Source organism: Croceifilum oryzae (assembly GCF_030814315.1).
GTDB classification, from domain to species: Bacteria; Bacillota; Bacilli; order Thermoactinomycetales; family Thermoactinomycetaceae; genus Baia; species Baia oryzae.
The window spans coordinates 169,731-219,576 of sequence record NZ_JAUSUV010000007.1; the positions used below are offsets into that span (position 1 = coordinate 169,731).

46 protein-coding genes, 1 other RNA gene and 1 other annotated feature (1 of these 48 running past the window's edge) are annotated in these 49,846 nt (G+C 42.5%); of the genes, 42 read left to right on the plus strand and 5 right to left on the minus strand.

The annotated features are described in order from the left end of the window. From J2Z48_RS09520 to J2Z48_RS09535, 4 genes are all read left to right on the plus strand, one after another. Positions 1 to 710 carry the 3' portion of a metallophosphoesterase gene (locus tag J2Z48_RS09520; protein WP_307252952.1) on the plus strand. Its footprint begins 436 nt before the window's first position, so 710 of the gene's 1,146 nt are visible here — the last part of the coding sequence; its start codon lies off the left edge, out of view; it ends in the stop codon at positions 708 to 710. Further along, positions 707 to 3,547, plus strand: coding sequence for an AAA family ATPase (locus J2Z48_RS09525; RefSeq protein WP_307252953.1), 2,841 nt, complete (start codon positions 707 to 709; stop codon positions 3,545 to 3,547). Before J2Z48_RS09520 ends, J2Z48_RS09525 begins: the two co-directional genes overlap by 4 nt. A gap of 151 nt (positions 3,548 to 3,698) precedes the next feature. Continuing rightward, positions 3,699 to 4,154 (plus strand): hypothetical protein, encoded by a 456-nt coding sequence (locus J2Z48_RS09530; RefSeq protein WP_307252954.1) that lies wholly within the window; start codon positions 3,699 to 3,701, stop codon positions 4,152 to 4,154. Between the two features lie 289 nt (positions 4,155 to 4,443). Further along, positions 4,444 to 4,611: a hypothetical protein gene (locus J2Z48_RS09535; RefSeq protein WP_307252956.1), complete on the plus strand. Its 168-nt coding sequence runs from the start codon at positions 4,444 to 4,446 to the stop codon at positions 4,609 to 4,611. 82 nt (positions 4,612 to 4,693) lie between these two features. Here the strand turns inward: J2Z48_RS09535 and J2Z48_RS09540 are convergent, their stop codons facing one another. Further along, positions 4,694 to 4,861, minus strand: a complete 168-nt coding sequence (locus J2Z48_RS09540) for a hypothetical protein (RefSeq protein ID WP_307252958.1) — start codon at positions 4,859 to 4,861, stop codon at positions 4,694 to 4,696. Between the two features lie 92 nt (positions 4,862 to 4,953). Between J2Z48_RS09540 and J2Z48_RS09545 the strand changes: the two genes are divergently transcribed. The 8 genes from J2Z48_RS09545 (at position 4,954) to J2Z48_RS09580 (ending at position 17,818) form a co-directional block, all read left to right on the plus strand. Then, positions 4,954 to 7,998, plus strand: coding sequence for a PD-(D/E)XK nuclease family protein (locus J2Z48_RS09545; protein WP_307252960.1), 3,045 nt, complete (start codon positions 4,954 to 4,956; stop codon positions 7,996 to 7,998). Between the two features lie 16 nt (positions 7,999 to 8,014). Then, positions 8,015 to 11,263 (plus strand): UvrD-helicase domain-containing protein, encoded by a 3,249-nt coding sequence (locus J2Z48_RS09550; RefSeq protein ID WP_307252962.1) that lies wholly within the window; start codon positions 8,015 to 8,017, stop codon positions 11,261 to 11,263. A gap of 80 nt (positions 11,264 to 11,343) precedes the next feature. Further along, on the plus strand, positions 11,344 to 11,685 hold the full coding sequence (locus tag J2Z48_RS09555) for a hypothetical protein (RefSeq protein WP_307252963.1): 342 nt from the start codon (positions 11,344 to 11,346) through the stop codon (positions 11,683 to 11,685). Positions 11,686 to 11,836: 151 nt separating this feature from the next. Beyond that, the gene (locus tag J2Z48_RS09560) at positions 11,837 to 14,017 is read left to right on the plus strand and encodes a RelA/SpoT family protein (RefSeq protein ID WP_307253062.1); all 2,181 of its coding nucleotides are present in this window, start codon (positions 11,837 to 11,839) and stop codon (positions 14,015 to 14,017) included. Positions 14,018 to 14,026: 9 nt separating this feature from the next. Next, positions 14,027 to 14,491: a D-aminoacyl-tRNA deacylase gene (gene dtd, locus J2Z48_RS09565; protein ID WP_307252965.1), complete on the plus strand. Its 465-nt coding sequence runs from the start codon at positions 14,027 to 14,029 to the stop codon at positions 14,489 to 14,491. A gap of 72 nt (positions 14,492 to 14,563) precedes the next feature. After that, positions 14,564 to 16,573 (plus strand): transketolase, encoded by a 2,010-nt coding sequence (gene tkt, locus J2Z48_RS09570; protein WP_307252968.1) that lies wholly within the window; start codon positions 14,564 to 14,566, stop codon positions 16,571 to 16,573. Positions 16,574 to 16,751: 178 nt separating this feature from the next. Beyond that, entirely contained in the window at positions 16,752 to 17,522 is a 771-nt protein-coding gene (locus J2Z48_RS09575) for a hypothetical protein (protein ID WP_307252971.1), read from the plus strand. Next, positions 17,504 to 17,818 (plus strand): hypothetical protein, encoded by a 315-nt coding sequence (locus tag J2Z48_RS09580; protein WP_307252975.1) that lies wholly within the window; start codon positions 17,504 to 17,506, stop codon positions 17,816 to 17,818. The genes J2Z48_RS09575 and J2Z48_RS09580 overlap by 19 nt, the downstream gene beginning before the upstream one ends. 215 nt (positions 17,819 to 18,033) lie before the next feature. Here the strand turns inward: J2Z48_RS09580 and J2Z48_RS09585 are convergent, their stop codons facing one another. Beyond that, the gene (locus J2Z48_RS09585) at positions 18,034 to 18,408 is read right to left on the minus strand and encodes a DUF423 domain-containing protein (RefSeq protein ID WP_307252977.1); all 375 of its coding nucleotides are present in this window, start codon (positions 18,406 to 18,408) and stop codon (positions 18,034 to 18,036) included. Positions 18,409 to 18,552: 144 nt separating this feature from the next. Next, positions 18,553 to 18,791, plus strand: a binding site (T-box leader). 113 nt (positions 18,792 to 18,904) lie between these two features. Here J2Z48_RS09585 and hisS point away from each other — a divergent pair. The 6 genes from hisS to J2Z48_RS09615 all read left to right on the plus strand — a co-directional run bounded on the left by hisS (position 18,905) and on the right by J2Z48_RS09615 (position 23,936). After that, positions 18,905 to 20,167, plus strand: a complete 1,263-nt coding sequence (gene hisS, locus J2Z48_RS09590; protein ID WP_307253064.1) for a histidine--tRNA ligase — start codon at positions 18,905 to 18,907, stop codon at positions 20,165 to 20,167. A gap of 3 nt (positions 20,168 to 20,170) precedes the next feature. After that, positions 20,171 to 21,958, plus strand: a complete 1,788-nt coding sequence (gene aspS, locus J2Z48_RS09595) for an aspartate--tRNA ligase (protein WP_307252979.1) — start codon at positions 20,171 to 20,173, stop codon at positions 21,956 to 21,958. A gap of 66 nt (positions 21,959 to 22,024) precedes the next feature. Then, positions 22,025 to 22,204: non-coding RNA, 6S RNA (ssrS, locus tag J2Z48_RS09600), on the plus strand. Positions 22,205 to 22,258: 54 nt separating this feature from the next. Then, complete coding sequence (locus tag J2Z48_RS09605) at positions 22,259 to 22,819, plus strand: 5' nucleotidase, NT5C type (protein ID WP_307252981.1); 561 nt, start codon at positions 22,259 to 22,261, stop codon at positions 22,817 to 22,819. Positions 22,820 to 23,059: 240 nt separating this feature from the next. Next, positions 23,060 to 23,695 carry a S1 RNA-binding domain-containing protein gene (locus J2Z48_RS09610; RefSeq protein ID WP_307252983.1) on the plus strand — a complete coding sequence of 212 codons (636 nt, stop codon included), beginning with the start codon at positions 23,060 to 23,062 and terminating at the stop codon, positions 23,693 to 23,695. Beyond that, complete coding sequence (locus J2Z48_RS09615; protein ID WP_307252985.1) at positions 23,685 to 23,936, plus strand: hypothetical protein; 252 nt, start codon at positions 23,685 to 23,687, stop codon at positions 23,934 to 23,936. Before J2Z48_RS09610 ends, J2Z48_RS09615 begins: the two co-directional genes overlap by 11 nt. Before the next feature lie 38 nt (positions 23,937 to 23,974). Here the strand turns inward: J2Z48_RS09615 and J2Z48_RS09620 are convergent, their stop codons facing one another. Next, positions 23,975 to 25,303 carry a replication-associated recombination protein A gene (locus tag J2Z48_RS09620; protein WP_307252987.1) on the minus strand — a complete coding sequence of 443 codons (1,329 nt, stop codon included), beginning with the start codon at positions 25,301 to 25,303 and terminating at the stop codon, positions 23,975 to 23,977. 215 nt (positions 25,304 to 25,518) lie between these two features. On the opposite strand from J2Z48_RS09620, the gene cymR reads away from it, so the two are divergent. From cymR to J2Z48_RS09660, 8 genes are all read left to right on the plus strand, one after another. After that, positions 25,519 to 25,938 (plus strand): cysteine metabolism transcriptional regulator CymR, encoded by a 420-nt coding sequence (gene cymR / locus J2Z48_RS09625; protein ID WP_307252990.1) that lies wholly within the window; start codon positions 25,519 to 25,521, stop codon positions 25,936 to 25,938. 15 nt (positions 25,939 to 25,953) lie between these two features. Next, complete coding sequence (locus J2Z48_RS09630; RefSeq protein ID WP_307252991.1) at positions 25,954 to 27,099, plus strand: cysteine desulfurase family protein; 1,146 nt, start codon at positions 25,954 to 25,956, stop codon at positions 27,097 to 27,099. Between the two features lie 32 nt (positions 27,100 to 27,131). Beyond that, positions 27,132 to 27,620 carry a hypothetical protein gene (locus tag J2Z48_RS09635; RefSeq protein ID WP_307252992.1) on the plus strand — a complete coding sequence of 163 codons (489 nt, stop codon included), beginning with the start codon at positions 27,132 to 27,134 and terminating at the stop codon, positions 27,618 to 27,620. Beyond that, positions 27,620 to 29,878 (plus strand): SF1B family DNA helicase RecD2, encoded by a 2,259-nt coding sequence (recD2, locus tag J2Z48_RS09640; protein WP_307252996.1) that lies wholly within the window; start codon positions 27,620 to 27,622, stop codon positions 29,876 to 29,878. The genes J2Z48_RS09635 and recD2 overlap by 1 nt, the downstream gene beginning before the upstream one ends. A gap of 89 nt (positions 29,879 to 29,967) precedes the next feature. Further along, complete coding sequence (locus J2Z48_RS09645) at positions 29,968 to 30,453, plus strand: PRC-barrel domain-containing protein (protein ID WP_307252999.1); 486 nt, start codon at positions 29,968 to 29,970, stop codon at positions 30,451 to 30,453. A 26-nt stretch (positions 30,454 to 30,479) separates the two neighbouring features. Further along, positions 30,480 to 30,689, plus strand: a complete 210-nt coding sequence (locus J2Z48_RS09650) for a YrzR-like zinc ribbon domain (RefSeq protein WP_307253002.1) — start codon at positions 30,480 to 30,482, stop codon at positions 30,687 to 30,689. 30 nt (positions 30,690 to 30,719) lie between these two features. Then, positions 30,720 to 30,950, plus strand: coding sequence for a hypothetical protein (locus J2Z48_RS09655; protein ID WP_307253004.1), 231 nt, complete (start codon positions 30,720 to 30,722; stop codon positions 30,948 to 30,950). Positions 30,951 to 31,063: 113 nt separating this feature from the next. Then, the gene (locus tag J2Z48_RS09660; RefSeq protein ID WP_307253007.1) at positions 31,064 to 32,140 is read left to right on the plus strand and encodes an AI-2E family transporter; all 1,077 of its coding nucleotides are present in this window, start codon (positions 31,064 to 31,066) and stop codon (positions 32,138 to 32,140) included. Positions 32,141 to 32,458: 318 nt separating this feature from the next. On the opposite strand, the gene J2Z48_RS09665 is transcribed toward J2Z48_RS09660, so the two are convergent. After that, positions 32,459 to 32,680, minus strand: a complete 222-nt coding sequence (locus tag J2Z48_RS09665; protein ID WP_307253010.1) for a hypothetical protein — start codon at positions 32,678 to 32,680, stop codon at positions 32,459 to 32,461. Between the two features lie 309 nt (positions 32,681 to 32,989). Here J2Z48_RS09665 and alaS point away from each other — a divergent pair, with 309 nt between their 5' ends. The 12 genes from alaS (at position 32,990) to J2Z48_RS09725 (ending at position 45,514) form a co-directional block, all read left to right on the plus strand. Further along, complete coding sequence (gene alaS / locus J2Z48_RS09670; RefSeq protein WP_307253013.1) at positions 32,990 to 35,614, plus strand: alanine--tRNA ligase; 2,625 nt, start codon at positions 32,990 to 32,992, stop codon at positions 35,612 to 35,614. Between the two features lie 71 nt (positions 35,615 to 35,685). Continuing rightward, positions 35,686 to 35,937, plus strand: a complete 252-nt coding sequence (locus J2Z48_RS09675; protein ID WP_207896839.1) for an IreB family regulatory phosphoprotein — start codon at positions 35,686 to 35,688, stop codon at positions 35,935 to 35,937. A gap of 13 nt (positions 35,938 to 35,950) precedes the next feature. Then, positions 35,951 to 36,391 (plus strand): Holliday junction resolvase RuvX, encoded by a 441-nt coding sequence (ruvX, locus tag J2Z48_RS09680; RefSeq protein ID WP_307253018.1) that lies wholly within the window; start codon positions 35,951 to 35,953, stop codon positions 36,389 to 36,391. A 5-nt stretch (positions 36,392 to 36,396) separates the two neighbouring features. After that, positions 36,397 to 36,708 carry a DUF1292 domain-containing protein gene (locus tag J2Z48_RS09685; protein ID WP_307253020.1) on the plus strand — a complete coding sequence of 104 codons (312 nt, stop codon included), beginning with the start codon at positions 36,397 to 36,399 and terminating at the stop codon, positions 36,706 to 36,708. A 6-nt stretch (positions 36,709 to 36,714) separates the two neighbouring features. After that, on the plus strand, positions 36,715 to 36,972 hold the full coding sequence (locus J2Z48_RS09690) for a DUF1292 domain-containing protein (protein WP_307253022.1): 258 nt from the start codon (positions 36,715 to 36,717) through the stop codon (positions 36,970 to 36,972). A gap of 129 nt (positions 36,973 to 37,101) precedes the next feature. Further along, positions 37,102 to 38,154 (plus strand): endolytic transglycosylase MltG, encoded by a 1,053-nt coding sequence (gene mltG, locus J2Z48_RS09695; protein WP_307253028.1) that lies wholly within the window; start codon positions 37,102 to 37,104, stop codon positions 38,152 to 38,154. A gap of 551 nt (positions 38,155 to 38,705) precedes the next feature. Continuing rightward, positions 38,706 to 39,752 carry an endolytic transglycosylase MltG gene (gene mltG, locus J2Z48_RS09700; RefSeq protein WP_307253029.1) on the plus strand — a complete coding sequence of 349 codons (1,047 nt, stop codon included), beginning with the start codon at positions 38,706 to 38,708 and terminating at the stop codon, positions 39,750 to 39,752. Between the two features lie 128 nt (positions 39,753 to 39,880). Further along, entirely contained in the window at positions 39,881 to 41,338 is a 1,458-nt protein-coding gene (locus J2Z48_RS09705) for a sensor histidine kinase (protein ID WP_307253032.1), read from the plus strand. Further along, entirely contained in the window at positions 41,316 to 42,002 is a 687-nt protein-coding gene (locus J2Z48_RS09710; RefSeq protein WP_307253034.1) for a response regulator transcription factor, read from the plus strand. The genes J2Z48_RS09705 and J2Z48_RS09710 overlap by 23 nt, the downstream gene beginning before the upstream one ends. A gap of 134 nt (positions 42,003 to 42,136) precedes the next feature. After that, a complete protein-coding gene (locus J2Z48_RS09715) occupies positions 42,137 to 43,084 on the plus strand; it encodes a DUF4822 domain-containing protein (protein ID WP_307253037.1) in 948 nt (315 codons plus the stop codon). A 136-nt stretch (positions 43,085 to 43,220) separates the two neighbouring features. Next, complete coding sequence (locus J2Z48_RS09720) at positions 43,221 to 45,104, plus strand: peptidoglycan D,D-transpeptidase FtsI family protein (protein WP_307253040.1); 1,884 nt, start codon at positions 43,221 to 43,223, stop codon at positions 45,102 to 45,104. Positions 45,105 to 45,262: 158 nt separating this feature from the next. Continuing rightward, positions 45,263 to 45,514: a hypothetical protein gene (locus J2Z48_RS09725; protein WP_307253042.1), complete on the plus strand. Its 252-nt coding sequence runs from the start codon at positions 45,263 to 45,265 to the stop codon at positions 45,512 to 45,514. A 52-nt stretch (positions 45,515 to 45,566) separates the two neighbouring features. On the opposite strand, the gene J2Z48_RS09730 is transcribed toward J2Z48_RS09725, so the two are convergent. Then, the gene (locus J2Z48_RS09730) at positions 45,567 to 46,304 is read right to left on the minus strand and encodes a sulfotransferase family 2 domain-containing protein (protein WP_307253044.1); all 738 of its coding nucleotides are present in this window, start codon (positions 46,302 to 46,304) and stop codon (positions 45,567 to 45,569) included. 109 nt (positions 46,305 to 46,413) lie between these two features. Here J2Z48_RS09730 and J2Z48_RS09735 point away from each other — a divergent pair, with 109 nt between their 5' ends. The 4 genes from J2Z48_RS09735 to J2Z48_RS09750 all read left to right on the plus strand — a co-directional run bounded on the left by J2Z48_RS09735 (position 46,414) and on the right by J2Z48_RS09750 (position 49,533). Beyond that, entirely contained in the window at positions 46,414 to 46,683 is a 270-nt protein-coding gene (locus J2Z48_RS09735; protein WP_307253046.1) for a hypothetical protein, read from the plus strand. Positions 46,684 to 46,786: 103 nt separating this feature from the next. Then, positions 46,787 to 47,071, plus strand: a complete 285-nt coding sequence (locus tag J2Z48_RS09740) for a hypothetical protein (protein ID WP_307253048.1) — start codon at positions 46,787 to 46,789, stop codon at positions 47,069 to 47,071. Between the two features lie 88 nt (positions 47,072 to 47,159). Then, positions 47,160 to 47,846, plus strand: a complete 687-nt coding sequence (locus tag J2Z48_RS09745; protein ID WP_307253050.1) for a DUF975 family protein — start codon at positions 47,160 to 47,162, stop codon at positions 47,844 to 47,846. A gap of 4 nt (positions 47,847 to 47,850) precedes the next feature. Next, entirely contained in the window at positions 47,851 to 49,533 is a 1,683-nt protein-coding gene (locus J2Z48_RS09750) for a phospho-sugar mutase (RefSeq protein WP_307253052.1), read from the plus strand. Positions 49,534 to 49,846: the final 313 nt, after the last annotated feature.

Genomic DNA, 49,846 nt, shown 5'->3' on the forward strand with positions numbered 1-49,846 from the left:
TTCCGAGGTTACGTACCAACATGGAATATAATATTTGTGTTTGTCATGGAGATCTTCAAGCACCGGGTCAGGGGAGTCAGTACTTTCCACTTGTGGAAAAGGATTTCTTTGATCAAACATTTGATTATGTAGCACTGGGTCATATTCATAAAGCAGGACAAGTTCAATTAAAAAATAAGAAAAAGACGATCATTCGTTATGCGGGTTCTCCAGAGGCGCAAAATTGGAAGGAGCTAGGCAGACGAACGGTAACTTGGGGCAAATTGCGTTCAAAAGGAGTTCAGATAGAGGAAGTATCGTTACATAATCGTACGTATGAAAAAGTGGATCTCGATATCAGTTTCTGTCAAACCAGAGATGAAGTGCTGGAGAGCATGTTGGCAGAGGTTCAAAAGCTCCCAAAAGAGTCCTACTACCGAATTCAATGGGGCGGGAGAAGAGATTTAGAGTTGTCACTTGAACAGGAAAAGCTTTGGTATAGTAGGCTCTTAGCTGAACAGGGATATCAGAATGTATGGTTAGAAGATGAGACGACTCCCGATTTTGACTTGGCGCAATATCGACAGCAAAGTGGGCTAGTATCGTTATTCATTGAACGGATGGAGCAAAATTTACAGCAAGAACAGGATGAAGACCGCCGCAGGCTCATCAAACGGGCGATGTATAAGGGATTGGAAGCATTATTGGTAAAGGAGCTTGCTCATCTATGAAAATCAAACGAGTGAAATTTCGTGGTTTCGGTCGGTGGATTAACCAAGAATTTGAATTTCAAGACGGAATAAATCTCATAGAAGCTCCCAATGAAGCAGGAAAGTCTACCTTGCTTCATGGCATTTATGGACTGATGTTTGGAGAGAAAAAAGAAGGCCTGAAAAAGCGGAAAGAAGCAGATTGGTATGATTCATTTAAGCCATGGCAAAGTAGCGAATATGGTGGAGAAATTGATTACGAATACCAAGAGCAGCTTTTTCGGCTATATCGCTCCTTTGCTTTCCCTGATTCGCAAGAACAATTAGTTGATCTAAAAACAGGCGAGGATCTCTCTGCCTTGTATACGATGAATAAGCAGAAGGATCGGCAGTTTGTGGAAAAGCAGATTGGACTCAGTGGTGAGGCATACCGGCGGGTGGGGATTTTTACATCAGGCATGTGGACACAGATATCGAAACGAAAAGAAGAGGATCACTCCTTTCATCAGAAGATGGTGGAGCGCATGACCAAGTTGTTGAAGAATGGGGCAAATCCAGACGGTTTCTCTGCATTGGAGAGCCTGGATCAACAACTTGAAGCGATTGGAAAAAGTGAATATGCACGCCATAAGCCCTACGGCGTTGAATGTGAGAGAGAACGTACCTTAAAACAAGAAGTAATTACGCTTCAAGAAGTACGCCATCAGCTTCAAATCAATTACGAACAACGTAGTGACATCACGAAACAGATAGAGGTAAGTCAACATCAGATACGGGAGTGCTTGCATCAGATTGAACAGATTAAACAAAAGGTAGCGGATCTTCGCGAGTTGGAAGTAGATGTCCAGCAACTTGAATATCTTTATAAATCAAAGGCACAGCTGGAGCAACGACTGGACCAATGGAGATTATTAGAGCAACAGATTTTAGACTGGCGCAGGGAACAACAAGAGGTTGCTGCTACTCGCGAAATATCGACTGAATTCTTTCAAGAAGTTCAACTTTTATATAAACAGAGTGAAGAACTACGTAAAAAGTTGGCGCAAGCTCGTGATGAGCTCAGTAAGGTCAGCGAGCATCTGGAAGTTGCTCGTACACGGAAGGAACAGATGAGTAGTGTTGAGAAAGATCGCGCCTCTATTATGCTCTCAAAGTTAGATGATTTTAAAGCAGGGGATTTGCGTTATCAAGCGCTTCAGTATGTAGAGGAAGAAGAGGAACAACAGAAATTTACCCAGATCAATCACGATTTAGAACAACTAGGAATCCTGCAGGATGAACAAAATCAATTGCATGAGAAGAAAACGATTGCTCATCAAGAGTTTTTGAAAATGAAGACCCAACATACTCAGAAGAAAGAGAGTTCGGTCCCTTGGTTGCTTGCTTCGATCGTGACGCTGGCAATTCCCGGAGGCTTTGCCTTTTTTCACTGGGGTCTAGGCCTCGGAGCTTTGGTGATTCCTCTCCTTTTATTGTGGCAATATAGACGGATCTTTGTTCAGGATCGATCACGTAAGAAAACAGAACAACATCAGAAGAAGCGAATGCAAGTGGTACTTGAAGACTTAGATCATCAGCTCCAAGAAAATACGCAACAACAGAAGCAAATCATGCAAGTATGGCGTGTTAGGAGTTTGACTGATTTGCTATTAAAGCGTGAAGAGATTCAAGGAAGCTTGAATCAATCGATGGTTCAAACCATTGAGCGTCGTAATTTAGAAATACAACTAGAGGAGCGAAAGCAAGAGATTGAAGAATGGATGAAGAAGCACATTCGCCCCGTTCCTGAGTTCTCCGTTTCTTCTTGGAAAGAAGCTATTCGTAATCTTCAAAAACAAGAGCAACGTGCGGAAGATCAATATCGCCTCTTTCAGATGAAGTCAGAGGCTTTAGACCGAGAAATTACGGAGAAAAGCGAAGAGAGAGAGCAGATCGAGCTTTCATTAGAGCAAAAATACCTGGAGTTTGGGGTTAGCACCTTCGGGGAGCTTGAAAGCTGGTACGAACGTCATAAGCATCTCATTCAATTACATTGGCAGATTCAAGAGGCAGAGAAACGGTATGAGGTTTGGAGCAAGCAAATCCAAGAGGAAAATTGTCTCGATCAATGGAAGAATCAGCGGGTTCAGATTCGTGAGATTCAGTCGAAATACTTGGGTGAAGTAAGTTTGTTGCAAGATCGTTATCGGGATTGGGAGTATGAATTGGCAAAAGCGGAAGAACAGCAGAGGGATCGCGAACACGTGAGAGAGACACAGCAAATGGAGTTGGTCAGGCTCGATAAAACGTTGGAAGATTGTGAAGAGCAACTTGCGAGGTTGCCTCTTGTTGAGAGTGAGTGGGAAAGTTCTAAGAATCGGATTCTGGAATTAGAGGAAGAGCGGACGATTCTGGAGCTGGCTAAGCAGGCTTTGGAGGAGTCGTCTCGTCAGTTCCAAGAAGATTTATCTCCACGCTTAACTCCTCATGCATCGAGATGGATTCGCACCATTACACAAAATCGCTATCAAGCTCTTAACATCGATCCGAAAGAAGGAATCCAATTAAGTGTATTTGTTCCTGAGACTGGGGAACGGAAATCTGTGGAACATCTAAGTACAGGAACGATTGATCAGATGTACCTAGCATTACGATTTGCTTTACTACAGTTTTATTCGGAGATGACTCGGACAAGACTTCCTTTGATTTTAGATGACTGCTTCGTTCATTTTGATCAAGACAGGCTTTCAGAAACCCTGCAACTATTACATCAGTTTTCACAGGAACATCAGGTTATTCTCTGTACCTGTCAAACCCGTGAGCGAGAACTATTAAACATGTATCAGCTTCCGCATCATTCGATTACATTATCGTTGTGATGGAGTATGTTTGATTATGCCTTTCATGTTTTTTTATGACGATTGCCCTTCTGTGATTGACTATTAAAGAACCTTTGGCTAATCTAAAACATGAATAGCGATTATCCAATAATTATTTTAATGTAGGATAATCATGGGAGGGAATTTTTTGATGTCATTGGCATTATTTCTTCATTTGTTCGGTCTAATGGTATGGATCGGAGCGAGTGTTACCATCGGTGTTCTTTTGCTTTCGATTTGTCAACTCGATGCTTCAGCTAGTCGAAATCAGGTACTGACAGGAATTTTAAAGAAGTCCTATATGTTGATTCACCCAGCGGCAACAGTGGTTCTTGCTTCAGGATTCTATATGTTGTTTGATGGCTGGCAGAAGCTAATCAGTCAAGGTGTTCCAAAGCCGTTTTGGTTAACATTTATGCAACATGGTGGTACGCTTGCGGCTGTCTTATCTTTGGTCGTTGCGTCCATCTTGAGTGGAAAAGCAATGAAGCAACTTGCGCAGAAGGATGCTCAAACAGGGATGTTAAAAGTATATGTATGGGTTACTTTTGCTACGGTGCTATTTTCATTGGTGATTCTATACTTCGCGGCAGTGAAGCCGTTTTAGTTTGGGTTGATAGGAAGGCTAATTTGATTTAGCAAGTCTGTATTAAAATCATTGGTTGATCGAGGGCAGGAGAATCTGTTCTCTGTACCATACGCTTTTGGTGCGGTTTACTAGTAGGTACTCACTTAATACAAAAAAGCCACTATCCCTGCATGTAAATTCATTTACTCAGGCTAGTGGCTTTCGTATATCGGATATTCATTTTGGGTATTCATTGACGTCCCTAATTGATTGTATGAACAGGCAATCGATGAATCAGGTACTGTGATGATCGAGGACAATAAATTGATTGGATCAAGCTCATCATCCTAAACAAAAGACTATTGCACTAGCAGTTCCTGACAAGCCAACCAGTAATGAAAATGTACTAGGGGCAATGTATCTAGCCCTTGCTTCGAAGGACGGAGCGGACTTGCATTTCACATCTTCGCAGGCTCACTATTTGAGCTGTGGATAGATACATGCCCCGTTACAATGACTAACCAACTAACCAACCGTTCTTAAAGCCTTTGTTACTTTATAGCCCTTGCATCACCTTGTTACTCCACACGTTCCTGCTCAGCCTCATCCACATCACCAGACTGGCTATACGCACGGTTAATAGCCGCTTGTACAAAGTTTTCTCCCTCAGCCTCTTGCATCCCTAGAAGCTCATTGGAAAATTCAGCATTATACTTCGTTTGCTCTATCTTTCTCGGTTGTTTCATAATAGACCACCTCCAGGATTTGTATATAACGTTTCACAAACCAGATGAAGCTATACTGGAATAATAAGGATAAGATAGGAGGGGATTTTTCGATGTCCGGAGTCATTACGCTTCACCCCATCGAACAAACGGGGCGATTAGCTCTGTTTACAAAAGAGTATAGTGAATCAAAACGGATTACATATGTGTTTCCTAGTAGTGAATTAGTATCCCGTTATCGTTCCGAAATCTTTTCTAGCTCCGTCCAAGTGATGACCATGGATCAAATGGTGATTCGAATGAACGAAGATAGTCGGGAAATGAAGAGTCCACACTTTCGATATAAGTGCATTGAAACCTGTATGGATGAAGGGGCTGAGGAGGGCTGGTTTACACAGTGGCGAGAGCTTACAGTTGAATCTTTTTCTTGGGTTGTGAAGAGTGAAAAATGGATTGGGGAAATGAAGAGGGCGGGTGTGATTCCCTCACGCTTACGGCGGCTATTGCCTAAGGAAAATCAATTGGCTCAAGGACTCGTTTGTTTATATGAACGATACCAGCAGAAACTGAAACAATATAACTGGTTAGATCCAGAACAAGCGTATCTGACATTGTTAGAAGGACTAAAAGAACGCGATCTAACAGGAGAAGTCTTTATTTTTGAACAATTTCATGATCTACACTATATCCAGGAAAGCTTGTTATCGGGATTGGTCTCTCGTAATGCTACGGTTGAATTCCACCTACTATACGATCTAAAACGAAGTGGCTTTAGCTCGGTAAAAGCCACATTACAGCGTTTGCAGAAGGTCGGTTTTCAGGTCAATGACTACACAACAGGTATGGCCGTCATCCTATCTACAGATACCAAAGAAGAAACAGCTCTACAACATCTAAAACAATCTCTCTTTGTCTCAGACCAAGCAGTGAAACCCTTTGTGACAGTAGATGACAGTGTACAAATCTGGCAGGCAAACCATAAGAGTTTGGAAGTTCGACGGGCGATTCGCCAAGTGAAAGAATGGATGATACGTAACCACATACCGGGGGAGCAAATTGCACTTGTGACAGAGCAATGGGATGTGTATGCACCTCTCGTCAGAAGATTGGCAACGGAAGCGGGAGTTCCGTTTCATTTGCCACGTGTTCAATCTGGGATGGAACAATCTATGGGACAAGTTATTCGCTCTGCTTTTGCTTGTAGAGAGGGTGATATAACGACGATTCCATTTTTATCCCGCTCAGCTGCTATTCCGCTAACTTCTTGGAACGAACCCCAGTCATCATGGAGGAAATCGCACTATGCCTCAGATGAGCTTTTGCAATGTTGGCTCGAAGCGACCGAACCAGAGTATGCAGAACAGGTCTTGGAGTTATGGAGATGGATCGGGCAAATCCCGGAAGTTAATCGGAAGTTAGACTGGTATTCGTGGTTCGGGTCATGGGCGGCTATTCGTTTACGCCCTAACGTTGCGGTTTTTCGAGACGATGAATCATTACAAGATTGGATTGAAAATAGTCGCCTCTGGACGAAAATGGAGCAGTGGTGTCAGGAGATGAGTAAGGGTGATACGACAAACACGTCTATATGGAGTTTCCGTGATTTTGCCCAAGAGGTGACAAATTGGCTATCCCATGTTCAATTAATCATCGATCCCGAAGAGGGTGGTGGGGTACGTTTACTAGCGGCCAATATGATTTGTGGTCAGCCTTTTACCAAAGTCATTTTACTCGGGTGTGAAGAAAAAAATTGGCCGGGTTCTTATCAAGAAGACTGGCTATTTCCAGATCAATTGCGGAGGGAGCTAAGCAAAGAATCCATTTGGCTTCGTACCTCCGACCATATTAAAGAGCGACAGAAACTTTCCTTTCTGATGGCGGTGATGAGTGCACAAGATCAGGTTGTGTTCTCCTATTCCATACGCGGGGAGACGGGTGATCCGCTTAATCCATCTCCTTATATAAGTGAAGTAATCCAATGCTTGCCTGAGTACGATGATGAGTCGAAGTCTAGTCAGCACATGCTATCTCCCGATTGCTGGATTCGCTCGAAGGATATGGTTTATGCCATCGCAAAAGAATCCGTTTTCCAATCAGACGAATGGTTGGATCGAATCGGGCCAGAGTTAAAAGAGGAGATTCAAATTTCTCGATCGAGACATGCTCAGACTCCATCCCCTTGGTTTGGTTCTTTAGGAGTGGATGCGGATCAGCTATCTCATGTACTAGCGACAAAAGTATGGAGTGCTTCAGAGTTAGATGTATTGATGAGCTGTCGCTTTCGATATCTTGCACAGAGGGTATGGAATGTGAAATCACGCGAGCAACAGGGTCGGGGCTTATCTAGAATGGTTGCGGGAAATGCGATACATGCCTCTTTATATGCTTTGTTCAAAAAATTTCAAGAACAAGGAGAGGATTGGGAAAGCCTTTCTTTTTCAATATCCGATGTGGAGGGATTATTCGAGGAATTTTCAAGAGACGAGTTTCCGCATTATCCACATATCGTCAAGGAAATCGAACAGCGAAAAGAAACAAGAAGGCTCATGCAGTTTATGGGGCTAGAAGAAAAAGGACGAATAGGGGGAAAGGAGAAACACTCACTTCAACCCACATTTCTAGAATTGTCATTTGGTCTCCCCATGGATTCACCTGACCATGTGGATCCCGAGTCGAAACGAGAGCCTGTTATGATCTCCTTGACAAAGGATATGAAGATTCAGGTTAGAGGAAAGATGGATCGAGTGGATATGGACGAGGAACACCTTGTTGTATATGACTATAAATCGGGTAACAATCTCCCTACATTACAAGAGTTGTATGAAGGAAAAGCGATTCAGCTTCCACTCTATCTTTGGGTATTGCAGGAGGGGTTTGGATATTCAGAGGAACAACTGATAGGGGGTGCATTCTACACATCGGAAAGGAGATCTCTGGGATTATGGAGAGCAGGCCTTGTCCAACAAAAGGCAAACATTCATCGATCTGTAAAGGGATTAGATCCACAGCAATGGTCAGAGGTGCATCATCATATGAGAAGAAGGTTAGCGGAGCAGATACAAGCGTTACGTTCTGGAGAAGTGAAGGTGAAGCCAACTTGGAATTGCCCGTCTTATTGCGCAGCAAAGCGATTTTGTCGATATCAGAACTCAAAATAGAAAGGGGGAGGTTGCCATGGAAAAATGGATGGAGGAACTCATCTGTGAGTCATTGTCAGAGGAGCAAAAGAAAGCAGTGCTCAGCAAGGAGTATCGTTGTGTTGTCATGGCAGGAGCTGGTGCGGGGAAAACTCGGGTGTTGGTGAAGCGCTTTGTGTATACCTTGTATCAATTTGGCATGAACCCATCGAACCTTCGTAAAATGGTGGCTATCACATTTACGAAAAAAGCAGCAACGGAGATGCGGGATCGTTTGCGGAAAGAGATGGAACGAATCATCGATCGATTAGGCAAAATGCGAGAGGAAGAAGAGTATCAATCATGGAATGAAGTTCGCCAATGTCTAGATGAAGCTCGTATTTACACCATTCATTCATTTTGCCAATCCATTTTGTCGACAGAGCCCGTCCGAGCAGGAGTCGATCCGTTTTTTCAAGTATTAGAAGAATGGGAAGCGAACCGACTTTTGGAACAAGCAGTTGTCCATGTGCTTTCCTCATCCCAATTACTTCATCAAAGAAATGAGATCGAACGTGAATGGTGGATGTATTACCTTTCATTAATCGGGTGGACAAGAGCGGAATCGATGCTAGTTGAGTTGTCTCGAAAGTGGAGGAATCTGGGATGGACACTCTCTAAATTAATAGACTGTACGACGGAGAGCCTCCTCCATCATTCAGACCATGATGCTTCAGAAGAGCATGAAATGAATCGGGAATCGGAAGAAATGATAACTCGATTAATCCTGTTCTATTTGCAAGAGATTCATGTATACTATCAGCTCTTAAAAAAGCAGAAGGCCCGATATGATTATCAAGATTTAATTCAAATGGTGTGTGAAGCGTTAGAGAAAGATGCATCATTTCGCCTGCATATACAGCAACAGATTCAATCTTTAATGATCGATGAGTATCAAGATACAGATGGTCTCCAGAAGCGGTTAGTTGATTTTATGTTGTCAGAACCATTAGAGGAGAAAAGGTACTTATTTGTAGTTGGAGATCCGAAGCAGTCGATTTATCGCTTTCGTGGTGCGGATGTTTCTATTTTTATCGAAACACAAAAAGAATGGATGGACCAAGGCAATGGGGATCTTCACCTAACACATAATTACCGTTCTCAGACGGGGATTGTTCAGTTTAGCAATCAACTATGTAAACATGCTTTTCCAGTAGATGAGTTCCGCCCTATTCAAGCATCTAGATCGGATCAGGATATAGAGAAGCCTGTCCAATTGATCTCCTTCTCTCATATGGATCCAAATAACGAGAAGCTAGTGGAACAAGAGGCGATGATTATAAGCAACCAGATGAAGCGATTACGGTCTAAGTTTCAGTATGGTGATATGGTATTGCTATTAAGGAAAATGAATGATGCACCTTTATATGAGCAAATTCTTCGATCGCAGGGGCTCCCGGTTCGGATCGTGGGTGGAAGTGGCTTTTATGAGACACAGGAGATTCAAGATTTCCTCTATCTTTTTGCCACTGTGCTAACACCTGCTCGTGCAGAAGATTGGGTAGGAGCTTTGCGTTCGCCGTTTGCTCATATAAGTGATGAAGGGATTACTCGACTTGCGCTTAAGACGGGCTGGAATGGGGACCCGCAGAGTTGGCTTCATCAATCCATTCTAAGTGAAGGTGATCAGCTTCGATTACAAACATTTTGCTTTTTATATGAGTCTCTTAAGCAAATAAGTTACCGTCGTACCCCGGGACAATTGATCCGGTGGGTCATCGAACATAGTAACTATATGACGATTCTTTGGGGATTACCGAATGGGGCGCAGGCTGTTTTCAATTTAGAGAAATGGTGCTTGTCATGGGAGATGGAAACTGACCCCGATCTCCTTACACTGGAAGGATTTCTAGAGAAAATGGAACTCTACCAATCTGAGGCCAATCAAGAACCAGAGGCGGAAATCTGGGATGAGGGAGAAGATGTCATTCGAATCATGACGATTCATAAATCCAAAGGTCTAGAGTTCCCCATCGTTTTCCTCTCTAATCTATGGAATACTTCGCCTGTCTCGGTTAGTCGTGAGTCATCGTTGATCCATCCTACGATGGGCTTAGTCATAAAAGGATTTGATCATCTTAAGAGACCGAGCTATGTTAAGACGAAAATTGAATTTCCTCGCTGGAAAGAGGCTGCCTTTTATGAAGAGGAATTGGAATCACAAGAGCTGATGCGCTTATTTTACGTAGCTGTAACCCGGGCTGAAGATTACCTATTTCTGGGTATTACGAAAAATAATGGGAAATCTACATCTACCAAGTCAAAGGATATAGCCTCTTGGCTCAAAGGGATTCTCCAGAAGGATTTGGCTCAGCCAAGAGAGTCTGTTCCATTTGGTTCTGATTCCCTACCTATTCTTTATGAAAATACGATTCTCGTAAAATCCCCACAAGTAGAAGACGATCGGAAATTAGACACCTTTGATCACTTAGTGATTCCATTTACGGAGCCGATTCCATTTGGAAAATATGATCATATTCCGATCAGCGTGACGGATTGGAAAGAATTAGTTCATTGTCCGAGGAAATATTATTATCATCGTGTGTTGCAGGTACCGATACCAGATGTTGAGCGTGTAGAAGAAAAGCCATCTGTCCCTTATATCTCGGGTAATCGGCGAGGGGAAATCGTTCACTATCTCTGTGAGAGAACCGTCTCTTCAGCAGATAGACTCTGGTTACAACCGGATTGGTTTGCCCAAATAGCTCATCTGTTTCATCTAAATTCTCGTGAAATGGAGGGTTTAAAACCAGATTTAGAGCAAATTCGAACCAGGTTTTTAGATAGTCAGGTAGTTCAGAGGATCGCAGAGTCGAAGAAGGTATTAGCTGAGGAATCGTTCCAATACGTGACACCCGGATTTCGGGTAAGTGGCCAAATGGACTTGCTACTCCAAGATCAGAATCATGGCTGGGAGATCATCGACTTTAAAACAGATCGGATGAAAGTGGAAGATATCGCAGAAAAAACGGCCTTTTATCTACCGCAATTGCAACTTTATTCGCTAGCGTGGCGTGCAAGAGGGATGGAGATAAACGGAGTTACGCTTTATTTTCTAGATTGTAACCATGAAGAGAACATACAGATCGACTCACAGTGGTGGCATCAAGCCGAAAAACTCCTTGAAAATACACGTTCTTTTTTTCAATTGGAAAGAAAAATGTTCAATTGGCCGACGAAACCAAGCAAGAATTGTTCATACTGTGAATATAACGTGCTGTGCGATAAAATAGGCACAAATTCGTGAATAGTCTTCTCTTTCGTTGAAAAATGCGAAAGAGTCACGGATAATGAATGGTATGTATTATTTAAAGGAGAGTCGTCGTTTTGTCAATGATTACCGAGTTTTTTCAGAACTTATTAGCTGGATTTGCATGGATTATTATTTTCTCGCTCGTTGTTTGGATGGGCGGTTTAGTCGTTTTATTAATCATGGAGCTGTTTTCTCCAAATGAGTTATTGATAAAAGAGTATCTGTGGAAAGTATGGAAGATGTTACGAACCATCTTCGAATGGTCTTCCTACGGAGGAATCATCGCCGGTCTCGTCATGACCCAAACGTCTGGGGAAATTTATTCAAACGTCATGATCTCCTTAGCCGCAATCATTTTAAGTGTATTCCACCTCACATGGAGAAAGCAGTCTAAGCCAATCCGAGATGTAACATAGAATAAGGTTATAAAAAAGATCTGGAGAATTTTTTTCAGATCTTTTTTATATACAGATATCATGAATCTTCGACCATTAGACCTCCTTTACATTTACAAGTGGATATAAGATAATGATAAGCAAACTATTTCGGGAGCGTGGTGATGACTGGATGAACCTACTAAACCCGTTGCTGGACTTGGGGAGAGCATATCTTGCTGAAGAAGACCTAGTCCATATAGAAAGAGCTTATCGGTTTGCCGAAGAAGCGCATCGAGGTCAGATGCGGAAATCGGGAGACCCTTTTATCATCCATCCAGTCGCCGTAACAGAGATTTTAATGGGACTGAAGATGGATCTGTCGACCCTCATTGCAGCATTATTGCATGATGTGGTGGAAGATACCGACGTGGAGTTAGAAGAGATTCAAGAGCAGTTCGGTGATGCCGTTGCTCTTATTGTGGATGGGCTAACCAAATTAAAGCGCAGTTTTAAATATATGTCTAAGTCAGAGCACCAAGCTGAGAATTATCGTAAAATGTTTATTGCGATGGCGAAGGACGTTCGTGTTGTTATTATCAAGTTAGCGGATCGATTGCATAATATGCGTACCGTTCAACATATGTCGGAGAAGAAGCAGATCGAGTATGCAGAGGAAACACTGGAGATATTTGCTCCTTTGTCCCATCGTCTTGGGATTTCGAAGATTAGGTGGGAGCTAGAAGATCTCTCCCTTCGTTATAAAGAGCCTCAAGCTTACTACCGAATTGCTTCTCTCATGAAGAAAAAGCGAACGGAGCGGGAGCATTTTTTAAGCGAGATTATTGATACGCTCAAAGGAAGATTTGAGAAGTACCAGATTCCTCTTGAGGATATCTCAGGTAGACCGAAGCATATTTATAGCATCTATCGTAAAATGACACTCCAACATAAACCATTTAATGAGATCTATGATCTAATGGCTGTTCGGGTAATTGTGGAGTCCCTACGGGATTGTTACGCGGTGCTAGGGATTGTTCATACTATGTGGCGCCCGATGCCAGGTCGTTTTAAAGATTATATTGCGATGCCGAAAAACAACCTATACCAATCCCTTCATACCACGGTTCATGGCCCAAGGGGTGAGCCAATTGAGATTCAGATTCGAACGACTGAGATGCATAAGACAGCAGAGTTCGGGATCGCAGCTCACTGGGCATATAAAGAAGGGACAAGCGTTGAGCGAGAGCAAGATTTTAACGAAAAGTTAACTTGGTTCCGTGAGATGATGGAATTACAAAACGACTCCAATAATGCGCAGGAGTTTGTGGAGAGCATTAAAGGAGATTGGTTTAAAGATACTGTTTTTGTCTTTACGCCCAAATCGGATGTCATTGAGTTACCGGCAGGCTCGGTTCCGCTGGACTTTGCGTACCGGATTCATACCGAGATCGGTAATAAGTGTGTAGGTTCCAAGGTGAATGGCAAGATTGTTCCTCTCGATTATAAGTTGCGAACAGGGGATCAAGTACAGATTATCACGAGTAAACACAGCTTTGGTCCAAGTAGAGATTGGCTCAAGTTAGTAAAATCTTCGCATGCACGAAATAAAATCCGCAGTTGGTTTAAGACGCAACGCAAAGAAGAAAGTATTGCCAAAGGTCGGGAAATGATCGAAGCAGTGCTGAAGAAGAATCACTTCGAATGTAGCGAAGTCTTAAAAAATGACCGTCTACTTGAAGTGAGTAAGAAGTTTAATATGAATGAATCGGATGATCTTTATGCCGCAGTAGGGTATGGAGGAATTACGGCTCATGAAGCATACCGCCGTCTCACACATGGATTACGTGATGAGGAACCTCCAACGATCGCGGAAGCCATCGCAAATCTCCCTGAAATCAAACCGAAAAAGTTCTATCGATCAGGGCCGGGTGTGACCGTTCCAGGTGCTGATAATGTGATGATTCGGCTCTCGCGTTGCTGTAATCCAGTCCCTGGCGAAGAGATCACCGGCTTTATCACTCGAGGAAGAGGAGTATCGGTACATCGCCTAGAGTGTCCGAATATCCAAACGATCGAACCAGAACGGGCGATTCAAGTTATCTGGGAGACAGACGATCCGAACCGAACGTATCAGGTGGACATTGAGATCTCTGGATTTGATCGTAGTGGTCTCCTGAATGATGTCTTGCAAGCCGTTTCTGAGCAAAAAGCGGACTGTTTTGGGGTAGTAGCCCGCGTGCACCGCAAAGGCTTTGCCGCGATCCATCTAACAGTCTCCATTAAAAATAGCAAACACTTGCGAAACGTAGTGGAAAAAATCAAGAGAGTTCCAGATGTGATTAGTGTACAGAGAATGTTCCAACAAGGGTGAGGGGATATTATGCGAGTCGTCATACAACGTGTTTCAGAGGCGAGTGTTACCGTTGACGAGCAAATAGTAGGGGCCATTAATCAAGGGCTCCTACTACTTGTTGGTATTACTGAAAATGATGGTGAAGAAGAGGTTCAAACGTTGGCAGAAAAAGTAGTCCATCTGCGGATCTTTGAAGATGAGGAAGGGAAGATGAACAAATCCTTACTCGATCTAGGTGGTGCGATCTTATCTGTGTCACAGTTTACTTTATACGGTGATTGTCGAAAAGGTAGGCGACCTAGTTTCATGGCCGCGGCTAGACCGGAGTTAGCACAGCCATTGTATGAACGATTTAATGAACAACTCCGCCATTTTGGAGTGGAAGTGCAAACGGGGATATTTGGTGCGATGATGGATGTTTCCCTACATAATGACGGTCCTGTGACGATTTTGTTAGATAGCCAGGATCTTGTGAAAAAGAAATTCAGTTGATAATGGATATGGGAGCTTAGCGTGAGTTAAGCTAAGAGTAGAGTTTTAATAGTTACAAGGAGGTTGTCTGACTTGACAACAAATCATATTGATTTACATACGATTAATACCATTCGATTGCTTTCGATTGATCAAATTGAGAAAGCAAACTCAGGTCACCCTGGATTACCAATGGGTGCCGCTCCAATGGCATATGCTCTGTGGAATAACTACCTAAATCAAGATCCAAAAGATCCAAAGTGGATGAACCGAGATCGCTTTGTTCTATCAGCAGGTCATGGTTCAGCCCTTCTTTATAGTTTGCTACATCTCTATGGATTTGACGTATCGATCGAGGACTTAAAGCAATTCCGTCAATGGGGAAGCAGAACGCCGGGTCACCCTGAAGTCGGACATACTTCAGGCGTAGAAGCTACTACAGGTCCACTAGGTCAAGGGATTTCAACTGCTGTGGGTATGGCGATGGCAGAGGCTCACCTAGCCGCGCGTTTTAACCAAGATGGTTATCCTATTATGGACCACTTTACCTATGTAATTTGTTCAGATGGCGACCTAATGGAAGGGGTTGCTTCCGAAGCATGCTCCATGGCTGGACATATGAATCTTGGTAAACTAATTTGCCTTTATGATTCCAACGACATTTCACTAGATGGCGAATTAAACCATGCTTTCTCTGAAAAGACATTACAACGCTTCGAGGCTTACGGTTGGCAAGTGATTCGGGTAGAAGATGGCAATGACACGGATGCAATCTCTCGGGCTATTGAAGAGGCGCAAGCGGACCTAAGACGTCCAACCATGATTGAAGTACGGACCGTGATTGGTTATGGTAGTCCAAACCGCGCGGGTACTTCCGAAGCTCACGGAAAGCCACTCGGAAAAGAAGAGATTGCCGGTACTCGCAAATCGTACAACTGGGAGCATGAAGAAGATTTTCATGTGCCACAAGAAGTACGAGCTCATCTGGCTGAAACGCTTGATCGGTATACGACGAAGCATGCTGAGTGGAAGAAGATGTATGCGAAGTATCAGACAGAGTTTCCAGAGTTAGCTAAGGAATTAGAGGCGGCATTTGCAGGCACTCTTCCAGCTGGATGGGAGCAATCTCTTCCTACTTATCAAGTGGGGGATAAAGCACTTGCGACACGTGTTGCTTCCGGGAATGCGCTACAAGGTCTTGCAAAATCTGTTCCTATGTTAATGGGTGGCTCTGCTGACCTGAAATCTTCTAATAACACCGAAATGAAAGGCGCAGGCGTGTTCCATGTCGAAGACTACGCAGGTCGTAACGTTTGGTTTGGGGTTCGTGAACATGCGATGGGAGCGGCAATGAATGGTTTAGCACTACATGGTGGTGTAAAAGCATTTGGAGCTACATTCCTTGTGTTCTCTGACTATCTACGTCCTGCTATTCGTCTGGCGGCTCTTTCTAAGTTGCCTGTAACCTATGTATTTACACATGATAGCATCGCTGTGGGTGAAGATGGACCTACCCATGAGCCAGTGGAGCAAGTTCCGTCCCTTCGTCTCATCCCAGGTCTAAAAGTGGTTCGTCCTGCTGATGCAAACGAAACTTCGGCTGCATGGGCGTATGCTGTAAGTCAAACAGAGCATCCAGTCGTTCTGGCTTTAACACGCCAAAACCTTCCGATCTTAGAAGGCTCTGTCGGAAAAGGTAAAGAACTGATTGAAAAAGGCGCTTACATCGTTTCAGAAGCAAAAAATGGACAACCAGAAGGAATCTTGATTGCAACAGGCTCTGAAGTAAGCCTTGCGATTCAAGCTCAAGAGCAGTTGGCACAAGAGGATGTACATGTACGAGTGGTCAGTATGCCTTGTCGTGAAAACTTTGACCTTTTATCTGCTGGTGAGAAAGAGGCAATCCTACCAGCAAAGCTTCGTGCTCGTGTAGCGATTGAAGCGGCTCACACCATGGGTTGGCACAAGTATACTGGGGATCAAGGTGAAGTGATCGGGATTGATACATTTGGTGCATCTGCCCCAGGTAACCTTGTGATGGAACGCTTTGGTTTTAATGTAGGAAATGTTGTAGAGAAATTCCACCAAGTTCGTTCCAGATAACGATCCATTTGTGTTGATGGACAAAAGCGTATCGCCTTCAGGGGATGCGCTTTTTTGTACGGATCAGTCAACTTATACTAGTTAACTATGGTATGCTTATGATATATGAATGCGATTACATAGAGGATCGGAGTAACAGAAGTAGATAGATGCTCCTGATCTTTAGAGGGGTTAAGCAATGAGTGATCAATTAAAGGATTTTATTGGAATCGTATTTCGGATTGTGAAGTGGGTAGTAATGGGGGTTATTTTAATCTTCGTCCCATTTCTCTTGGTTTGGCTCGGCTCTATGTGGATAGAGGGACTTTTCTTCCATAGTAACACGGACCTATATTTCTACTATCGAAGTCCAATGGGTAATATTGTGACGATCCTTTTAGCACTCTTAATAATGGGGTTAATCGTAACAGCGATCCCTACTCGCGAACAAAAACGCTCTGGTCAGGCTCGGAACAAAAGGTATAAACAAAAAGTGGGAATCTATGTGGTTGTATGTCTCCTATTGTCCATATGGGACACCACTACCCATGTATCTGTGAACCAATCTGGAATCAAAGTAGCGAGTCTTTTTGGCATTCAAACAAAGGAATATAAGTGGACGGAAATCAAAGAAGTTCGTGCAGGATTTCGCGCGAGCGATTCAAATGGCTTCCAGCCAGAGTATCATGTGACATTTCAGGATGGGGATAAAATAGACCTATGGAGTTGGTCACTCAGTAATAAAATTCAACAAAAAGAAACAGCCGGCTTTATCACTGCCAGTCGCTTAGAACGAGCCAAGGCAATCCTATACATGAACGAACAAATCAAACAAAACATACCAGATCGATTAAAGTCAGGAAAATGTTTGACTAAGAAGGCAAAGGAAGAGATTGAGAAGATGTATACGGACGCGAAGGTAGAAAGTAGCGTGTTAGAGCTTTATACACTGTGTCCGGGGAATCTATAGAGGCTTTTTCGTTTCGTTTAAGCAAACGTGTTGATGTAGGTAAGCATGTGATGAAGGACCTATTGGGTGATCGAGGGCTCGGAGAGTCAGTTCGATACCTGCTCAGATACCGATCCCTCAGAGAAGTTGGGATGTCCGCTTCGCCATCCGCCGTCGGGGCAGGTGCAAAACTCGCACAGAACGCTCAAACATGTTGCACCAAAACGCCCCGACTACGGATTGCTACGCTAAGTAGGATCGCTAACATCGCAAGGATCGAACTGACTCTCCTTTCCCTTTATCCTAATTCTGGTTAATCAGTACAGTTAGCTTTGCCGATAAATAAAGTTTTTCGTTCTTTATTCTTTTTTCTTTATCCTCGCAGGTTCACTATTTGAGCAGTGGATAGATACATTGCCCGGTACTTTGGATCAAGAAAAGCCCTTTATAGGGCTCTTCATACTCAATTATTTAAGCAGAGGACAAACACATTGCTCCACATATAAAGGTCTAAATTTGTATTGTGATCAACTTAGCTAAACTGCTTACAAGCCACAACTGCCATCAAGACCCAAGCCACAATAAATGCAAGCCCACCAATCGGCGTAATCGCCCCTAGCTTTGTCACACCCGTCACAGCCATCACATAAAGACTACCCGAAAATAGAACTACACCCACTAGCATCAGCCAGCCCGAAGTAGTCAACATCCCCGAGTTTTGAACCTTGGATAACAGAATCCCCACTATCAGCATCCCAAGAGCGTGAATCATGTGATAATGAGCACCCGTATTCCAATTGGCAATCATTTTCTCAGCTACTTTTCCTTTCAAACCATGAGCACCAAACGCACCCAAAGCAATACTTAAAGCCATGTTGATACTACCTAAAAGTAGAAAGAGTCGCATGAATTTGCGCCTCCTTTCGTCTATGTATTCGTTTGAACCGAATATAACATACTTACTTATGAGAGAAAACTGAAACATTTTGCATATCCTTCTTGACATCATTTTTGGGCAAACCTATAATAGGTGTACTATTTTATTTTTGATATCTGACCTATGAACGGAAAGTAGTCTTCAAATGAGCAGTTAGAGATGGGAACTCATGGCTGAAAGGTTCCTTCTGTGATATGAGGATGAAAGACACCTGGAGGTTCTATGTTGAACGCAAGTGGTTAGTAAGCATAGACGCGGTCCCGGCGATAACGGGTAAGAGGTGGAAAGAGGCTTATATGAGTTTCTTTCAATTAGGGTGGTACCGCGGGAATAAAAAATCTCTCGTCCCTGACAAAGTTGTCTTTGTCAGGGACGAGAGATTTTTTGTCGTTTCCAGATGAAGACAACGAATTGGATATGAAACAAAAGGTAAGGGGGCATTCACATGAGCAAAATAGTAAAAGGCATGTTTGATGTCATGCCAAAGGATGAAGAGAATTGGCGACAAGTGCAGTGGTGGCGTTTTGTAGAATCTACCGCTCGCACCGTGGCGGAACGTTTTCGTTTTCAAGAAGTCCGCACTCCACTTGTAGAGTATACCGAGCTATTTAAACGAGGCGTTGGAGATACCACCGATATCGTAGAGAAAGAGATGTATACCTTTACCGATCGTGCGGGGCGCTCGATTTCATTGCGTCCAGAGGGAACAGCAGGGATTGTACGCTCGTTTGTGGGACATAAGGTATACGCACAGCCACAACCAACCAAATGGTTCTATATGGGGCCTATGTACCGTTATGAACGGCAACAGGTTGGGAGGTATCGTCAGTTTCACCAACTGGGTGTGGAGGCTTTTGGAAGTTTCGATCCTGCGCTTGACGCGGAAGTGATCGCACTCGGAATGCAATTCTTTGAAGAGCTAGGTCTAAAAGGCGTTCAAGTCGAGATCAATAACGTAGGCGATCCGGAGAGCCGTGCTCGTTATTTTGAGGCCTTAATCGCTTACTTCGAACCTTATAAAGAAGAATTAGCAGAGGATGCGCAAAACCGCTTGTATCGCAATCCGATGCGAATCTTAGATAGTAAAGATCCCCATACCCATGAGATCGCGATGGGCGCACCGTCTATCTTAGAGTATCTCAGCGAAGACAGCCGTGCGAATTTGGAAGCAGTCAAACAATATCTAGACATACTCGGTGTAAACTACGTGCAAAATGATCGTCTGGTTCGTGGATTGGACTACTATACACAAACTGCTTTTGAATACATGGTAGATATCCCAGGAGCGCAGGCGAGCACGATTGGAGGCGGCGGTCGCTACAATGGACTCGTACAGGAAGTAGGCGGTCCTGATATGCCGGGTGTAGGCTTTGGGGTTGGGTTGGAACGAGTCCTACTAGCACTAGAAGAGCAAAAAGTAGTCGTTCCCGAACCGAGCCGTCTCGACTGCTACATGATTACATTTGATCAAGCTACGAAACGTAAATCTATGGAGTTACTCGCTGAGCTCCGTAGAGCTGGACTCTCTGCTGAACGAGACTACTTGGATCGGAAGATGAAAGCACAGATGAAAGTGGCAGATCGTGAACAAGCTCGCTTCGTAGCCATCTTAGGCGAAGATGAGCTTGCGCAAAATACGATTCAAGTGAAGAATATGGAAACCGGAACACAAGAAGCGGTTCCCTTCGATCAATTGGTTACGTACATTCAAACAGAGAAAGGAAGATGATCGATGTCAAAGCCAGTACTACGAACACATAAAGCAACCGAACTTACAACACAGCATGTAGAACAGGTGATTACCATTAATGGCTGGGTGCAATCACGCCGTGACCTAGGTGGGCTCATCTTCCTAAATATCCGTGATATATCCGGGCAGGTCCAAGTAGTAGTCCATCCTGAGACGGCACCAGAAGCGTTTCAAATCGCGGATCAAGTACGTAGTGAATACGTATTATCTGTGACAGGACAAGTTGCATTGCGCGCTCCTAAGACGATTAATAAAAACATGGCAACAGGAGAAATTGAAGTAAAAGCCGCTGCCATTCAAGTATTTAGTACTGCAAAAACACCTCCTTTTCAGGTTTTAGATAACATTGATGTCGATGAAACGATCCGTTTAAAGCATCGTTACGTGGATCTTCGCCGTCCCAAGATACAAGAAAACCTTGTTTTACGCCATAAAGCCATGCAATCCGTACGTCGTTTTCTCGATCGACATGAGTTTCTCGAAATCGAGACCCCGATCATGACGAAGAGTACCCCAGAAGGAGCTCGGGATTATTTAGTACCAAGCCGTGTACATGAGGGTCAATTTTATGCGTTACCTCAATCTCCGCAGATATTTAAGCAGTTGTGTATGGTAGGGGGTCTCGATCGCTACTTCCAATTTGCACGTTGTTTCCGTGACGAGGATTTGCGTGCAGACCGTCAACCAGAATTTACACAGATCGACTTAGAGTTCTCCTTCTTAGAGCTAGAGGAATTCTATCAAATGATGGAAGAAATGTTTGTTACGCTTCTGCGTGAAGTAAAGGGAGTCGAAGTAACAGCTCCGTTTGAACGAATTCCGTATGCAGAGTCAATGGATCGTTTCGGTAGTGACAAACCTGATCTTCGTTTTGGAATGGAGTTAATCAATGTTGGTGAAGTACTAGCAGACACTGAATTTAAAGTGTTTGCGGGTACGCTTGCGAGCGGTGGGCAAGTAAAAGCGATTAATGTAAAAGGGCAGGCTCATTGGAGTCGAAAAGAAGTAGATAACTGGGGTAAAGTGGCTGAATCGTTAGGTGCGAAAGGACTCGCATGGTTAGCTTGGAAGCCAGACGGCATAAAAGGTTCCATTGCAAAAGCGTTAAAAGAAGAAGAGATTGCTTCCATCGCACAAGTAGCAGGGGTAGAAGAAGGAGACTTATTATTCTTTGTCGCAGATAAACCAAGCGTCGTAGCAGCGACATTAGGCGGGATCCGTGCTCGTTTAGGTCGTCAGTTAGGATTAATTGATGAAAGTAAGTATCATTTTGCTTGGATTACCGAGTTCCCTATGTATGAATATGATGAGAATACAGGGCAATTTATGCCGATGCATCACGCCTTCACTCGCCCGATGGAAGAAGATATTCCGTTGATGGAGACAGATCCGGAAAAAGTACGTGCAGTCTGCTATGACTTGGTGTTAAACGGATACGAGCTAGGAAGTGGTAGCTTGCGGATCTATGAGCGAGAGCTACAAGAGAAAATCTTTGCATCACTGGGGCTTTCTCCAGAAGAATCAAGGGATAAGTTTGGCTTCCTATTAGAGGCATTTGAATATGGGGTGCCGCCTCATGGGGGAATTGGACTTGGCTTTGATCGGATTGTGATGATTTTAGCAGGCGAGACCAACCTTCGTGAAATCATTGCCTTTCCAAAGACTTCTAGCGCTTCCTGCTTGCTGACAAACGCTCCTTCTCCTGTAGATGAGCAACAATTGGATGATCTGCATATCGCGGTTAAGATGAAGGGAAAAGGGTCACAATAAGCTTGTAGCTAGATGCGTTTGTACTTGTTCTCTTATTTGAAGATGTGGTAATATGGATTTAATAAAGAATCCCTGAGATGTTCGTGTGTAAACCGTAATTTTGAGCCAACATTTTTACTGCGGGAGCTTGTGTCAGTGCTTGGAAAGGATGCCATCTTATAGATGGAACCTTGATATTCGCTGCAGAGCACCCACCTGCTAGAGAGCAGGTTCAAAATTGCGGTGCCACGGCATAATGGGGCTTTTTTTGTACCTTGGTATCAAATGAAGCTTGTTAACTACGATTCGGAGTGATCATGGATGAAATTGGGTGTCGATATTGACGGTACCATCAAAGATACGAAGCAAGCGGCGGTTACGGTTTATAATGAAGAGTTTCAACAAGAGGTACGAGCTGAGGATCTTACTGAATTTTATCTAGACCGAGCATATGGATTAACACCAGAGGAAGGTCGCAAAACGTGGAGACGACTGGAGGAAAAAATCTACCGACTAGGAGTTCCGCTACCTCATGCCAGGGAAGTCCTACATCAGTTGTCAGAAGAAGGGCATGAAATTTATTATATCACCGCTAGACCGGGTCTTCCAAACATTGAAGAGGTGACAAGGAATTGGCTACGTGAAAATGATTTCCCTTATCAAAGCGATCGATTGATTATGAGTTCCATCGATAAGGCAAAGGTGGCTTTAAAAATAGGAATTGATTTATTCTTTGAAGATGCTCCTAATCATCTTGATCGACTGATAGAGCAAAACGTTCATACGATGATTGTAGATGCACCGTATAATCGTCAGTATTCGAAAGAAGTTCCTCGGATTACCGATTGGCGTCAAGTCTATGAATACATAACGAAGCTCTAATACCGGCGGAATAGAGGGAAGCATACGAGACAAAGAGTAAACAACGGGTCTCGTATTCTTTTGTGAATATACGCATTGTTGCACAAAATATAAAATATTCGTTTTCAAATTAAAATAGAAACTTTTAAGCATTTTTGGTAAAATAAACATAAGGTAAATTTTCATTTTTCATATTGATTTTTATCTATTATCGCTTTAATGTAAGAATGTATAGTTTATCATGAAAGGAGGCCATATGCTATGGCTGAAAAATCATTGGACGAGAGAATAGAAGAATTCACCCAACAAACTTCTCTCGCCACAGATCTAGCAAAACCACCCCCATACAAAGTGGGAGACCATATTGATGCCACTATTACATTTATCGCTTCGTATGGCGCTTTTGTGGAGTTAGAAGGTGGGAAATACTCAGGATTGATTCATATAAAGAATATAGCAAACCAATATATTGAGGATATACATGATTTCCTTGAAGTCGGGATGACTATTAATGCGAAAATTATTAGAATTCACAGTGATTTCCGAATTGAGCTTAGCACCCTTCATCTTGATCTAAAAAAGACATCGCAAGGAAACGAGAATCGCCTATATCTTTCTCCTTTGGAGAAGTTAAAAAATGGACTGCCTACAGGTCATGAAATCATAGAAAGTAGTAGTGCAAAACCGCCAGAGGAAATACAGAGAATTTTCAATTACTTATCTAAGGTGGTCGGGATTTTATCCCCGGAAAGCAAGGAGAAAGTACAAAGTTTGGTGCATGAAAAGGGTGTGTTTGCTTTTACGATGAGCTTAGTCGAGGCGTTAAAAGTTTTCGAAGCGGATCTATCTTTGTATCTAGTGAAGGAAATAGAGAAGCAAATGAGGGATGATCTTTAGCCAAGATCAGTCAGAGTTCATTACGACGTACCATGCCGCAGAGCGCACAGATCGATTAAAAAAGGAGTTAACTCCTGAGGACATTATTCAACTGGCAAAAGGAGGGAAAGTTATTCTAGACACTAGAGATCATCGATATATACAAAGTGGTGATTTGCGATTCCCTTGTGTAAAAGAGAACGGGAAATTTATTATTAAATCGATAATAAGTAAGGATATGTATATGACAGCGAAAGAATAGCAAAAAACAAGCGCCAGAGACGCTTGTTTTTTGTTTGCTTAGGATTGGCTAGGCTGCTTCATCCAACGCATAAACTCAGATAATTTTTGTTCGTATCCATGAGCGCTAGGTTGATAGAATGACTTGCCAAGGTGTTCGGTTGGGAGATATTGTTGCGGAGTGTATCCCCTAGGGAAATCATGTGGATACTGATACCCTTTCCCGCGACCTTGTGCTTTTGCACCTGGGAAGTGACTGTCACGTAGGTGATGAGGAACTTCCGCATGTATTTCTTGCTTCACCGCTTCAAGAGCTTTCTGGATTCCTGTATAAGCAGAGTTGCTTTTAGGAGCCGTAGCGAGATAGATAACGGCTTCAGCTAGCGGAATTTGAGCCTCAGGGAGCCCAATGAGTTCCACGGCATGAGCAGCGGCTGAGGCGATGAGTAGAGCTCTGGGATCAGCCATGCCCACGTCTTCCGCGGCGTGAATCATAATTCTTCTCGCGATAAAACGAGGATCTTCTCCACCTAGGATCATTTTGGCAAGATAGTAGAGGGATGCATCTGGATCAGAACCACGCATACTCTTGATCCAGGCGGAGACGGTGTCATAATGCTGATCACCCGATTGATCGTAGCGAACGTGTTTACGTTGAATCGACTCCTCTGCTATTTCTAAGGTGATGTGGCGTATTCCATCTGCATTAGGCGTGGTGGTCATAACTGCCATTTCTAGCGCATTTAGTACACGGCGACTATCTCCTCCTGCCATCCGTACAAGATGCCTGCAGGCATCAGGATCCATCTGCACTTGAATGTTTCCCAAACCCCGTTCTTTGTCTTGTAAGGCTTGGTCGATGATTTGGGTAAGCTCTTCTTCATTAAGCAGTTCTAATTGGAATAAGAGAGAGCGCGATAATAGAGCGGCATTGACCTGAAAAGAAGGATTCTCCGTAGTCGCCCCGACCAAAATGAGCGTACCTTCCTCGACATCAGGCAGTAGTGCATCTTGCTGGGAACGATTAAAACGATGGATCTCATCTACAAATAAAATCGTTTTCGTTCCATACATTCCTAAGCGTTCTTTTGCGGACCGAACTACTTGGCGTAAATCATTTATTCCTGCTGTAACAGCGTTTAACTGTTCGAAGTGAGCTTGTGTGGATTCGGCGATGATCTTGGCGATCGTTGTTTTTCCAGTCCCCGGTGGTCCATGTAAAATAATCGAAGATAGTTGATCAGCTTCGATGGCACGGCGTAGTAATCTTCCTTGCCCCACGATCTGGGCTTGACCGATAAATTCATGAAAGTTTCTAGGTCTCATACGAGAAGCAAGTGGCCCTTGTTGTTTGGATGTCAAAGCCTGCTGATATTCAAATAGATCCATGAAGAGATTCCCCTCCAGCTTTTTCTCCGTTTTGTTTATACTAATCATATATTGTAGCATAAAGATGACGGAATTCTGACCAAGCCGTAACAATTCAAAAGATACATCCGTATACAAATGGAGAAAGATTGGAGAATATGATAAACTAACCATGTTTTCCTGTATGCCTTTCAAGTTGGAATAAGGAGTATAGGGTCAAGAAAGAGGTGTTGGATTTGAAAATTTCTACCAAGGGTCGATATGGCCTGACCATTATGATGGACTTAGCAACACACTACGGGCAAGGTCCCATTCCTTTAAAACGAATTGCAGAGAGACACGATTTATCTGAACATTATTTAGAGCAACTGGTAGCTCCACTACGAAATGCAGGATTAGTAAGAAGTATTCGTGGAGCTTACGGGGGATATAAATTATCGAAAACACCAGAAGAAATCACAGCTGGAGAGGTGATCCGGGTACTCGAAGGTCCTATTAGCCCTGTAGAGTTTACGGATGAAGACCATCCTGCTCGTCGGGATTTATGGAAACGAATTCGCGATGCCATTGCATGTGAATTAGATTCTACTACGCTTGCTCACCTCATCCAGTTTTCGGCTGAGGGAAATAATGAAAACTTCATGTTTTATATTTAAAGACAGGTGGACGGTATGTCAATTTATTTAGATCATGCAGCAACAACTCCAATTGATCCGAGAGTAAAAGAAGCGATGGAGCCATACCTGGCAGATGCCTTTGGCAATCCTTCCAGCATTCATGCGTATGGACGCGATGTACGAGCTGCGATCGATGTGGCAAGAGAGACGATTGCTCAATCCATTCATGCCGCTGATCCAAGCGAAATCGTGTTTACAAGTGGTGGAACCGAAGCCAATAATATGGCCCTGCGAGGGGTTATGGTAGAAGCGAGATCGTCTGGCCAAAAGCATCTCATTACGAGTCAGATTGAGCATCATGCCATATTGGATACATGCGAATACCTAGAGAAGTTAGGCTTTGAAGTAACCTATGTACCAGTAGATAGCTCAGGGCGGGTACATCTATCAGATATACAAAACGCGATTCGTCCCGATACCGCTCTGATCTCCATTATGCTTGGAAATAATGAAATTGGTACGTTGCAACCCATTCGTGAAATAGGGGAGCTTGCTCGTAAGCGAGGAATTCTCTTTCATACGGATGCGGTGCAAGCCTTCGGATTAGAAGAAATCAATGTGAGCGATTTGCCGATTGATCTCATGTCGATCTCTGCTCATAAAATTTACGGTCCAAAGGGGATTGGCGCGCTCTATGTTCACAAAAAAGTGAAAATGATGCCCCAGATGTTTGGTGGATACCAAGAGCGCAAAAGACGGGCTGGTACGGAAAATGTGCCGGGAATTATGGGATTTGCCAAGGCAGTAGAGTTACGAATGCAGGAAAGAGAGAAAGATCGCGAACATCTAGAGCAATTACGGAGAGAGCTATTTCGGACATTAAAAGAGAAACAGATTGATTTTGTGCAAAATGGACACGCTGATCAATCGTTGCTTCACATTGTAAACTTGAGCTTTCCGGGCATTCATTCGGAGACTTTATTGATGAATCTTGATATAGCAGGAATTGCCGTATCCAGTGGCTCTGCTTGTACTTCTGGAACCATTCACAAGTCTCATGTAATCCAGGCGCTGCATGTCGGCGCGGAACGGGTGGACTCAGCGATCCGCTTTAGCTTTGGTCAATCGAATACGAAAAAAGAGATTTCCTACGTTGTAGATATACTAACGAATACCATTCAAAGACTTTCCACGACATAGACGATAACAAAGGAAAAGGGAGAGATTGGCTGTTGACGGCGAGATTTGAAAATGGGATGGCACAATGGGAACACGATGTGGATAACATCCATTGGAAGTCAATTCTTCACGAAATCGATGAGGCTCTAGCAGACAATCTAGCGGCGGAAATCGGATTTTCATCATTTGAACGTTTGGAGCAGGCCTCCGAGTTAGTTGCTGGCGAATACTATATTTGTCATCTTTCAGATGGGCGGTGGGCTTGGTGGAATGTTGAAACGTATGTATCAGAAGACCCGCTTTTCTTTCAATCGAAGACAGAGCTGATCCGATATATTGAGCAATTTTTAAGGCTTGACTCCAATCAATTAAAAAGATTAGACGAGGGACTGGATCAAGCGGTTCAAATGAAACGTTGTCTCTATTGTGAGTATGAATATGATCTTCAAGATGCTGATCATTGGGATATCGAGCAAGAGCAGTATTGTTCGACTACTTGTGCGACATCATCCGTTTTAGAGGAGATGAAAGATGGACTGTGATGATGACTGAGCAACAGCTTTCCATGGACTCCTATGTTCGCGGTACATTTGTCCGGGAACTATTTTATAACGAAGAAAATAGCTATGGTGTGTTCCTGTTGGATGTGATAGAAGCATCTCGCGATGAACCCAATCCCAAAACGATTACCGTTGTTGGGAACTTTTTGCGTCCGCATGAGGAGGAGGTGTACACCTGTTACGGTGAATGGCGGACTCATGCTCGATTTGGAGAGCAATTTTTTATCGAGCGCTTGGAAAAGGAATTTCCTCGTTCCAAGGAAGCCGTTGTGAAGTACTTATCAAGTGACCTCTTCCATGGAATCGGAAAAAAGACAGCGATCCGGATTGTGAAGAGTTTAGGTGAGGATGCCTTAGAACGGATTTTTACGAATCCAAAAGAGTTAGATCAAGTTGAGGGATTAAACGAGACACAGAAGACTACGATTATCAAAGGATTAGGCGAGAATCGCATCTTGGAGCAAGCGTTGGTTTTCCTATATGAATCAGGATTTGGTGCGATCATGGCTTTAAAAATCGTGCAATTGTATAAGCATGAGACTCTCGAGATGATTAAAGAGAACCCTTATCGCCTGATTGATGATATCGAAGGGATTGGCTTTCGTCGAGCGGATGAGTTAGCGCGAAAACAAGGGATTGAAGAAGATGCACCTGAACGGCTCCGAGCGGCCATTTTATATCTATTACAGGAAGCTTCCTATTCACACGGGCATGTATACCTCACGAAAGAAGAAGTGTGGGATCAAGTGAAAGAATTATTAGGAAGTAAGACGGAGGAATGGTTTCCCTTAGAGGTTCGGAATGAGTGTTATGCAGACTTATTAGGAAATAAACGTGTGCTACTAGAGGAAGAACGGGTTTATCTGCCCACTTTATTTTATGCGGAGTATGGCTTAGCTTTGAAGATGAAACAATTGCTTGAGCAAGTACAGGAGAAGGAATTTGCGGTTCAAGATATATATCAGGCACTGGGCGAAGTGGAGGAAGCGTTCGACATTCATTATGCAGATTGCCAAAGAGAGGCGATTATGCAAGCACTCCGCTCTTCTATCATGATTTTGACAGGTGGTCCTGGTACAGGGAAGACGACCGTCATCCGGGGGATCTGCCATCTGTTTGGCAAGCTCCATGAATGTTCGCTAGATCCTGAGACGTATAAAGGGACAGACAAGCCGTACCCGATTCGATTAGTGGCTCCGACAGGTAGAGCAGCTAAACGAATGAGTGAAGCGACCGGACTTCCGGCGATGACGATCCATCGATTATTGGGATGGAAAGGTGAGTTTTTTGAACATCATGCAGAGAATCCGATCGAAGGATCTTTGCTGATTGTCGATGAGACATCTATGTTGGATATATGGCTGGCGAATCAACTTTTTCGCTCTTTGCCATCTGGGATGCAAGTGATCCTAGTGGGAGACCGTGATCAACTCCCTTCTGTGGGTCCAGGCAAAGTATTACATCACCTTTTGGAAGTAGAACGGATTTCGCGGGTCGAACTGGATGAGATCTTTCGACAAGCAAGCGATTCTTCGATTATTCAACTAGCTCACCAAGTACGAAAAGGCGATACTCCCGAAGATCTGATGGAAAAGAAACCTGATCGACGATTTTTTCCTTGTAACCGAGATCAAGCGGTCCAAGTCGTATTGCAAACGTACGAAAATGCGATCCAAAAAGGCTACACTTTATTTGATGTGCAAATTTTATGCCCAATCTATAAGGGACCAGCGGGTGTAGATCGGATGAATCAAGAAATTCAACAGTTGATTAATCCGAAGAGCTCATTGAAAAAAGAAGTCTCATGGGGAGATACGTTCTTTCGCATGGGGGATAAGGTATTACAAACTTCCAATCATCCTGAATTCCCTGTTTATAATGGAGATATGGGGATTGTAACGGGAGTGGAAGAGGAAGCGAGTAGTGATGAACCGGTCCTCTATGTTTCCTACGAAAAGCTAGAGGTTCCTTATAAACGGAGTCAGCTAGGACAACTTACGCTTGGCTATGCATGTTCCATTCATAAGTCGCAGGGATCAGAGTTTGCGATTGTGATCCTACCTGTGCTCCATACATATCGTAGAATGCTAGCTCGGAACCTGATTTATACCGGAATTACTCGCGCTAAGTCATATTTAATTCTCTGCGGGGAAAAGGCGGCATTCTCTTACGGGATCACAGAAGAACAAAGCGATGATCGCAATAGTCGACTCAGTGAAATCATTAGTGAAGATTGGTAAATTGGAAATCACTTCCTTCCCTTTTATTGATGGTATTTCTATAGAGTGAAAAACCATACTAAGAACAGCGGAAGGAGGGGCTATTCCTTTTGCGGAAATCACAAGAGGTTCTTGGCGCAACGGTAATTCATCAAGAGACGAATAAAGTACTTGGAGTTGTCACCGACTTGTTATTTAACAGTGAGCAGGTGTTAGCAGGTTTATTGTTAGAACGAGGAGGCTGGTTACGCTTCCGTCGATATATTCCGATCGAATGTATAGTGGAGCTTGGTTTCGAAACAATACGGGTACATTGTGAAGAGAAATTCTCGAAACAAGCGCCTATCTTAGGATGGACGGGAGTCGTAACGGGAGTAAATCCGCTTCGTGGACGTCCAATCGAAACAGCAAATGGATTGCAACTTGGAGAAGTGATGAATGTCTATTTTCTGGAAAATCTGGGGACGATAGTAGGGTATGAACTTTCTGACGGATGGTGGAATGATTTACTGCATGGACGGAAAAAGGTAATCCCAGACCAACCGTATATCTGGAAGCAGATGACGGTACTGGCAACCTGTGCAGATTCGACCTGAAGTAGATGATAAGGTGGAAAAACCCTATGTTACTTCGATGTCCTAATTGCAATTCACACGATCTAGGTCGAGTGGGAACAAACCAACTTTACTGTTGGCAATGTTATATTGAGTTGGTGCTCGAAAATGATCAAATTGTACACGTTTATCAAGTGGAAGAAGACGGTTCTCTTACTTCCTTAAATGATTTGTTTCTTGATGATGATTCATTGCCAGAACAGCAAAATTTCGCCTAACTCTAATTTATAGCCAGAGGAGGGAGAATCGTGAATCGTCGCGTAACTTCTATGATAGTAGGTGGCGTAATTGCTTACGCTGTTTATTATTTATTTCGGAGCGGTCGTATGCCTCGTGCGTTGAATTTTACGATGAATATTGATTTTGGATCTCTGCGATCTCGGCTCATGCGCATGATGAGGCGAAACCTATTTATGGGAATGACATTTTCAAAGGTCATGATCAAGCAGTTGATCAGGCAACTCCGTACGGCAAAGTGAAAACTAGCCTCCTCGATCAAGGGGGCTAGTTTTTCTTGTTATAAATTGGTCAAATTGACGTATCTTAAGTAGTGAGAGACAAGCAGGCTAAGCAGATGAAGGAGGTGGAGACGATGAACCGTTGGTTGGAATCAAAAGGGTTGTATCGCACGGTATTTGCGTTGCTTATCCTAGCGATACTTTATTTCTTATTTCAAATACGCCCTATTTTAGGGGTGATTGCTGATTTTTTAGGTACGATTTTTATTCCTTTTTTCCTAGCGATGATTATTTCCTACTTACTGAATCCAATCGTAAATGTATTAGCTGTTCGTAGGGTTCCTCGCTCCATTGCCGTTTTGCTTATCTATTGTGTGTTTATTACGTGTGTCGTGATCTTGATTATGAATATGGTTCCGCTTATAGAGCATCAACTAAAAGAGATTATTGAACATTTTCCGCAGTGGAATGCCCAGATTCAGCAAATGATTAAGGAATACAGTGATCAGGGGCGTGAGTGGTTACCGCTTTCCATTCAAACGGGGGTCGAAGATTCATTACGTCATTTGGAATCGGGCTTAGGTGATGTGGTTACAGGGTTTATGAATGGGATTGGGACGACGATTAATCAAGTATTTCTCGCGTTTGTGATTCCGTTTATCGCTTTTTATATGATGAAAGATGTACATCAGATCGAGACTAGGGTGCTGAGATGGCTCCCTCGAAATCGTCGCTCGGAGATGGTTCGTTTGTTTCAAAATATTGATCAGGCATTGGGGAATTATATTCGAGGACAGTTCCTCGTTTGTATGGTCATAGGGATTTTGGCTTATATCGGATATCTGATTATCGGGATGCCATATGCGTTGTTGTTAGCTAGCTTTGTTTCTTTGTTTAATATCATTCCGTACTTAGGACCGTTTTTAGGTGCTATCCCGGCTCTGTTGGTGGCGTTAGCCTTTTCTCCGAAGATGATGTTGGGTGTGGTTGTGGTGAATATGGTGATTCAAATGCTGGAAGGCAATGTGGTTTCTCCGCAGATAGTGGGTCGGTCGCTTCATCTTCATCCGATTATGATTATTTTTGCTTTGATCGTGGGGGATGAGTTAGGGGGATTGATTGGGCTGATTTTGGCGGTGCCGGTGTTTGCTGTGGGGAAAGTGGTGATTGAGCATGTGTTGGAGCATTATATTCAGAGGAAAACGGAGTAGATTTGGTTGGAGTAAGCTATGGAGATTGTACCGGGGCAATGTGTCTGACCACAGCTCAAATAGTAAGCTTTGGCGAGGATATGGGTGGTTGCACCAAAAGCGCCCTACACTACAGATGGCTACGCTAAGATGGATCGCTAACATCGCAGAGATCGAATAGACATCCCCTTCTCTTGAACCAATTTTTCGGATAATCAACAGTCTGTTTAGTGGTTGATTGGAGTTATTGTAGGGCTTCTTTTCCATTACTGCCCACCTGAGTAGGACAAAGAAATAGGGGAGTGGAATAGGGGTATATGTGTCTGCTCGCTTGCGATGTTAGTGAGCCCACTTAGCGTAGTCCTTCGTAGTAAGGGCGTTTTGTGGCAAATGTTTGAGCGGTTTTTGCGAGTTTTTGCCACTTGCCCGAAGCGGAGAAGGATGGAGCGGACTTGCTTTTCTACATCTTCGCAGGCTCACTATTTGAGCAGTGAGCAGATACATTGCCCCGAGCCAGTTTACTAGAGATTTTCCACGAAGCCCTTTTATTTCATTTTTCATTTGTGTATAATACTCATAAATTGTCCAACCAAATCACATGAACATGTCGACAGAACCAAGCTTGTGCCCGAACCGTCAGAGAAGAGAGCCATTTGCTGAGAGGCTTTCCCGGATCCAGTCACAAGGTAGCCAGTTCTTGAATGCAGCTAATCCCTGCCGGCAATGTGCCGTTATCTACATACGAGGGGCCACTTTACGATTTCATGCGAAGGTGGCAACTAGGGTGGTACCGCGGGAGTAGTCTTCTCGTCCCTAAGATGGGATGGAAAGGCTTTTTTTGTGTTCACATAATAAGGAGGAGTCATACATATGAAAGCAACCGAGATTCGCCGTAAGTTCCTTGATTTTTTCGTGGAGAAGGGTCACCAAATCGAGCCGAGTGCATCACTAGTACCAGTAGATGATCCAAGTCTACTATGGATTAACTCAGGAGTAGCGACGTTAAAGCAATACTTTGATGGTCGCCTTACACCTGAAAATCCTCGTATCACCAATTCCCAAAAATCCATTCGTACCAATGATATTGAAAATGTAGGATACACACCACGTCACCATACTTTTTTCGAAATGCTAGGGAATTTTTCGATCGGTGATTATTTTAAAGAAGAAGCGATTAAGTGGGCATGGGAGTTTTTGACGAGCCCGAAGTGGATGGGTTTCGATCCAGAAAAACTATCTGTGACGATCCATCCAGATGATGAAGAGGCGCTACAAATCTGGCATACTGAAGTGGGTCTCCCATTAGAGCGCATCGTGAAGTTGAAAGAGAATTTCTGGGATATCGGGGAAGGTCCATCTGGTCCGAATACGGAAATTTTCTATGATCGTGGAGCACATCTTGCCGATCCAAATGATCCAGAAAACTATCCGGGTGGAGAAAATGATCGTTATCTAGAAGTATGGAACCTCGTGTTTTCGCAGTTTAACCATAATCCAGATGGAACCTATACTCCGCTACCGAAGAAGAATATTGATACAGGTATGGGCTTAGAGCGGATGGCATCGATCGTACAAGGTGTTCCGACTAACTACGATACTGATTTATTTATCCCGATCATTGAAGCCACCTGCGCGAAGGTAGGGGTACAGTATGGAAAAGATCCACAAACGGATATTGCATTAAAAGTAATTGCTGATCATGTGCGTACGATTGTATTTGCTGTATCGGACGGTGTTCTTCCTTCCAATGAGGGTCGTGGCTACATTCTTCGCCGTTTGCTGCGTCGTGCCGTTCGTTACGGGCGCAAATTAGGTATGGAACGTCCTTTTTTATACGAGTTAACGGAAACGGTTGCCTCGATTATGTCAGACTTCTATCCAGAACCCGTATCGAAGCAAGAGTTTATTGAAAAAGTGATTCGGAATGAAGAAGAACGTTTCCTAGAAACTTTATCAGATGGGCTTGCGATTTTAGAAGAGTTGGTTAGACAGGCAAAAGCGGAAAATCGTGACCAGATCAACGGGACTGAAGCATTTAAGTTGTATGACACCTATGGGTTCCCAGTCGATCTAACCGAAGATTTTGCTCGTGAGCATGGGCTTGGAGTAGACCGTGATGGGTTTGAACATGAGATGGAAACGCAACGGGAACGGGCTCGTGCCGCGCGCCAAGATGTAGGCAGTATGCAGGTTCAAGGTGGTGTTCTCGCAGATTTAGAAGTAGAAACTAGCTTTGTAGGATATACTTCTTTTGAAGCCCAAACACAAGTTCAGGCGATCATTTTCGAAGATGAATTAGTTGATTTGTTAGGCGCAGGTAGTCAAGCATTGGTGATTCTAAAAGAAACTCCTTTCTATGCAGAGAGTGGTGGGCAAGCAGCGGATCAGGGAGTGATCTTTACAAACGATGCCAAGTTACGCGTAGAAGGTGTACAAAAAGGTCCTCGTGGTGAGCATGTCCATCAAGTTGTAGTAGAAAAGGGGATCATTCGTACAGGGGAGCAAGTAACAGCTCACATCTCCCAAGAGTTACGTAATGAAACCGTGAAAAACCATACGGCTACTCACTTACTCCATAAAGCCCTCAAGCAAGTTCTAGGTGAGCATGTAAACCAAGCTGGATCACTTGTTACGCCAGACCGTTTGCGTTTTGACTTCAGTCACATTGGATCGATGAATGCTGACGAGGTCTATGAAGTGGAGCGTCTTGTAAATGAGCAGGTATGGAATAATCTCGCAGTCGACATCTCTGTGAAAGGTATCAATGAAGCCAAAGAGATGGGCGCAATGGCACTGTTTGGTGAGAAATATGGTTCTGAGGTTCGAGTGGTTCAAGTAGGCGATTATAGCTTAGAGCTTTGTGGAGGAACACATGTAAAGCAAACGGGTGAAATCGGACTCTTTAAGATCTTGAGTGAGAGTGGCATTGGTTCGGGTACACGCCGGATTGAAGCGGCTACAGGACGCAGGGCCTATCAGTATCTGGAGCAACAAGCGGGCTTACTTCGCCAAGTAGCAGAAGCGGTGAAAGCGAAGCCAGATCAAGTGGTAGATCGTGTAGAACAATTACAGGAAAGCATCCGAAAAATGGCTCGGGAAAATGAATCGCTACGTGCGAAGCTAAGCCAAGCAGCCGCTGCAGATCTTCAAAATCAGCTTATGGAAGTAGCAAGCGTTCCTGTCTTATCAGCTCAGGTAGAAGCAAAAGATATGGATAGCCTCCGGAAGATGGTAGATGACCTTCGTCAAAAGATAGCAGAAGGAATCATCGTTTTAGGTTCGGTAAGTGGGGATAAGGTGAATTTTGTCGCTTCTGTTTCACCAAAATATGTTCAAGAAGGTTTCCATGCGGGTAAACTAGTGAAGGAAGTGGCTACCATTTGTGGCGGTGGCGGTGGCGGTCGTCCAGATCTAGCACAAGCAGGCGGTAAAAATCCTGCGAATGTGCAAAAAGCCATTTCATTTGTTAACGAATGGGTAGCAAATCAGCACTAAAAAGAGGACATTTTTTGTTTGAGAAGAAAGGTATAAAAGTTGGTCATCTGGGAGAGGAGAGGAACGAATCTATGGATGAAACCCAAAAGTTTCAGTTTCGTGGAGACGATACCGAAGTTTCCGCACGCGATGTACTGTTATTCGTTTATGATGCCTTAAAAGATAAAGGCTATAATCCGACTCATCAGATCGTGGGTTATCTTATCTCAGGAGACCCCGCCTATATTCCACGCTATAATAATGCACGTACCATCATTCGAAAAGTAGAGCGAGATGAGCTGATTGAGGAATTGGTAATCGCTTATCTTGAGCCGAACAGCTAGAAAGGACTACGGCATGAATTTGTTTGGGAGTAACGGTCAGCCCCGCGTTCTCTGTCTTGATTTAGGAGAGCGCCGGATTGGCGTGGCTGTAAGTGATTTACTTGGTTGGACAGCCCAAGGAGTAGAAGTGATTGATCGCAAACAGTCAATTCCTTGGCTTGAGCGGTTAGATCAGCTGATTAAAGAGTATGAAGTAACCGAAATCGTCGTCGGACTACCGCGGAACATGAATGGATCTATCGGTCCACGAGGAGAAGCAGTTCAAGTCATTGCAGAGGAAGTTGCAAATCATACCTCGTTACCTGTAAGATTGTGGGATGAACGTCTTTCCACTTCAGCAGTAGAAAAAACGCTTATATCCGCAGATGTAAGCAGAAAAAAGCGAAAGAAAGTCGTAGATCAACTAGCGGCATCTTGGATCCTTCAAGGATACTTAGATGCACACAGGAGGTAACACACATGTCAGATCAAGAACAACCGATTGTATTAGGAGATAATGAGGATTTTATTCCCATCATTACAGAAGATGGCGAAGAGCTATTATGCGAAAAGATCCTAGAGCATGAAAATCCAGAAACAGGCCGCAGATATGTATTTCTCGTTCCTGTAAGTGAATCAGATGATGATGAAGTACAAGACGTGTTTCCATTTCGTTATTTAGAGTCAGAAGATGGCTTTGAACTACAAGCTTTAGAGACAGATGAAGAGTGGGACGAAGTAGAAGAAGTTTTTAATACATTAATGGATGCTCTTCCGGAAGACGAAGACTAAGCCTCCATGTTTCAATCATTTCACGGGGAAAAATATGGATATCCTTTTCAGCGTTCGGAGATGGAGACTGAGCACTATCGGCGGCTTCATCAATTTGAACATGAAGACCAAACTTATTACATCTTACATCGGCAACACGACCCTACTGATGATGTGTATCTTTTTCGAATGGATCAAGATCAATTGACTGAGATTCATGATGTAACGGAATGGGAAAATGTTGCAAATTATATAGATGATCAATATTTCCAGAAGCTACTCTAAAGAAATGTAAAAAAGCCCTTTCCTGAATTACAAGTTCAGGAGGGGGCTTTTTGAAATCCTCGTTTTTTTATGGTGATAATATGTTAATATAGAAAAATACCGAACAGGCCCTATCGAGAGGAGAATTTGATGAGGTGGGTTAAAGGAGTTATTTTTACTATTCTATTAGTAATTGGATTTGTAACAGTAGGCTATTTCTATATTGACTATACATTGCAGAGTCCAAAACGTGATCAAGAAGTTGTAATTGAGGTTCCTGAGGATACGTCGTTGAAGCAAATTGGTCAAATATTGAAACAAAAAAACTTAATTCGAGATGATACATTCTTTCGGTACTATACATTTTTCCGGAGCAAAACGAATCTCATTGCAGGGACGTATATTATTCAACCATCCGATGACATAGATAAAATTATTAGTAAGATTTCAGCTGGAAAGCAAGACCTCGTGACGATCGAGGTTCCAAATGGATTTGATGTGGAAAAAATTGCTCTTCGCTTGAGTAGTAAGCTAAATATTAAAAAGGAAGATTTCTACAAAGAGGTAAATCGGAAAGAGCCGAGAACCAACATTGAAAAGGAAATCCCGACCAAGCCAGGGCGTGCTTACAAACTTGAAGGTTATCTGATGCCAGCGAAGTATGAGTTTAAAAAAGGCGCAACCGCACAAGAAGTTGTCGATCAAATGCTAAATCGATTTGAGAAGGAATTAGGAAAACTGGATTACAAAAACCAGTTGCAAGAGAAAAAGTTATCTTTAGACGACTGGGTGACAAAAGCGTCTCTCGTGGTAAAAGAAGCTGCAGTGGATAAAGAATATCCGATTATTGCAGGTGTCATCGAGAATCGATTGACTGATACGAAACATGTGTGGAAACTACAGATCGATGCTGCTATCATCTATGCATGGGCGCTACAAGGCGAGAAAAAGGAAAGACTACTGAACAAAGACCTAAAGATTGATAGCCCATATAACATTTATGAAAACAAAGGACTCCCCGTAGGACCCATCGCCAATCCAGGAGTGAAAGCACTAACGGCTGTACTAAACCCTGAGAAGTCTAAGTACTTCTTCTACGTTGCTAAAAATGACGGCTCAAATGAACACTACTTTAGCGAAACCGAAGCAGAACATAAAAAATTCATCGACACGTCGAAAGAAAACGCTAAAAAGCAACAGTGATGAAGAAAAACTGGCCATGAAGGCACCTCCTGCTGTTAGATGCAGAAATGAAATCTAACTGCAGGAGGTGCCTTCTTATTTTTCACTAATCCTTTACTATATAAGCAAATTGAAATGTACTAGGGGCAATGGTTCTGACCACTGTGATGTTAGTAAGCCTACCTAGCCCAGTTCTTCGTAGCCAGGGCGTTGTGTGGCAATGTCTGGCGTTCTTTGTGAGTTTTGCCACTTACCTTTTGCTACTAAGGACGGGGAGGACTTGCTTTTCACGCCCTTGTGGCTTACTATTTGAGCTGTGGTCAGAACGATTGCCCAGGTACTTGGAAACTAGATCAACTCAAGAATTAATTTAGCTAACTCAACATCCTTGTCTAAAACACTACTATTTTTGTTCATACTGTTCATATATACAAACTACATAGTACAAATATTGATTAAAATTCATAACAAACATGTCAAACTATCCGGGAAACCTCTAATACTTAGATAATTAAATCTATGCTAATATTAGATGATATTAATTCGAAACAAGGTTGGAAAGGGAGTACCTAATGAAATGGCTACCGAATATTGGTTATACACTTCTATTAATCATCGGATTTACTCTAGTTGGATATTTCTACGTTGACTACACCCTTCAATCTCCTACCCGAACAGGAGAGACTGTGGTTGAGATTCCGCCCGAAAGCTCCGTAAAGGCTGTAGGAAGTATTCTAGAGAAGCAAAAAATCATTCGTGATGATCGCTTTTTTCGCTATTATGCAAAGTGGAAAGGGAAAACGAATATCATGGCTGGATCGTATGCAATTGGAAAAGAGGAAAACATAGATGGAATTCTCACTATCCTCACCTCTGGAAAAGAAAATACAACAAAAGTGACGATTGTCGAGGGTTCTACAGCGATCGAAATAGCGGAAACCTTACATAAGCAGATAGGTACGAACAAGGAAGAATTTTTAAAGGAAGTAAATCGTACGAATGGGAAATTTGTTTTTGAAAAACAGATCCCAGCGAAACCTGAGATTAAGTATAAATTAGAAGGTTACTTATTTCCGAGCACCTATCAATTTCACAAGGAAGATTCTCCTCAAAAAATCGTAGACACGATGCTCAGCAGATTTGAAAAGGAAATGAAAGAATTAAATGTAACCACGGCTACCGCTACCGCGTCTGAACCAAATGGAAAGCCCTTACATGAGCTAGTTACGTTTGCTTCAATCCTAGAGCGGGAAGGTCAGCGGAAAGACGAACTGCCTAAGATTGCTGGAGTAATCGAAAATCGACTTACAAAGCGTATGAAGCTTCAGGTAGATGCGAGTGTGGTTTATGCGATTCAAATAGACACAGGTAAGAAATTAACACAGGTGATGAAAGCAGATTACAAATATTCATCTCCCTATAATACATACGAAATTCAAGGATTTCCCCCGGCCCCGATTGGAAGCCCAGGAGCAAATGCGTATCGAGCGGCACTTTCCCCTGAAAAACATGACTATCTTTATTATGTATTGAAAGAAGATGGCACAGGGTACCATGATTTTACCGTTAATTATCAAGACCACCTAAAAGCAGATCAAAAAGCGAAGTCTCGAAGATAAATGTGAAAAACAACTATGGAAATGGCCATAGTTGTTTTTGTATCATAATTTTGATTAGAAATATGATATGATGACCAAATTACAAGTGATTAAATAAAAATTTTAATAAATAAGAGTGAGTGAACAAAATGTCTATTAAAATGAGGTTTCTCCTGTCCTATGTTGGGGTGATCTTTTTTTCGATCATATTACTTTTGATTGCCGGTTTTTTAATCATCTTTGCCATAACAGGTGATGCAAAATCGATTGAATCTCTGTATAAAAAAACATATGTACAAAAACCTTTGACTACAGAAGAAGAGAGTGTTTTTCTCGATTTAAAGCTTTTGGCTAAGAATGATTCAAAGCAACTTTTGAATCAGAATGAGATGAAGAGCTTTGAACAAGAAGATATTCAGATTGTGGTTAGAAAAGGAACAAAAGTCGAGTATGCCTCTCTAAGCCTTGACAGGCAGGTGTTAGATGCATCCCTTCCGAGGTTTGAAAAAACAAACATCAATACGCGAGATACCATTAAAATGAACAATACTTTTTTTACATATGTGAAGTTTGATTTCTATTTTCCAGACCAAAAGGAAGGTAGTATTTTTGTATTGAGAAAGGCAAGCTCTTATACTGAATTGATTCGGGAATTCTTCCCCATTTTATCTGGTCTATTGCTCATTTTATTTATCATGATTATTGGTATAGTAAACTATTTTGTTTCTAGAAGTATTATTAAACCGATATATCATCTAAAAAAAGCTGCTGAAAAGATTACATCAGGAGATCTAGACTTCGCTATCAAGGCTACTTCACAAGATGAGATAGGGCAATTAAATCAAGCATTTGAGGAAATGCGAAGTAGATTAAAGGAGTCAGTCAACCTTCAGATTCAGTATGAAGAAAATCGAAAAGAGCTTCTATCCAACATTTCACATGATCTAAAAACACCAATGACTTCTATTATTGGTTATGTGGAGGGGATCAAAGATGGTGTAGCAAATACACCGGAGAAGATGGAGAAATATGTATCGACGGTGTATGTAAAGGCAAAAGATATGGATTCATTGATCGACGAACTGTTTTTGTTTTCGAAATTGGATCTGAAGAAGGAGCCTTTTCATTTTGAAACGGTTGAGCTACATAGTTATCTGGGAGACTACATAGAAAACCTGTATTTGGATCAAGGCATACGTATGGAGTTTCATCCTTTCGATCAATCTATCTATGTGACAGCAGATCGGGAGAAACTAAAAAGAGTATTAGCAAATGTAATCAGTAATTGTGTGAAGTACATGGATAAGGAAGAGAAAAACATTTCTATTTCGCTATATGAGCGGATGGAGGATGTAGTGGTACAGATAACAGATAATGGAAAAGGAATAGAACCAGTGGCTCTACCGTTTATTTTTGAACGTTTTTACCGCGCAGAGCAATCGAGAAATTCACAGACAGGGGGAAGTGGGTTAGGTCTGGCGATTGCTAAGCAAATTATCATAGAACATGGCGGAGAGATCTGGGCTACAAGTGAGGTTGGAAAAGGGACAAGTATATGCTTTTCGTTAAAGAAGGTGACAAGAAATGAAGGAGATATTATTGATTGAGGATGATATTAGTATCGCTGAGTTACAAAGAGATTATTTAGAGATAAATAATTTTCATGTTGATATGGAACATACAGGTGATGCGGGGCTTCAACGAGCATTAGGAAGGGACTATGACTTGATCATCCTAGACATCATGCTCCCAGGATCAAATGGATTTGAGATATGTAAAAAATTGCGCTCTGTCACAGATATACCTATTTTGCTTGTATCTGCTAAAAAGGAAGATATCGATAAAATTCGTGGGTTTGGATTAGGTGCGGATGATTATATTACCAAACCCTTTAGCCCAAGTGAACTGGTAGCTAGGGTGAAGGCACATATCATGCGCTATGACCGTTTATCTGGAAAAGATACTCATTCCAATACAATTTCGATTCATGGAATTACAATTGATCGATCCGCTCGAAAGGTTTATCTGAATGAAGAGGAAGTTCCCTTTACGACAAAAGAATTTGATTTAATCGTGTTTTTTGTAATGAATCCAAATCAAGTATTAAGCAAAGAGCAGATTTATCAACGGGTGTGGGGATTGGATTCTGCTGCAGATGTTTCTACCGTAACGGTCCATATTCGAAAATTACGTGAGAAGATTGAAAGAGATGCTTCTGACCCAACGTTCTTGGAAACAGTGTGGGGAGCCGGATACCGCTTTAATGTTTAGAACCCGTCGCAATGTGGCGGGTTTTATTAATTTTTTTTAAGAAGCATTTTAGATGGAGTTTAGATTTATGTACTAACATATGGACTAACCCGTCAGAATATAACGGATCATCATAAAAAGAGGAGACTTACAATATGAAAAAGACAATCGTAACCGTACTAGTTGGATTTTCCTTAGTAGTAACAGGGTGTGGTGTTGCTAGTTCTAGCACATCCGATCAGGGAAAACAGAATCAGGAACAGGTTGTTCAAAAAAATGAGCGATCTAAAGGGCAGGAAATGGCTAACATCCTAGGGAGTACAAACTGGCAAGGTACGAAAGTATATGACAAAGATCATAACGATCTAACCAAAGAGAACGCAAATTTGATTGGACTTGCGAAATATGAATCCACATCAGGAAGATATGAATTTTTCGATGCGAAGACAGGAAAGAGTCGTGATGATAAGGGAATATTTTTTGTTACAAACGATGGGCAGAAAAGAATTTTAATTTCAGAGTCAAAAAATTATCAAGCTGTTGTGGACCTAACAAAGTTGGATAAAACGATCTTTACGTACAAAAGAATGGGAAAAGATGCGAAAGGAAATGATGTAGAAGTTTTCGTTGATCATATTCCTTATAAAGGAAAAGAGCTTTCTTTTACCGATCCAGATAAGCAATGGAACAAGACTACTGGAGACATCGAGAAGGGTATGGATGGAGATAACATTTTAGGTAGTACCCTTTGGAATGGAACCAAGGTCCTTGATGAAGCAGGTAATGATGTAACCAAGTATAATTCGATGTTTATCAGCCTAGCTAAATTCGATAGCCAGACGAGCCAATATGAGTTTTTTAATCTTGAAACGGGCCAAAGCCGCAAAGATTTCGGTTACTTTGATGTTTTGCATGATAACAAAATCAGGGCCCATGCCTCCCTTGGCGATAAGAAATATGGTGCTGTTCTGGAGATTACTGAACTAAACCCAAACAAATTTACGTATAAGAGAATGGGTAAAGACAAAGATGGTAAGGAGATTACCGTGCTTGTCGAGCATGAAGCTTACAAAGGTAAATTAAGCCCGTCATTTACCCAGTAGACAACCTCTTATTTTGAAGGAAATGGATCTTACCCCCGTTTCCTTTTTTCTACTAACCAGGTCCTCCCCTACTTGATTTCGTATAACCTTCAAAATTTTTGTCCAAGATGGTAATAAGAATGAGGAGGGGAGATGTTTGACCAAACGAACGAAATGGATTCCCATTTTATTTGTACTCTTGTTTTCACTCATCATTGCTAGGCTCTATCAGATTCAAGTGGTTTCTACACGTGCTTTTTCCTCTGGAAAAGTGGATCTCATCGCCCTCGCAGAACAAACGCAATCACGTGAAATTTTGCTGGATAGCGGCAGAGGTGTGATCTTGGATCGAAGAGGAGTGCCACTTGTGGGGAAAGATGAGTATCAACTGCTCGTTTTCCCGCAAAGTAAACAACAATGGGATCTACGGCAAGATTCTTTTCAGCAATTAAGTAGCTTATTAGATGTTCCACTTACTTCCCTACAGCCTTATTTAGAGGGCATCAAGCAGCCTGCGCTTCTCGCACGCTTGGATAAAAAGGCGATTCAAATTACTCCAGAGCGTGCCAAACAGATCAATGATCTGCAAATTCCTGGATTACAGGCAGTCATGACAGATCAACGATATAGCTCCGATTATGTTGGGAGTTCGATTATCGGAAGGATTGGACGAAGCAGACATTTGCTTGAAAATCGATATGCGAAGCAGGTGGAAGATGGTACTTTTTCACCTCAGTCTAGGGTGGGGTTAAGCGGATTGGAATCTTCCTTTGAGGTTTTCTTACACAGTGAAAAGGAAAATATCAAAACCTATGTGAAAGATGGCCAAGGAAGGGCTTTAACAGGTAGTGCGTTACGTTGGAAAGAGCAATTAGCTTCTGAACAGGGTCAGTACATGATTCAGAGTACGATTGATTATGAAATTCAAGCAAAGGTTGAGCAATTTTTAGCGGATGAGAAGGTAGAAGATGGAGCTGTAGTCGTTCAGGATATTTCGACGGGGGATTTGGTCGCATTGGGCAGTATCCCTACGAATGGAGTGAAGACGAAGACAGGGGATTCTCCTTGGGAAAATAGGGCTTGGTTAGAGGCTAATCCTGGTTCTATCTTTAAAATTGTTACAGCTACAGCGGCTCTAGAGGAAGGAATCGTTAAACCTAATACTCCGATTACCTGTTCTGGAATATTGGAACCGTATCATTTGAAAGATGCAAGTAACAAGGCACATGGAAAGCAGTCATTTACCAGTCAATTTGCGGATTCATGTAACATTACTCTTGGGCAGTTAGGAGAAAAGCTGGGAGGAAGTAAGCTTCAATCCTATGCAGAAAACTTTGGGCTTGGTCGAACGATTACATGGCAAGGGCAAACCTCATTTGATGCCGATTTTGAGCAAATCGAACAAGAACGACCAGGGAAAATATACGATCCACGAACACCAAAGACAGATAAGGCAGCTGCTGTTTATACGAGTATTGGTCAACAGGATACAAAGATTACTCCGATCCAAGCGGCCAACATGGTTACAGCTCTTTTCCATAAAGGGAGAGCCATTCGTCCTCGGATCGTCACAGAAGTTCGAGATCAATCTGGGAAAGCGGTTGCCACGTTTCCGAATACATATCTCCCTACTACTAAACAACTAAAGGATAGTAGTTTGCAGGCAGTCAGACAGATGATGAGAGCCGTTGTGACCGAAGGTACGGCTGCATCAGTGCGACAAGCGAAATGGGCTTTAGCTGGGAAGACCGGAACAGCCCAGATTGGTGAATCCAAGCTGTATGACAAATGGATGGTGGGCTTTGGACCGTATCAAACACCGATCTATTCCGTAGCGGTATTATTACGACAGGAGCCGGATTCCAATGATCCACGGGCGATTCGTATCTTTCAAAAGGTGATGGACTTTTTATACGACTACGAGAAACAAAAAGCGCAAGACCAGAAAGATCAAAAGAAAAATCCTGTATCAGACAACAATAAGAAGGAAACGAAAAAAGATTCACCAAATGGTAAGCCTAAAAATACTAGTATTCGTTGAATTCTTAGGTATATAATATGATTCTATTATGTATTTAATGTGTTGTTATGTAATGTGCAGGGAACTATTAAGTAGTTGTATATAAATCGCTTGTTTTGTTGCATTCCGGAGATTAGAATGATGAAAGATGGATTGATATAAAGGAGCGAACGTATTTTATGAAAGTAACACTTAATCTTAGCAAGGCAGAATTAGATTTAATTGAAGAAGCGATTCTCCAATATCAAAATCTATTGCACAACGCCAAGACACAGAGCAGAATGGTGGAAAATGAGTTGCACCTGTGTCAGCGCGTAATGGATGAGTTTGGAATTGAAGAGGAAAGAGAAGATGGACAAGAGCATGCGGCAACGCAAGATCCGCTCGCATCGATGGACTTAGATGGTTCATCTTACCCATTTTCTCGATAAACAATGAAGCCAAACACCTCAAAAACGGAGGGTTTGGCTTTTTTATCTTTCTTTAATCTTGCATTTTGATAAAACTCCGTAGCTCTTTTTTTTCAGATTGAGAAAGCGATTTTATTTTTTGGTGTAGTTGTAATTTACAAGTTTCGTATAGGTGATAATCTAATTCATTCATACTGCGAATATGATTTGTGAGTTGTTCGCTGATGTCAGGCCTTTTGGGGCGCTTTTTGGTTACGTTTTCTTTTGAGTAGTGAGTTTGTTTCCATCCCTGTAATTGATTTAACAAAAACACGGACTGTGGATACATCTCAGTAATACCAACGAAGGCAAAATGATCGTTGAGATTGTTCATGGCTAATGTGAGGTCAGGATCATTTTGTCCAGATAGGAACCTAGTTTGGTGATTATGAAGAGGGGCTGAGATCCGAGGGTCTTGACTGGTAACGAACTCTTCTAGGGACATTTTTTTCACTTTATGATGCAAACCATTGGTAGGCATCGAGCAAATGAAATAATAGGTGGAGATCACTCGGCTTACAGGATCCCGTAGCATGGTTATATAACGATAAGATCGATGAAAATGTTGATGAACCCCATAGCGACAATGTCCATATACCCATCTGAAATTTTCCTTTTGTTTAGAGGTGAGACTACGAATCATTTTTTCTTGATTCTGGTGCAGAGGATATCGATAAATTTGGTTAGAAGGAACGTTGCTGTCGATAATGCCCCGCATGGTAATACCGCCTGTTTTGGGGATGTGAGCAAAGATCCAGAGTGGTTTCTTCATGGTCGATTCTCCTTTCAAAGCCCCTACAAATCTCTTTAATATACTATGAAATTGATGTGTTACTGGTTCGCGGAATTAAGACTATTTTCGAAAAGAATGAGGGTTAATGATGAATAAAGATCAAGAAATCCAAAAATTTATCACTCAATTACAAGTGGGAGAGCCGGTTCAAGTGTTGACCCATGATAGAGAGCAATATGTACGAGTAGAACGCATATTTGAAGGATGGATTATCGATTATCGAAGTGAACGGACCATCTATCGCAGAGTGGAAGAAGCGATTCAATTTTTAGCTGAAATATGGAATACAGACTTAAAAGAAGTTATCCATTTGCAGTATGCAGGGCTAGAAGAAATTGAGGATTTAGGGGAATTTTAAAGGATAAAAGCGAAATCTCTCTCATACAGTATTTAGGAGTGTGGGAGAGGAGTGGAGCGGGTTGCTTTTTTTGGTGATTTGTCAAGCAGTAGGAGGGACTCTTGTGGCTTTAAGCTGGATCCCGCAAGTGTTACAAGCTATAAGAGGGAAAACAGCCCATCAAGTAGATTTGAAGCCTCTTTCCCTTCTTTTTGTGGGGTCATTATTAGTGGAGCTTTATAGTGCTTTTTTGGCCTTGCAAGGGGAAGCGGTTACTCTATTTGTGACAAATACGATTCAATTAATCGTAGTAACTACTTTAATTAGTATCGTATTTTGGGCTGTGCCAGCTGATCAACCAGCGAAGGTCGTCAGTATAAAAGAAAAGCGTATTTCAAGGACTTCCTGAATAAGGAAGTTTTTATTTTTATCATATATTCCTAAATTTGTAAATAAAGTATTACCTATAAATAGATTGATTGTATTAGGAGGAATGGATGATAATGGGCTTCAAAGAGTTAAAGCAACAAGCTAGACAAAGCCTTCAAGGGAATTGGAAGAAAGCAATTATTGTTGCGGCACTTGCTACAATTTTATCAGCACTACCCAGTTGGATTGAGATGATGGTTCGTCCAGAAGATTACTTTGATCCGACCTATGCAGTTGATTATATGAGTATGTTTCAGCCTAGTTCGTTTGGTGTATTTTCCTTCCTCTGGTATTTGTTGATCCCAGGAGCGGTTATGTTAGGCTTGGCTAGTTTTTTCCTACATTTAATCCGTAAAAATAGTGCCACAGAAACAGACGTGTTTGAGTTCTTTACCAATCTGCCTAAATTTGGTCAGAGTGTTCTTTATAATGTGTTGATTACAGTGTACGTGTTTTTATGGTGCTTATTATTAGTTATTCCAGGCATAGTGAAATCGATTGCCTATGCGATGACTCCGTATATTCTGCAAGATCATCCAGAATATAGTGTTAATCAAGCAATTAGGAAAAGCGATCAAATGATGATGGGGTACAAATGGCAGTTTTTCGTACTCCAGTTAAGTTTCTTAGGGTGGATTTTACTAGCGATCTGTACCTTTGGGATCGGACTTTTGTGGGTATTGCCCTATATCCAGGCTACCAATACACATTTTTATGAACAGAGAAAAAATGAGAATGAAGTAGTAAAGGGATGATCATATGAACTATCTTGACTTGTACCATCATTGGCTTCGTTTTGATGGTTTGGACTCAATACTGAAAGAAGAGTTACAGCAAATCCAGGAGCATGAGCTTGAGATTCAGGAGCGCTTTTCGCAATCATTATCGTTTGGGACAGCGGGGATTCGAGGGATCATAGGAGCCGGGACGAATCGAATGAATGTCTATACGGTTCGTAAGCTGGCTCATGGGCTTGGAGAGTGGTTGCATCATGAGAATCTAGCGGAAAAGGGCGTTGCGATCGGTTATGACACGAGGCATTGTTCGGTAGAATTTGCCGGGGAAGTGGCTAAGGTACTTCTTCATCACGGAGTCAAAGTATATTTATTTAAGCAGATTTGTCCATCACCGGAGTTGTCGTTTGCTGTTCGTTATCATGAGGCGGCTGCGGGTATCATGGTGACAGCAAGCCATAATCCTCCTAATTACAACGGCATTAAAGTATACGGAGCAGACGGTGCACAAATTTCTCCTCATATTACGAATCAGATACTCGAGAATATTAGCCGAATATCGGATGAATTTATGATCCCAGTTGCAGATCTTTCAGAAGCAGAGGCGAGCGGTTCGCTCGTATGGCTAGGATCTGAGATCGACCAAACTTATTATAAAAATATTGCATCGTTGGCCTTCCAGACGAATGATCAAAATAAATATTTTCGCATTGTATATTCACCGCTTCATGGAACAGGACGACTTCCTATTGAATCGGTTCTCAGTCAGAGAGGGTTTGAGCATGTATTCGTTGTTCCAGAGCAGGCAGACCCAGATCCTAACTTTTCGACCGTGAAATCGCCTAATCCAGAGGATCCAGCATCATTTCAATTAGCAATCGCTTACGCCAATGAACAACAAGCAGATCTCGTCCTCGTAACAGATCCGGATGCGGATCGAATCGGGATTGCGATCCGTGATGAAAACAATCAATTTGTTCATCTTACTGGGAATCAAATAGGGGCCTTATTGCTCTACTATCTCTTATCACAACGTTTAGAACGAGGAGAATTACCTTCCAATGGAGCGATGGTCAAATCGATTGTATCTTCCGATCTTGGAGAGTCTATCGCCTCACACTTTGGGGTAAAGACGCAGAATACACTAACCGGCTTTCGGTATATCGGAGAGTTTATTCAGAAATGGAAACAAACGGGTGAGTATAAGTTTTTATTTGGATATGAAGAGAGCTATGGTTATCTCATCGGAGACTTCTGTCGAGACAAAGATGCTACTCAAGCATGTTTATTGCTGGCTGAGTTAGGAGCTTACTATCAAAAACAAGGAATGCCTATTCATCAAGTCCTAGATACGATTTATAAAGAGTTCGGATACTTCCAAGAGACGCAGATCTCGGTTACATTAGAGGGGCTTGAGGGGAGTAAACAACTAAAAGAAATCATGATCCGTACCCGAAGTAATCCACCATCACATGTAGCAGGCATTGCCGTTTGTAGCATTCAAGACTATTTACAAGGAGTAGAAGGGTTCCCTAAAGCAGATGTTTTAAAGTATCTTCTCGAAGACGGTTCTTGGTTCGCTATCCGTCCATCTGGAACTGAGCCAAAGATGAAATGCTATGTAGGAGTGAAGGGAAGTAGTTCTACTAAGGCAGAGGAGAAAAAGATAGCGATAAAAGAGTATTTAGCGGATTGGTTAGGGTTTTAGGGGTGTGGGTTGTTGATATTGGATGATCGAGGGCCGGATATCTGTTCGATCACTGCTCGGTCGCTAACATCGTTGTAATCGAACAGAATATCCTTTCCCACTATCGCTACCCGAATCGACAAGTCTGATTAAGTATTGGGAGAAGAAGAGAGGTTATGATGCATACTCCATCTAACGCAACTTTTGCACTCAATTATAGTCAATCTCTTGAGAAAATCTCTATCCATCTTCCGAAAGAGTACACCCACTTCAAACGTTAGTTAAGTGTGTGGTGAATTTCGATTCGGCGTTAGCCGAAAGGCATTTAGTTCTA

What these genes read in the sequence shown, in the direction of transcription:
- ruvX (WP_307253018.1), top strand. Translation starts at nt 35,951, where the DNA reads ATGAATTTGTTTGGGAGTAACGGTCAGCCCCGCGTTCTCTGTCTTGAT.
- J2Z48_RS09605 (WP_307252981.1), top strand. Translation starts at nt 22,259, where the DNA reads ATGAAATTGGGTGTCGATATTGACGGTACCATCAAAGATACGAAGCAA.
- alaS (WP_307253013.1), top strand. Translation starts at nt 32,990, where the DNA reads ATGAAAGCAACCGAGATTCGCCGTAAGTTCCTTGATTTTTTCGTGGAG.
- J2Z48_RS09665 (WP_307253010.1), bottom strand. Translation starts at nt 32,680, where the DNA reads ATGAAAAATGAAATAAAAGGGCTTCGTGGAAAATCTCTAGTAAACTGG.
- J2Z48_RS09530 (WP_307252954.1), top strand. Translation starts at nt 3,699, where the DNA reads ATGTCATTGGCATTATTTCTTCATTTGTTCGGTCTAATGGTATGGATC.
- J2Z48_RS09525 (WP_307252953.1), top strand. Translation starts at nt 707, where the DNA reads ATGAAAATCAAACGAGTGAAATTTCGTGGTTTCGGTCGGTGGATTAAC.
- J2Z48_RS09705 (WP_307253032.1), top strand. Translation starts at nt 39,881, where the DNA reads ATGTCTATTAAAATGAGGTTTCTCCTGTCCTATGTTGGGGTGATCTTT.
- mltG (WP_307253029.1), top strand. Translation starts at nt 38,706, where the DNA reads ATGAAATGGCTACCGAATATTGGTTATACACTTCTATTAATCATCGGA.
- dtd (WP_307252965.1), top strand. Translation starts at nt 14,027, where the DNA reads ATGCGAGTCGTCATACAACGTGTTTCAGAGGCGAGTGTTACCGTTGAC.
- J2Z48_RS09630 (WP_307252991.1), top strand. Translation starts at nt 25,954, where the DNA reads ATGTCAATTTATTTAGATCATGCAGCAACAACTCCAATTGATCCGAGA.
- J2Z48_RS09610 (WP_307252983.1), top strand. Translation starts at nt 23,060, where the DNA reads ATGGCTGAAAAATCATTGGACGAGAGAATAGAAGAATTCACCCAACAA.
- J2Z48_RS09575 (WP_307252971.1), top strand. Translation starts at nt 16,752, where the DNA reads ATGAGTGATCAATTAAAGGATTTTATTGGAATCGTATTTCGGATTGTG.
- J2Z48_RS09650 (WP_307253002.1), top strand. Translation starts at nt 30,480, where the DNA reads ATGTTACTTCGATGTCCTAATTGCAATTCACACGATCTAGGTCGAGTG.
- J2Z48_RS09675 (WP_207896839.1), top strand. Translation starts at nt 35,686, where the DNA reads ATGGATGAAACCCAAAAGTTTCAGTTTCGTGGAGACGATACCGAAGTT.
- J2Z48_RS09710 (WP_307253034.1), top strand. Translation starts at nt 41,316, where the DNA reads ATGAAGGAGATATTATTGATTGAGGATGATATTAGTATCGCTGAGTTA.
- J2Z48_RS09620 (WP_307252987.1), bottom strand. Translation starts at nt 25,303, where the DNA reads ATGGATCTATTTGAATATCAGCAGGCTTTGACATCCAAACAACAAGGG.
- J2Z48_RS09545 (WP_307252960.1), top strand. Translation starts at nt 4,954, where the DNA reads ATGTCCGGAGTCATTACGCTTCACCCCATCGAACAAACGGGGCGATTA.
- recD2 (WP_307252996.1), top strand. Translation starts at nt 27,620, where the DNA reads ATGATGACTGAGCAACAGCTTTCCATGGACTCCTATGTTCGCGGTACA.
- J2Z48_RS09750 (WP_307253052.1), top strand. Translation starts at nt 47,851, where the DNA reads ATGAACTATCTTGACTTGTACCATCATTGGCTTCGTTTTGATGGTTTG.
- J2Z48_RS09615 (WP_307252985.1), top strand. Translation starts at nt 23,685, where the DNA reads ATGATCTTTAGCCAAGATCAGTCAGAGTTCATTACGACGTACCATGCC.
- J2Z48_RS09690 (WP_307253022.1), top strand. Translation starts at nt 36,715, where the DNA reads ATGTTTCAATCATTTCACGGGGAAAAATATGGATATCCTTTTCAGCGT.
- J2Z48_RS09715 (WP_307253037.1), top strand. Translation starts at nt 42,137, where the DNA reads ATGAAAAAGACAATCGTAACCGTACTAGTTGGATTTTCCTTAGTAGTA.
- J2Z48_RS09540 (WP_307252958.1), bottom strand. Translation starts at nt 4,861, where the DNA reads ATGAAACAACCGAGAAAGATAGAGCAAACGAAGTATAATGCTGAATTT.
- J2Z48_RS09730 (WP_307253044.1), bottom strand. Translation starts at nt 46,304, where the DNA reads ATGAAGAAACCACTCTGGATCTTTGCTCACATCCCCAAAACAGGCGGT.
- J2Z48_RS09550 (WP_307252962.1), top strand. Translation starts at nt 8,015, where the DNA reads ATGGAAAAATGGATGGAGGAACTCATCTGTGAGTCATTGTCAGAGGAG.
- J2Z48_RS09725 (WP_307253042.1), top strand. Translation starts at nt 45,263, where the DNA reads ATGAAAGTAACACTTAATCTTAGCAAGGCAGAATTAGATTTAATTGAA.
- J2Z48_RS09560 (WP_307253062.1), top strand. Translation starts at nt 11,837, where the DNA reads ATGAACCTACTAAACCCGTTGCTGGACTTGGGGAGAGCATATCTTGCT.
- mltG (WP_307253028.1), top strand. Translation starts at nt 37,102, where the DNA reads ATGAGGTGGGTTAAAGGAGTTATTTTTACTATTCTATTAGTAATTGGA.
- J2Z48_RS09685 (WP_307253020.1), top strand. Translation starts at nt 36,397, where the DNA reads ATGTCAGATCAAGAACAACCGATTGTATTAGGAGATAATGAGGATTTT.
- J2Z48_RS09735 (WP_307253046.1), top strand. Translation starts at nt 46,414, where the DNA reads ATGAATAAAGATCAAGAAATCCAAAAATTTATCACTCAATTACAAGTG.
- aspS (WP_307252979.1), top strand. Translation starts at nt 20,171, where the DNA reads ATGTCAAAGCCAGTACTACGAACACATAAAGCAACCGAACTTACAACA.
- J2Z48_RS09660 (WP_307253007.1), top strand. Translation starts at nt 31,064, where the DNA reads ATGAACCGTTGGTTGGAATCAAAAGGGTTGTATCGCACGGTATTTGCG.
- J2Z48_RS09585 (WP_307252977.1), bottom strand. Translation starts at nt 18,408, where the DNA reads ATGCGACTCTTTCTACTTTTAGGTAGTATCAACATGGCTTTAAGTATT.
- hisS (WP_307253064.1), top strand. Translation starts at nt 18,905, where the DNA reads ATGTTTGATGTCATGCCAAAGGATGAAGAGAATTGGCGACAAGTGCAG.
- J2Z48_RS09745 (WP_307253050.1), top strand. Translation starts at nt 47,160, where the DNA reads ATGATAATGGGCTTCAAAGAGTTAAAGCAACAAGCTAGACAAAGCCTT.